Raw genomic sequence first — 57,671 nt, forward strand, 5'->3', positions numbered from 1 at the left:
TGACTGGCAAAACGCCCGTCATAAAAGCGGTATCAGTCTGAACATCATTGATCGTACCGACCCGCTACGGCCCGAAGGGATTAATGAAGGATTGTGTATGGAACTGCTTTGCCCCGCTGGCAACCTGCCAGCACTGAAAGCTGCCATCGATAATGGCGCAGATGCGGTCTATATCGGCCTAAAAGATGACACCAATGCACGTCATTTTGCCGGGCTGAACTTTACCGATAAGAAACTACAGGAAGCGCGCGAGTACGTGCATCGTCATCGGCGTAAGCTGCATATCGCCATCAATACGTTTGCTCACCCAGACGGCTATCAGCGCTGGCAGCGCGCCGTGGACATGGCCGCGCAGATCGGGGCCGACGTGCTGATCCTCGCCGATCTCGCCATGCTGGAATATGCCGCCGAGCGCTATCCCCACATTGAGCGTCACGTGTCGGTTCAGGCTTCCGCGACAAACACCGAAGCGATCCGTTTCTATCATCGCCATTTCGATGTCTCACGCATCGTGCTGCCACGCGTGCTGTCCATCCATCAGGTGAAGCAAATCGCTCGTACCAGCCCGGTGCCGCTCGAAGTGTTCGCCTTCGGTAGCCTGTGCATCATGGCGGAAGGCCGCTGCTATCTCTCTTCTTATCTGACCGGTGAATCACCGAATACCGTAGGTGCCTGTTCCCCCGCGCGGTTTGTACGCTGGCAGCAGACGGAGAACGGCATGGAATCACGCCTGAACAATATTCTGATCGACCGCTATCAGGATGATGAAAACGCCGGTTATCCGACGCTATGTAAAGGCCGCTATTTGGTCGATGGACAGCGCTACCATGCGCTGGAAGAGCCAACCAGCCTGAACACGCTAGAGCTTCTACCTGAATTGATGGCTGCCAATATTGCCTCTGTGAAGATAGAGGGCCGCCAGCGCAGCCCAGCCTACGTCAGCCAGATTACGCAGGTGTGGCGACAGGCTATCGATCGCTGCCGTGCCAATCCTGAGACATTCGTTCCCACTCAGGCCTGGATGGATGCGTTAGGCGCGGTAGCAGAAGGCAAACAGACCACGCTTGGCGCTTATCACCGTAAATGGCAGTAGCAGGAGAACACATGAAATACGCATTAGGGAATATCCTCTACTATTGGCCGAAAGAGGATGTTGAGGCGTTTTATCAGGCTGCGGTGAACAGCAGCGCCGATATCATTTATCTCGGCGAAACGGTGTGCAGCAAACGCCGCTTGATGAAAGTGGCGGACTGGTTCAACGTCGCCCGCGAGGTCGCCAACAGCGGGAAACAGGTGGTGATCTCTACGCTGGCACTGTTACAAGCGCCGTCTGAACTCACCGAGCTAAAACGCTATGTGGAGAACGGCGAGTTCTTGCTGGAAGCAAACGATCTGGGCGCCGTTAACATCGCCGCCGAACGCAATCTGCCGTTTGTCGCCGGGCACGCGCTCAACTGCTACAATGCGTACACCCTGCGAGTGCTGCATAAACAAGGTATGGTGCGCTGGTGCATGCCGGTCGAGCTCTCCCGAGACTGGCTGCAAAATCTGCTGAATCAGTGTGACGAGCTTGGCTTTCGCCATCAGTTTGAAGTGGAAGTGCTCAGCTACGGCCATTTACCGTTAGCCTATTCCGCCCGCTGCTTTACCGCCCGCTCAGAAGATCGGCCGAAGGATGAATGCGAAACCTGCTGCCTCAGCTATCCGCAAGGCAGAAAAATGCTGTCGCAGGAGAACCAGCAAGTCTTTGTCCTGAATGGCATCCAGACGCAAAGCGGCTATTGCTACAACCTCGGCAACGAGCTGACGTCAATGCAGGATCTGGTCGATATCGTCCGATTGTCCCCGAACGATATCAGCACGCTGACGATGCTGGATCAATTCCGCGCCAACGAGCAAGGTAATGCACCATTAACGCTGGAAAATCAGGCAGATTGCAACGGCTACTGGCGTCGCGTTGCTGGCCTGGAGCTCGTTCAGTAATTCACTTCCTATCAGGGCGGCCAGCCGCCCTTTTCCCTCAATCGCACCTTTCAACTACGCGGTGCTGCGACATTCCCGCATACTGATCTGACTTTCATCATTGACTGACGGCGTTAGCATCCACCGAATGGGTGGAGTCAGTGAACAACAAAGTGAGCCATATTATGTCCACACCTTCTCAAGCCGCTGTGTTTTCCGTCCTCGATCTTGCACCGATTCCGCAAGGCGCGACAGCGCGTGACGCTTTTCATCGCTCGCTGGATCTGGCGCAACAGACAGAAAAATGGGGCTATCACCGCTATTGGTTGGCGGAACACCACAGCATGACGGGTATCGCCAGCGCGGCGACGTCAGTGCTGCTCGGCTATCTTGCCTCGGGTACACAACGCATCCGTCTCGGCTCCGGCGGCGTGATGCTACCGAACCACTCACCGCTCGTCATCGCCGAGCAGTTCGGTACGCTGGAATCGCTGTACCCCGGCCGTATCGATTTGGGATTAGGTCGCGCACCCGGCACCGACCAGCGCACCATGATGGCGCTGCGCCGTCACCTCAATGCCGATATCGAAGATTTCCCACGCGATGTGCAGGAATTACAACGCTATTTTGCCGACGCACAGCCGGGTCAGGCAGTGCAGGCCGTCCCTGGACAGGGTCTACACGTTCCGATCTGGCTATTGGGATCGAGCCTGTACAGCGCACAGCTGGCCGCGAGACTGGGTTTACCTTTCGCCTTTGCCGCCCATTTCGCACCCGATATGTTGCTGGAAGCCTTCCGCCTCTACCGTGAGAACTTTGTCCCTTCCGCCCCCCATGCCAAGCCTTATGCGATGGTTTGCGTCAATGTGGTTGCAGCCGATAGCGATCGGGATGCGCGCTTCCTCTTCACCTCAATGCAGCAACAGTTCATCAACCTGCGCCGTGGCACACCGGGCCCGCTACCCGCTCCGGTAGAGAACATCGACACAGTCGGATCGCCTGCCGAGCAGTTCGGTGCGGATCAAGCATTACGGCTGTCGATTGTCGGCGATAGCGCAAAGGTACGTCATGGATTGCAGAGCCTTTTGCGTGAAACGCAGGCGGATGAAGTGATGATCAATGGTCAAATTTTTGACCATCAGGCGCGACTGCGCTCGTTTGAAATCGCGATGGATGTATGCAAGACGCTGTAATATCGAACGAGTGAGTTTGTTCTGACCAAAAAAAACGACCCGTTCAGGGTCGTTTTGTATTGCAGTCGATTTTAAAAAAATCGTAGCTTACGCGTCAGCAGGGCGACGACGTGGAGCGCGTGGCGCGCCGTCACGGCTATCACGGTTGAAAGAACGCTCGCGACGCTCACCGCCGTTACCGTTACCTTCACGGCGTTCACCACCGCCGAAAGAGCGACGTGGAGCTGCGCCATCACGACGTTCGCCACCAGGACGACCACCGCCACGACGCTCTGGCTGTGCGACGGCATCACCCAGCAATTGCATATTCATTGGTTTGTTCAGAATACGCGTGCGGGTGAAGTGCGATAACAGATCGCCCGGCATACCTTTCGGCAGTTCGATCGTTGAGTGGGAACCAAACAGCTTGATGTTACCGATGTAACGGCTGCTGATATCCCCTTCGTTGGCGATAGCACCAACAATATGACGAACTTCAACACCGTCATCACGACCCACTTCGATACGATACAGTTCCATCTCACCCGCATCACGACGTTCACGACGCTGCGGACGGTCACCGTCACGGCTTTCGCGGGAATCACGCGGATCGCGGCGACGATCGCCACGTGAATCACCACGAGACTCATCACGATCGCGGAATTCACGACGCGGACGGAATGCCGGATCTGGCGGCAGAATCAGAGGACGTTCGCCCTGTGCCATTTTCAGCAGCGCGGCAGCCAGCGTTTCGATGTCCAACTCTTCCTGCGGTTGCAGTTTCGTCAACAGCGCGCGGTACATGTCCAGATCGCTGCTTTCCAGTTGCTGCTGTACTTTAGCAGCAAACTTAGCCAGACGGCGTTGACCCAACAACTCTGCGTTTGGCAATTCCACTTCAGGAATCGTCAGCTTCATTGTGCGTTCAACGTTGCGCAGCAGACGACGCTCGCGGTTTTCTACAAACAGCAAAGCACGACCTGCACGACCAGCACGACCGGTACGACCAATACGGTGGACGTAAGACTCGGCATCCATCGGAATATCGTAGTTCACGACCAGACTGATACGCTCAACGTCCAGACCACGCGCCGCAACATCGGTCGCGATCAGGATATCCAAACGACCATCTTTCAGACGCTCCAGCGTTTGCTCACGCAGCGCCTGATTCATGTCACCGTTCAGCGCGGCACTGTTGTAACCGCTACGTTCCAGCGCTTCAGCCACTTCCAGCGTAGCGTTCTTGGTACGAACGAAAATAATTGCCGCATCAAAATCTTCTGCTTCCAGGAAACGCACCAGCGCTTCATTTTTACGCATACCCTGCACCGTCCAGTAGCTCTGGCTGATGTCTGGGCGCGTAGTCACGCTTGATTGGATGCGAACTTCTTGCGGATCTTTCATGAAACGACGCGTAATGCGGCGAATCGCTTCCGGCATGGTGGCAGAGAACAGCGCAGTCTGATGCGCAGCAGGGATCTGAGCCATGATGTTTTCAACATCTTCGATGAAGCCCATACGCAGCATTTCATCAGCTTCATCCAGAACCAGACCACTCAGATTAGACAGATCCAGCGTACCGCGTTTCAAGTGATCCAGCAGACGACCAGGAGTACCCACAACGATCTGGGCTCCACCACGCAAAGCGCGCAGTTGAACGTCATAACGCTGGCCGCCGTACAGGGCAACAACATTAACGCCGTGCATATGCTTGGCAAAATCATTACAGGCTTCAGCAACCTGAACAGCCAGCTCACGGGTTGGTGCCAGCACCAGCATCTGCGGTGCTTTTAACTCAGGCTTTAAATTATTAAGTAATGGCAGAGCAAAAGCCGCAGTTTTACCGCTACCGGTCTGTGCCATACCCAGCACATCACGACCGTTCAGCAGGTGAGGAATACATTCAGCCTGAATCGGCGATGGTTTTTCATAGCCCAGATCGGTCAGGGCATTAATAATAGGAGCAGACAGCCCCAAATCGGAAAAAGAAGTAAATAAATCAGTCATGTACACGTGCCTCATTAAACATGGCGGCCAGTCTACATAACTCGTCGTGAAAATTTTCAGTCATTTTCATTGAAAAGTGTGAACCGGCTCAAATTGGATTAAAAAGCGAACAAAAAAGCCCTCACCCGTGAAGGTGATAACCGAAGTTTTTCAGGCTGATTAAGTGTTCGTCAGCTATTGCTGGTCCGATCCTGATAGGTCGTCTTGCTCTTGGCCTAATAGCGCCAATTCCAACAATGCATAGCGGTGCTCAACAAAGTTATGGACGTTGTTGGCAACCGTCAGCTTGAACAGCGCCAAAGCGGTGTTCTTGTCCCCCAGACTTAGGTAGTGCTTACCTAAATAGAAGTCAGTTTCACTGAGATGCTCAGCGAGCGAAGTGTTATCCGTAGCTTCTTCCTGTAAACGCTGCATCAGTGTTTTTTCACTGATACTGCCCAGGTAGAATTCGACAATATTCCATCCCCAAGGCCCTTTCTTCGCGTCGTCATAGCGTTTCTTCAACGCAATTTTGGCCGTCTCTGGATTGATTTCTCGCTCCACAAGATACAGCCATAACGAACGGAAAGGATCATTCGGATCGTCTCGATAAAACGCCAGCAGATCATCCTGCGCTAACAGATAGCGACCGCCATAATACAAAGCGATGCCACGGTTTAAACGCGCGTAATTGTAAGTTGGATCAAGCTCTAGTACAGAATCAAACGCTTCATAGGCAGCATCAAAATTGCCTGCCTGCGTTAAATAGATACCCAAATAGTTAAAAACTTCTGGAATATCAGGGCGGATCGTCAGCGCTTGTGAAAAATCATTTCGCGCCAATGCCCGTAGCCCGAGGCTATCATACAGCACTCCGCGCTCATATAATAGCTGTGCTCGCTCATCATCGGTTAATGCTCGGCTTGCAAGGATTTGTTCCATGCGTGCCAGAATCACTTCCTGCTGTAAAGTAGGCTGTAACGGAATCGCCAATACTGCGTCTTTACGCCAATCCGTGTTGCTGCATCCTGCCAGCATGAGTGCTGTTGCAACATAACACCAGCGCAAGAAAGGCTTCATTTCCCACTCCCGAAGACAAACATTGGATGAACATCCTGTCCCGGACTGCTCAACGCAAGGACATCCATACCCTTACGATATACGCAGCACCTTGCCATAATCAGGCAAGGTGCCATAGGACCGTTTTCTAACAGTCGTTATTCCTCAGAAGACGGGGCTGCCGCTTCCTGAGTTTGCGCATTAGCTTCTTTGATGCTTAAGCGCACACGGCCCTGACGGTCAACTTCCAGAACCTTGACTGGCACTTCCTGACCCATTTGCAGGTAGTCAGTCACTTTCTCTACACGCTTGTCGGCGATCTGAGAAATATGTACCAGACCTTCTTTACCGCCGCCAATAGCGACGAAAGCACCAAAATCAACGATGCGGGTAACTTTACCCTGATACACGCGGCCGACTTCGATTTCGGCAGTGATCTCTTCAATACGACGAATCGCGTGTTTCGCTTTTTCGCCGTCGGTTGAAGCGATCTTCACTGTACCATCGTCTTCGATTTCAATGGTCGTACCCGTCTCTTCGGTCAGAGCACGGATCACTGAACCACCTTTACCGATCACATCTTTGATCTTATCGGTACTGATTTTGATGGTGTGAATACGCGGTGCAAATTCGGAGATATCGCCACGCGGCGTGCTGATTGCCTGCTCCATCACACCCAGAATGTGCAAACGCGCACCTTTGGCTTGATTCAAAGCAACCTGCATGATCTCACGGGTAATCCCTTCGATCTTGATATCCATTTGCAGCGCGGTGATACCTTCGCGGCTACCAGCAACTTTGAAGTCCATATCGCCCAGGTGGTCTTCATCACCCAGAATGTCGGACAGAACAACGAAGTTGTCGCCTTCTTTCACCAGACCCATCGCGATACCCGCAACGGCTGATTTGATCGGCACACCTGCATCCATCAGTGCCAGAGAAGCACCGCAGACAGACGCCATCGAAGAAGAACCGTTAGATTCTGTGATTTCAGATACCACACGCACAGTGTACGGGAATTCGCTCGCCTTCGGCATAACAGCCAACACGCCGCGCTTAGCCAGACGACCGTGACCAATTTCACGACGCTTAGGCGAACCAACCATACCGGTTTCACCAACAGAGTACGGAGGGAAGTTGTAGTGCAGCAGGAAGCGATCGGTACGTTCACCGGTCAGTTCATCAATGGTCTGGGCATCACGCTCAGTACCCAGCGTTGCAGTGACCAACGCCTGCGTTTCACCACGGGTGAACAGCGCAGAACCGTGGGTACGCGGCAGTACACCCGTACGCACGTCCAGACCACGAATCATGTCTTTTTCACGGCCATCGATGCGCGGTTCGCCAGCCAGTACGCGGCTACGCACAACGTTTTTCTCGACGTTGCCCAGAATTTCCTGGATCTCGCCAGCATTCAGCGTCTCATCTTCGGCTTGCAGAGCAGCAACAACATCAGCTTTGATGACGTCAACCTGTGCATAGCGCTCTTGTTTTTCGGTGATGCGATAAGCGTCACCCAAACGAGCTTCAGACAAAGCCTGTACACGCTGCTCTAAAGAAACATTAACTTCTGGCGCATGCCATTCCCACTTCGGTTTGCCTGCTTCGGCAACCAGAGCGTTGATGTTTTCGATAACCACCTGTTGTTGATCGTGACCAAACACGACGGCACCCAGCATTTGGTCTTCACTCAGCAGGTCAGCTTCGGATTCCACCATCAGAACCGCGCCTTCTGTACCTGCAACAACCAGATCCAGACGGCTTTCTTTCAGCTCGTCCGTTGTTGGGTTCAGGACATACTGATCGTTCAGGTAACCGACGCGCGCCGCACCGATAGGACCGCTGAACGGGATACCGGACAGACTCAGTGCCGCAGAGGCGCCAATCATGGCAACGATGTCAGGGTTAACCTGTGGATTAACAGAAACGACAGTTGCAATCACCTGAACTTCATTCAGGAAACCTTCTGGGAACAGAGGGCGAATCGGACGGTCAATCAGACGAGAAATTAGCGTTTCGCCTTCACTTGGACGACCTTCACGGCGGAAGAAACCACCGGGGAAACGTCCAGCAGCGTAGGTACGCTCTTGATAATTAACCGTCAACGGGAAGAAACTTTGGCCGGGTTTAGCGTTTTTAGCGCCGACAACGGTAACAAATACCGCTGTGTCATCCATGCTTACCATTACAGCAGCGGTAGCCTGGCGTGCCATCATACCTGTCTCTAACGTGACGGTATGCTGACCATATTGAAACTTACGAACGATCGGATTCAGCAAAATAATATCCTTAACTGGGGCGCGTTACACGTATTCTAGATAAACGCACCAATGAACTCCCGACCTTTACACTACATCCTCACGACTAATGACAACCCTTATCTTGCTTATGCAGATAAAGCCTCTCATTAGCCGCGCGAACCTCTGTAATGAAAGATCATATTTAACAACAATACACTACTCTGTTTTGCTAACGCTTCCTAGAAGAAAGGGGCCAAAAGAGGCCCCTTCCCACTGAAACTCAGAAGACTTAGCGACGCAGACCCAGACGCTCGATCAGACTGGTGTAACGTGCTACATCTTTACGCTTCAGGTAGTCCAGCAGCTTACGACGCTGAGAAACCATACGCAGCAGACCACGACGGCTGTGGTGATCTTTTTTGTGCTCAGAAAAGTGGCCTTGCAGATGGTTGATCTGCGCAGTCAGCAAAGCAACCTGAACTTCAGTAGAACCACTATCGTTAGTGCCACGACCGAAGTCTGCTACGATTTTAGCTTTAGCTTCAACACTTAGAGACATTGTAATACTCCAAACATTATAGATAAAAAAACAGGCGCCGATCTCTAATTCAGCTACCCAATAGTCAAGCCGCGCTATTCTACCCTCAGCGTTCTGCGATAGCAAGGTAGCTACAGGCGGGTTTACACCGGAAACTCAACAACCAAACGTCGTGGTGCAACGCGACCATCGTCGTCAATTTCACCCATTCCGATAAATTTGTGCGCGTCACCCTCGGTGATTCTCACCATGCCGTTCAACGGTGCATTCGCTGCCTGAACCGCTTGCCCGAGCTTCAAATAACCTGCAACAACTGGCGGCAAATTCACTTCAGGGAAATCAATGACCGGGCTTTCCATCGGCATAAGTAGCGGATCAAGAGTCAGAGAAAGTGCGTGTTCTTGCGCCTGAGCCTGCTCGACCAATGCCGACAACTGCTCCAGCGTCACCATTCTTTCGGTAGGGTACGTGGCAACCTGCAAGCGACGCAGGTAAATCACATGCGCGCCACATCCCAGCTTTTCACCCAGATCGTCAATAATGGTACGGATGTACGTCCCTTTCGAGCAGTGGATCTCTAGCTCCAGTTCATCGCCTTCCCAACGAATAAACTGAAGTTCGTAAACGGTGATTTCACGCGCTTCACGCGGAACCGTTAGCCCCTGACGAGCGTACTCATACAGCTTACGCCCCTGGTATTTCAGCGCCGAGTACATGGATGGCACTTGTTGCGTAGTGCCGCGAAAGCTCTCCAGCGACTGCTCCAGATCCGTAGCAGAAAAGCCAATCGCACGTTCTTCAATGACGTTGCCATCGGCATCAGAGGTATCAGTGCGTTGCCCAAGGCGAGCAATGACACGGTAACGCTTATCAGAATCCAGCAAATATTGGGAAAACTTTGTCGCTTCCCCAAGACAAATCGGCAGCATACCGGTTGCTAATGGGTCTAACGCCCCAGTATGGCCCGCTCTGTTAGCGTTGAAAATCCGTTTTACTTTCTGCAAAACATCATTAGACGACACGCCCTGCGGTTTATCTAATAACAATACGCCGTGTACATCACGGCCACGGCGACGAGGACGACTCATTAATCCTCCTGATCTTCGCCCGTAACAGAACGACGTTCCGTATCGTTTCTAACCACATTGGTCACCAGATTGGACATTCTCATCCCTTCAACCAGTGAGTTGTCATAGGAGAAGGTCAATTCAGGAACAACACGCAGGCGCATTGCTTTACCAATCATCATACGGATAAAGCCAGACGCATCTTGCAGTGCTTTCACCGCTATTTTAACTTGCTCTGGCTCGTTATCATTCAGGAAGGTCACAAAAACCTTGGCATACGCCAGATCGCGAGAAACTTCCACACCAGATACGGTCGCCATACCGATGCGCGGATCTTTCACTTCACGTTGAATGATAATGGCGATTTCTTTTTGCATTTCCTGCGCAACGCGCTGGGTGCGGCTGAATTCTTTTGCCATGATAAATCCTCCAGTAAAAATCGGGGGGCACTAGGCCCCCCTTACAAATCACTTACGTCGTCGCTGAAATGGATTAGGCGATCGTACGTTTGATCTCAATCGTTTCAAAGACTTCGATCATATCGCCTGGGCGAACGTCGTTGTAGTTCTTCACGCCGATACCACATTCCATGCCGTTACGGACTTCGTTAACGTCATCTTTGAAGCGGCGCAGAGATTCCAGCTCGCCTTCATAGATAACCACGTTGTCACGCAGTACACGGATTTTGTTGTGACGCTTAACGATACCCTCCGTCACCATACAACCGGCGATAGCGCCAAATTTCGGTGATTTAAAGACGTCACGCACTTCGGCCAGACCGATGATCTCTTGCTTGTATTCAGGCGCCAGCATACCGCTCATCGCCTGTTTCACTTCGTCAATCAAATCATAGATGACGGAGTAATAACGCAGATCCAAACTTTCCGCTTCGACTACACGGCGAGCTGATGCATCTGCACGAACATTAAAGCCAAGGATAATCGCATTCGATGCCGCTGCCAGCGTGGCGTCCGTTTCTGTGATACCGCCCACACCAGAACCGACAATCTTCACTTTCACTTCGTCAGTAGACAGTTTCTGCAGTGAGTCGGAAATGGCTTCACAAGAACCCTGTACGTCAGATTTCAGAACGATGTTCAGTTCAGAAACTTCACCTTCAGTCATGTTGGCAAACATGTTTTCCAGTTTAGATTTCTGCTGACGAGCCAGTTTGACTTCACGGAATTTACCCTGGCGATACAAGGCAACTTCACGCGCTTTCTTCTCATCACGAACAACCGTAGCTTCATCACCTGCGGCAGGCACACCGGACATACCGAGAATTTCAACAGGAATAGAAGGACCCGCTGACGCAATTTCACGGCCTAATTCATCACGCATCGCACGGACACGGCCATATTCAAAGCCGCACAGAACGATGTCGCCTTTATTCAGCGTACCTTCACGAACCAGTACGGTTGCAACCGGGCCACGACCTTTATCCAAGAAGGATTCGATCACTACACCGTTTGCCATGCCGCTACGGACCGCTTTCAGCTCCAGAACTTCGGCCTGCAACAGAATCGCATCTAGCAGCTCATCAATACCCGTACCCGCTTTAGCTGATACGTGGACAAACTGAGATTCACCGCCCCACTCTTCTGGCATGATACCGTACTGAGACAGCTCAGTTTTCACACGATCTGGATCGGCATCAGGTTTATCGATTTTGTTTACAGCGACAACAACCGGAACCTGAGCCGCTTTCGCGTGCTGGATAGCTTCGATTGTCTGAGGCATCACGCCATCATCTGCCGCCACAACCAGTACCACGATATCCGTAGCTTGAGCACCACGAGCACGCATTGCGGTAAACGCGGCGTGTCCCGGTGTATCCAGGAACGTAATCATGCCGTTGTCAGTTTCAACGTGGTAGGCACCGATGTGCTGGGTAATACCACCCGCTTCGCCTGCCGCTACCTTGGTTGAACGGATATAGTCAAGCAGAGAGGTTTTACCGTGGTCAACGTGACCCATGATGGTCACAACCGGCGCGCGGGATTCTGCCGCAACACCCATATCACGGTCGCTCATTACCGCTTCTTCCAGCTCGTTCTCACGACGCAGGATGACTTTATGGCCCATCTCTTCCGCGACCAGTTGCGCGGTTTCCTGGTCGATGACCTGGTTGATGGTTGCCATTGCGCCCAGTTTCATCATCGTTTTGATGACCTGAGAGCCTTTAACGGCCATTTTGTTAGCCAGTTCAGCAACGGTAACCGTTTCACCAATCACAACATCGCGGTTAACCGCCTGAGCAGGCTTATTGAAGCTCTGCTGTAGTGAGCTTGGCTTACGCTTACCTTTACCACCACGGGTAACGGCACGCGCTTCTTCACGGTCAGCTTTGGACTCAGACTGACGGTTACCTTTCTTCTGCTTGGTAACTTTAGCAGCACGGGTGCGGCTACGGCGTTCACCTTCAACCTGACGGTCATTCTCATCTTCCGCTTCGCGCGCATGATGAGATGTCGTCACATGGTAATCAGCAGATTCTTCAGGTTTAGCGCTTTCCGCTTCCCAACGTCCGGCGTTTTCTTCAGCCATGCGGCGAGCTTCTTCAGCAATACGACGCGCTTCTTCTTCAACTTTAAGACGCGCAGTTTCTTCTGCTTTACGCTTAAGCTCGGCAGCTTCCGCTTCACGTTTCGCTTTCTCTGACTGAGGAGCCGGCTTGGTCATATTTTCGTTTTGTTGGTTCGTCACTTTTTCTTTTTCCGCTACATCACGCTTAGCTTTTTCAGCGGCTTCACGTTTGGCTTGCTCGTCGGCAGCACGCTTCGCTTTCTCAGCAGCTTCGCGCAGATCGGCCTCGCGTTTAGCCTGCTCTTCAGCGGCACGTTGTGCCTGTTCTTCCGCTTCACGCCGTGCCTGCTCTTCCTCTTCAGCCCGTTGGGCATCAATCGGATCGCGTTTTACATAAGTGCGTGTCTTGCGGACTTCGATCTGCACCGACTTACTTTTACCGCCGGTGCTAGGGACATTTAACGTGCTACGCGTTTTGCGTTGCAGCGTTAATTTACTCGGCGCATTACCGCGATCGCGGTTCAGATGCGCTAATAACGTTTCTTTTTCATGCTGGGTCACAGAGTCCGATGCAGACTTGGTCATTCCCGCATCAGCAAACTGCTGTACCAGACGGTCCACCGGAGTTTGAATCTCTGCGGCCAGCGATTTTACGGTTACATCTGTCATGCTGTTCCTTTCCTGCTACAGTTCGTTATTCGTTGTCGTCGCCAAACCAACAGATATTACGCGCGGCCATAATTAATTCGCCCGCTTGCTCATCATTGAGCTCTTCAATATCTGTCAGGTCGTCGACGCCCTGTTCAGCAAGATCTTCCAGCGTACAAACACCGATCGCAGCAAGTTTGAACGCCAACTCACGCGACAGCCCAGGCAAGCTAAGCAAGTCTTCAGCAGGTTGACCGTCACCAAGGCTTTCTTCATGCGCCAGTGCCAGCGTTGTTAATGCAGCTTTAGCACGCTCACGCAATGCTTCAACGGTTTCTTCATCAAGGCCTTCGATAGCCAACAGTTCCTTGATTGGCACGTAGGCCAGTTCTTCAAGTGAAGAGAAACCTTCTTCAACCAGCACAGTGGCAAACTCTTCATCAATATCAAGATGCTTGGTAAAGACGTCGATTGCAGCATGTGCTTCAGCCTGATGCTTGGCTTGAAGATCTTCCACTGTCATCACGTTCAGTTCCCAACGATCGTCTGAACGATGCTGTTTCAATAGTTGGGAAGCCAGACGGACGTTCTGCCCGTTGCGACCAATCGCCTGAGCCAGATTGCTCGACTCAACGGCAATATCCATCGTGCAGGTATCTTCATCAACGACGATCGATACGACATCAGCAGGTGCCATAGCATTGATCACAAACTGTGCAGGATTGTCATCCCACAGAATGATATCAATACGCTCGCCGCCCAGTTCACTGGAAACAGCCTGCACACGTGCACCACGCATACCGACACAAGCCCCAACGGGATCGATGCGTTTGTCATTCGTCTTCACTGCAATTTTCGCACGTGAACCCGGATCGCGAGCCGCAGCCTTAATCTCGATAACTTCTTCACCGATTTCTGGCACTTCAATGCGGAAGAGTTCAACCAGCATTTCCGGACGGGAACGGCTGACAAACAGTTGAGCACCGCGAGCTTCTGGACGAACAGAGTACAGCACGCCACGAATACGGTCGCCAGGGCGAAAATTTTCGCGAGGCAGCATGTCTTCACGGCCAATGACGGCTTCCGCACTCGTGTTAGAACCATCCATTGGTCTGACTTCAAGCGAAATATTATCACGGTTCACCTTCTTCACGACACCGGTGATAATCTCGCCTTCTTGTTCACGGAACTGATCAACAACCATCGCACGTTCAGCTTCACGAACTTTCTGTACGATAACTTGTTTTGCCGTTTGCGTCGTAATGCGGTCAAAGGTTACGGATTCGATTTGATCTTCAACGTAGCCACCCACATCGAGAGAAGGATCTTCAAACTGCGCAGCATCAAGCGTAATTTCGCGAGTTGGCTGAGTGACTTCATTCACCACTAACCAACGACGGAAGGTATCAAAATCGCCCGTTTTGCGATCGATACTGACGCGAACATCAATTTCCTGTTCGTATTTTTTCTTGGTCGCTGTCGCCAGTGCGGTTTCCAACGCTTCAAAAATCTTCTCGCGCGGAAGGGCTTTCTCATTGGAAACTGCTTCAACAACAGCCAGAATCTCTTTGTTCATCCTAGTTGCCTCATCCAAACTTTAAAAGTGGGGTACAAGATTCGCTTTCTGAATGTTGCTCAGCGCGAATACTTCATCTTTGCCTTCCACTGTTATGGTGATCATTTCGCCGTCAACAGCGCTGATCACACCCAACCATTTACGGCGATTCTGGACTGCCATACGCAGCACCACTGTCACCTCTTCACCGATGAAATGCAGATAGTGTTCTGCGGTGAATAAGGGACGTTCGAGCCCTGGAGACGAAACTTCCAGGTTATAAGCAACAGTGATTGGGTCTTCTACATCCAATACCGCACTGACCTGGTGGCTGACATCAGCACAATCATCAACAGTGATCCCATCTTCACTATCAATATAGATACGCAGCGTCGATTGGCGACTACGGATGAACTCAATTCCAACTAATTCATAGCCTAATGCGGCCACGGGCGCTGAAATCATCTCTGTTAATTTTTGCTCTAATGTGGACAAGTCCACCCCCAAGACATAAAAAAAGGGCCTAATAGCCCAGTTGTTTGTTGCCAAATAACAAAAAACCCCGAAAAATCGGGGCTTTATGCAACTGGACCCTAATACCGCGAACCAGCACGGCATAACTTTCGGTGAAGGATTTTTTCAAAAATCACTGCAAAAAGAGATAGAAATTGAGTGAAGAACGTATTTGAAAAAACACTTTACTGGAAGTAAGTGGTTGCGGGGGCCGGATTTGAACCGACGACCTTCGGGTTATGAGCCCGACGAGCTACCAAGCTGCTCCACCCCGCGTCCGAAATCGTGGCAAATACTACGCTGACAACCGCATAAATGCAAGTCATCCATAGGATTGGTTCGAAGGCGATTTTTATACGCAGAATAGGTCCATTTGTCAATAACAACCGCTTGACTGGAGGCATCAATCGCAAAACCAGGGATTCTAAAGAACCCTGTTCTATCACGTTAGCCGTACGTCGAGGAAAACTTAGATGTCAAGGAGGGGGAAGAGAGGGTACTTTGCACCCATATGTTTAAATAAAATAATAACTAACCGAAATTTACCTTCATTCTTCCTCTAACAATAAAATCCGCTACAACAATCCCCCTAACATGAATATCACTCATACTAATTTTCAAGCAAAACTGTGCTTCACGTTTTTTTAGAAAAAATACTAAATTACTATTTCAAGACAAAATGCTATGTAATCCCCTTTTCATAAAAAATATTGACACCTAATATAATCATTAATTTCAACAAATGAGCCAAGAATAAAAATAGATTTATCCGCAACAACACATCCATAGCCCTCTTTTTTCCCTCCAGAAAATCATTAAAAATTAACCATTAATTTCAATTATTTATAACAAAGCCACAGCAGGAAATTTTTATTTCATAGACATAAAATAAGATAAATCATACATGCAGGAATAATTATTTGAGATAAAGAATGGATGATATAAATTAAAAAAATCAGTTAAATTTTAACAAATTAAATTCTTAAAACCATGAAATCCAGTATATAAAATTATATAAAAAAGCTCATAAACTCATTCGCACCCAACTAGTAGATACTAAAAAAGGTATTCCCTTCATGTTTTTATATTTATTACATGATGAATAGAGTGGTAATCTAACGAACCTACTTATCTTGTAGCCCTTCACGGTAAAAATTATTCTCCGAGGAAGAAATATACCTAAAGTAACAGAGAATAGAGCCTCAATAGCATCACAGAGTAACAAGACGTCTCATTTCACTAAAGGATCACGCCAAGAACGCCCGCCGAATGGACAATAGACCAAGCCCAACCGACACAGAAACGATGGACGTAGCCACACTGGTTCCCTAAAAAACTGCAAGCATAGATAAATCCAACCCATTGAACCTTTCACCAACTACCAGAAACCTGATAACGCGGAGAAAGTAAGATATAAAACAGTGGAGTTATATTATTGGAAGGGATAGAAAACCCGCCTCAAGCTATTATCGACTTATTAGACGGTAACACTTTGGCAGGTAACTAGTGCATCTGTAAGGTTAATTCGAGAAATTAAGGACAAAAAAATAGACGCTGCTAGCGTCTATTTTTTATGTTGGTACCGAGGACGGGACTTGAACCCGTAAGCCCAATCGGGCACTACCACCTCAAGGTAGCGTGTCTACCAATTCCACCACCACGGCATCACAATTACTGCTTCAAAACACTTACTTCGGAATGTCACTCGCCGGCGTTGAAGGCGCAACAGGCGTTGTCGTCTGTTCCACTTTTTCTGGCTGGCTTAGGTTATCCCATGCACCACCTCTTTTCTGCAGCGAACTTAAGTTGCCCAGAATGAGACTGATAATAAAGAACAGGGTCGCCAGTATCGCAGTCATGCGGGTCATGAAATTACCGGAGCCGCTCGAACCGAACAAAGTGGCAGAAGCACCTGCTCCGAACGAGGCCCCCATATCAGCACCTTTACCCTGTTGAAGCATGATCAAGACAACAAGCCCGATCGATACTAACAGGAAAATCACTAATAGAGCTTCGTACATAGTCGTACCCGTTAACCTTTTCTCCATGATTCATGGAGATGCTATATTCTGGCGGCAAACCGCGTGTCATTCCGCTAAACAGGATGTAGAACATCCCTTATGAAGCGGGTTTGAATACTAACCAAAGGATGTAACCTACGCAAGGGTAATTTAGCTACTACGGCTTGATTGCAGAAAAAAACAGCGGCTTTCGACACAAAGCACATATAGAAAGCCTTATCTACCTGATTGGTGAATCAAAAAACCTCAGCTGACGGCCTTCACCGCATCAGCAATACGATTAGCCAGCGCAATTACCGTCTCTTCGTGTTCACCCTCAACCATGACGCGAATCAGTGGCTCAGTACCCGATTTACGCAACAGTACCCGTCCGCGTCCGGCCAATTCTTTTTCTACATCCTGCGTAATCTGCTGCACATTGTTATCTTCCAGCGGATCATTTTCGCCAGTAAACCGTACATTAACCAAGATCTGTGGAAACAGCTTCATGCCACTGCATAGGTCATGAAGGCTCATATGATTTTTCACTATCGCGGTAAGTACTTGCAAACCAGCGATCACACCGTCTCCCGTCGTAGTTTTATCCAACAGGATGACATGACCGGAATTTTCCGCACCGATGCGCCACCCTTTTGCCTGCATCATTTCTAACACATAACGGTCACCCACCTTGGCACGAGCAAACGGAATACCCAGTTGCTTTAACGCAACCTCAAGCCCCATGTTGCTCATCAGGGTGCCTACCGCGCCGCCACGTAGTTGCCCTTGGCGCAGACCTTCACGAGCGATGATATACAGAATTTGATCGCCATCGACCTTGTTGCCCAAATGGTCGACCATGATGAGCCGATCGCCATCGCCGTCAAAGGCCAGCCCAACATCCGCTTTTTCAGCCAGCACGCGTGCCTGTAGCTGCCTCACGTCCGTCGCACCACACTCTTCATTGATATTCATCCCATCCGGCTCACAGCCAATCGCGATGACTTTAGCACCAAGTTCACGCAATACGCTGGGGGCGATATGATAGGTAGCACCATTAGCGCAATCGACGACAATCTTTAAACCATTGAGGCTCAGTTCGCTCGGGAACGTCCCCTTACAAAACTCGATGTAACGCCCAGCAGCATCAACAATCCTGCTGGCTTTGCCTAATTCTGCGGACTCAACGCACGTCAGTGGCTTTTCCAGTTCAGCTTCTATCGCTTCTTCTACGTCATCTGGCAGCTTGGTGCCGTCAATTGAGAAGAATTTAATACCATTGTCATAATACGGGTTGTGAGAAGCAGAAATAACGATACCGGCTTCTGCACGGAACGTGCGGGTGAGATAAGCAACCGCAGGCGTCGGCATCGGGCCAGTAAAAGAAGCCGATAACCCCGCGGCTGCGAGCCCAGCTTCTAGTGCGGATTCCAGCATATAGCCAGAGATACGAGTATCTTTGCCGATAATAATTTTACGCGAACCATGCCGCGCGAGTACTTTCCCAGCGGCCCAACCCAATTTAAGTACAAAATCAGGTGTAATAGGCGTATCGCCGACCTTGCCACGTATCCCATCGGTACCAAAATATTTGCGGTTACTCATCTTGTTTTTATTCCTTCGCAGAAAGGGTGGCTTCAACAATGCGCATAGCATCAGCCGTTTCTTTAACATCGTGGACGCGAATAATCTGTGCTCCTTGCATCGCCGCAATGACTGCGCATGCGACGCTACCATAAACACGCTGTGCTGGCGGCACATTAAGGAGTTGTCCAATCATGGATTTCCTCGATATGCCAACTAGCAGAGGCAGTTCAAAGCGATGCAACTCGCTCAAACGAGCCAGAAGCGCGTAATTATGAGCAAGATTCTTACCGAATCCAAACCCAGGGTCCAGTAATAGCTTACTTTTCGGAATGTTGGCATTCACGCAGCGTTCAATCTGCTGTTGAAAGAAATTTCCGATATCCTGTAGTAGGTCATCATAATGCGGTTTGTGCTGCATGGTTCTCGGCATACCCTGCATGTGCATCAGGCACACTGGCAAACCTGTTGCTGCTGCCGCTTCCAGAGCACCAGGCTCTTGCAAAGCACGAATATCATTAATCAGATGCGCGCCTGCCAGTGCCGACGCCGTCATCACCTCTGGTTTTGAAGTATCGACCGAGATCCATACGTCAAAACGTTTAGCAATGGCTTCAACCACGGGCACCACACGTTCCAGTTCTTCTTCTGTACTGACCTCATCCGCCCCAGGGCGCGTTGACTCACCGCCAACATCGATCAGGGTCGCGCCAGCGGTAACCATCTCCTGAACGTGCAGTAACGCCGCATCAAGCTTATTGTGTTTGCCACCATCGGAAAAAGAATCTGGCGTGACATTAAGAATGCCCATGACGTGTGGGCAGGAAAGATCCAGCGTTGAGTCTCTGGCAACCAGTTGCATGATTTACCTCCGCATTCTGGTGTAGTTAGCGTGTAATGTGATTCAAGAGCATTCCCAGTAAAAAACCCCAGCCTAGGCTGGGGTTTCGGAACGTTACAAATGTCTATCACGGGCGAATTATTTGTCGTCCGCTTGCTCAGACATCGTATTACCAGGATTGCTGCCTGCATTAGGGGTCTGCGGCTCATCCACTGGCGTAGGGGCTTTCGGTGTGCCGCCGCCATTGCCTGAATCGTTATCGGAGCGAGAAGCCTCCCAACCTGCTGGCGGGCGTACGTCTTTTTTGCGTCCCATCAGATCGTCGATCTGCGGCGCATCAATGGTTTCATACTTCATCAACGCATCTTTCATTGAGTGAAGGATATCCATATTTGCCATCAACAGTTCACGAGCACGTACATAGTTACGCTCAACCAGAGATTTTACTTCCTGATCGATGATACGCGCCGTTTCATCTGACATATGCTTGGCTTTTGCGACGGAACGACCGAGGAATACTTCACCCTCTTCTTCCGCATAAAGCAATGGACCGAGTTTTTCAGAGAAGCCCCACTGAGTCACCATGTTACGAGCAATTGACGTCGCAACTTTAATGTCATTGGACGCACCGGTCGAAACATGTTCCACGCCGTAAATAATTTCTTCAGCCAATCGACCACCGTACAGCGTAGAGATCTGGCTTTCCAGCTTCTGACGGCTGGCGCTAATCGCATCACCTTCAGGCAAGAAGAACGTCACCCCCAGTGCACGACCACGTGGAATGATCGTCACCTTGTGTACCGGATCGTGCTCTGGTACCAGACGACCGATAATCGCATGCCCAGCTTCATGGTATGCCGTCGACTCTTTCTGCTTTTCAGTCATCACCATGGAACGGCGCTCTGCGCCCATCATGATTTTGTCTTTAGCTTTCTCGAACTCGACCATCGAAACAACGCGCTTGTTGCCACGAGCAGAGAACAATGCGGCTTCGTTAACCAAGTTAGCCAAATCCGCACCAGAGAAACCAGGCGTTCCACGCGCGATAACTGACGCATCAATATCTGGAGACAGCGGTACGCGACGCATATGAACTTTCAGAATCTGTTCACGACCACGAACGTCTGGCAACCCAACCACAACCTGGCGGTCAAAACGACCTGGACGCAGCAAGGCAGGGTCCAGAACATCGGGACGGTTCGTCGCGGCGATGACAATAATGCCTTCGTTGCCTTCAAAGCCATCCATCTCAACCAGCATTTGGTTCAGCGTCTGCTCACGCTCATCGTGACCACCGCCCAAACCGGCACCACGCTGGCGACCAACGGCATCAATTTCATCGATAAAAATGATACAAGGTGCAGCTTTCTTCGCTTGTTCGAACATGTCACGAACACGAGATGCGCCGACACCCACAAACATTTCAACGAAGTCAGAACCAGAAATCGTAAAGAAAGGCACTTTTGCTTCGCCAGCAATCGCTTTCGCTAGCAGCGTTTTACCCGTTCCGGGCGGGCCGACCATCAGAATGCCCTTCGGAATTTTACCGCCCAACTTCTGGAAACGGCTAGGTTCGCGCAGGTAGTCGACCAGCTCACTAACCTCTTCCTTCGCTTCGTCGCAACCGGCTACATCAGCAAACGTCGTCTTGATCTGATCTTCAGTCAACATACGCGCTTTGCTCTTGCCGAAGGACATGGCACCTTTACCGCCGCCGCCTTGCATTTGACGCATGAAGAAGATCCAAACGCCAATCAGTAACAGCATCGGGAACCAGGAAATAAAAATAGAAGCCAACAGGCTCTGTTCTTCCGGTGGCTCGCCAACGACTTTCACGTTCTTCGTTAGCAGGTTATCCAGTAGCTTGGGGTCATTGACAGGAATGTAGGTCGTGTATCTGTTGCTGTCTTTTTTGATAACACTGATCTCACGCCCATTAATACGTGCTTCACGGACCTGATCCTGATTCACTTCAGTCAAGAAGGTTGAATAATCCACCCTACGGCCATTCGACTCGCTGGGCCCAAAGCTCTGGAAAACAGACATCAGCACAACTGCGATGACTAACCAGAGAATTAGGTTTTTCGCCATGTCACTCAAGGGATTAACCTCATATTACAACTGTGTTAAAAAACAGCGTTAGGGTACTACAGTTTGCGCCCTGTCGCTACAATATACACCTCACGAGACCGGGCACGTGAGGCGTCTGGTTTACGAATTTTCACCTTCGTAAACAGGGAGCGAATTTCCCGCAGGTATTCATCAAAGCCTTCTCCCTGAAACACTTTCACCAGGAAACTTCCGCCTGGTGCTAATACATCTCGACACATACCAAGAGCTAATTCAACCAGATACATCGACTTCGGAATATCAACGGCTGGTGTACCACTCATGTTAGGGGCCATGTCAGACATCACCACCTGAACTTTGCTATCGCCAACCCTTTCGAGCAAGGCTTTGAGGACCTGTTCATCACGAAAGTCCCCTTGCAGGAAATCGACGCCAACAATCGGGTCCATCGGTAAAATATCACACGCGATGATTCGACCATTCCCACCAATTTGCGTGACCACATATTGCGACCAGCCTCCCGGTGCAGCGCCTAAATCTACAACCGTCATGCCAGGTTTAAACAGTTTGTCGCCCTGCTGTATTTCGTCAAGTTTAAACCAAGCACGTGAGCGCAGCCCTTTTTTCTGGGCCTGCTGCACATATTTATCGCTAAAGTGTTCCTGCAACCAGCGACTGGAACTTGCAGAACGCTTTTTATTCGCCATCGATTTTCCAACTATTCTCAGTAACACGCTCGTGGTGGGGAGAAACTTCTCACATATTACCAATCAGAACAGTCAAATTGGTTATAATCATGAGATGGCGGTAGAATGACCCGTTTTCAATCCCAACCTAAGTAAAAAAGACAATGAACCTAAGTAATAAACAAAAACAACACCTGAAAGGCTTGGCCCATCCGTTAAAACCGGTTGTCATGCTAGGCAATAACGGTCTCACCGAAGGTGTTCTGGCTGAGATCGAACAAGCATTATCACATCACGAACTGATCAAGATAAAAGTAGCGACAGAAGATCGCGAAACCAAAGCCTTGATTGTTGAAGCGATTGTTCGCGAAACAGGCGCCGCTAACGTTCAAGTTATTGGCCATACGCTGGTGCTCTACCGCCCAGCGAAAGAACGTAAAATTGTGTTACCACGATAACACTTTTTATTTCAGGATACTCGGTTTTAACGGAAAGGTGCCATGCCTCTCGGTTAGAGAAAAGGCCGCAAGCGGCCTTTTTCTTTTCTTTACAATTTTTGCTGTTTTAATCAACAATATGGCAAAATTTATAAATATTCGACCTTCAGAACTTCGTATTCCACATCGCCGCCCGGCGTACGAATGACCACGACATCATCTTGTTCTTTGCCAATCAGACCACGCGCGATTGGGGAGTTAACAGAAATCAGATTTTGCTTAAAATCCGCTTCGTCATCGCCAACAATCCGGTAGGTTTGCTCTTCATCGTTATCCAGATTCATCACCGTCACGGTTGCGCCAAAAATAACACGCCCGTTGTTTGCAGCCATTTTCGTGACATCGATAACCTGTGCGTTAGACAGTTTGGCTTCAATATCTTGAATACGCCCTTCACAAAAGCCCTGCTGCTCACGCGCAGCATGATATTCTGCATTTTCTTTCAGATCGCCATGCTCACGCGCTTCAGCAATCGCCGCAATAATTTCAGGCCGGCGTACAGATTTCAGGTGATCAAGCTCTTCGCGCAATTTTTCAGCACCGCGCAACGTCATCGGAAATTGTTTCATATTGTCTATACCTCTAAAAAAGTCTGTAAGACTCAAATAATCGTCATCCTGACGCGCTAAAAATCAAAGGCGACGGAGTCTCTGCAACGTGCCAGTCCTCACTGGACATAAAACAAAAGCAACCAGCCCCGGAACAAAATTTCCAGGCTAGCAGCGGTTTTGCATTTTGATACGTATTTTACCCCAGAGTTCAATGAGGGTCATCGTTTACTTTAGACCTTATTGCGCCGTAGTATGACCACACGTTACCCCGTTCTTAGCTGAGATTATGCGTTTTTCATCGATTGTTACCGGACTTGCCTGCGCTTTTGTTCTGCATGCCAATGCAGCTTCTGTTGAGGATCATCGTCAATATTTGCCAGACGGCGCCAATTTGGCGTTATTGGTACAGAAAGTTGGCGCAACAACACCCAGCATGGCCTTCAATAGCCAGCAAATGGCGCTTCCCGCCAGTACGCAAAAGGTGATAACTGCATTAGCTGCATTACTACAATTGGGTCCAGATTATCGATTCATCACCTCGATGGAAAGCCATGGCCCTGTCACCAGCGGAATTCTGAACGGTAACCTCATCGTACGGTTTGGCGGCGACCCAACCCTGAAACGCCAGCAAATACGGAATATGGTGCAGGAATTAAGGAAACGAGGAATACAGGAAATCGCAGGCGATGTGCTGATCGATACCTCCGTTTTTGCCAGTCACGATAAAGCACCTGGCTGGCCTTGGAACGACATGACACAGTGTTTCAGCGCCCCGCCGGCGGCGGCTATTGTCGATCGTAACTGTTTTTCCGTTTCGCTCTACAGCGCGCCTAAAGCGGGTGATAACGCATTCATCCGCGTTGCATCCTATTATCCAGTGCAAATGTTCAGCGAGGTGCGCACGCTGGCAAAAGGCTCTCCCGATGCGCAATACTGCGAACTGGATGTGATTCCCGGAGAATTAAATCGCTTTACGCTCACAGGCTGTCTGACTCAGCGTACAGAACCCCTTCCGCTGGCATTCGCTATTCAGGATGGAGCCAGCTATGCCGGCGCAATCGTTAAAGATGAATTACAGCAGGCAGATATCCGCATTAAAGGCAGCCTACGCCGACAGACGCAGCCTAGTGCCGCGGGAAGCGTGCTTGCCCAGACACAATCAGCGCCACTGCATGACCTTCTCACTATCATGCTAAAAAAATCCGACAACATGATTGCCGATACGGTCTTTCGCACCATTGGGCATGAACGCTTTAGTGTACCGGGAACGTGGCGTGCAGGTGCCGATGCTGTGCGCCAGATTCTGCGTCAGAAAGCAGGTGTAGATTTAGGAAACAGCATTGTTGTTGACGGTTCGGGTTTATCACGACACAACCTGATTTCACCGGAAACGATGATGCAGGTATTACAGTACATCGCGCAGCACGATAATGAGCTGAATTACATCACAATGCTTCCGCTTTCTGGCTATGACGGTACGTTACGTTACCGTGGCGGCCTGCACGAAGCGGGAGTTGATGGCAAGGTTTCGGCTAAAACAGGGGCCTTGCAGGGCGTATACAATCTGGCAGGTTTCATTACCACCGCGAGCGGCCAGCGTATGGCATTCGTTCAGTTCTTATCAGGCTACGCTGTTCCACCAGAAGACCAGCGCGCACGTCGCGTCCCTCTGGTGAGATTTGAAAGCCGCCTCTACAAAGACATTTATCAGAGCAACTAACATAAGAATACGGCCTTATCCTGTCAGGATAAGGCCGCGATAGACGAGAATTAACTAACAGAAGGAAGGATTACTTTTGATAGATAATCTCAACACCTTCATCATCTTCATCGTCCCAGTCATCATCCCACTCTTCTTCGGCTTCTTTTTCTACTTCAGCCAGTTGTTCACGGTGATAGTCATCCCACATGAACTCAACTTTTTCCGGCGCACTTTCGGCAATCGCCGTTATTTTCGGGTTGGCTTTCAGGAAGCTCATCACATCCCAGCAAAGTGGAGTAACGCCTTCACGGTTTGCCGCAGAAATTAGATAGTATTTGTCATCCCAACCAAGCGCGGCCGCAATCTCTTTGGCACGTTGTTCTGCTTCAGCCTTGTCGATCAAATCAACCTTATTGAAAACCAGCCAACGCGGTTTTTCTGCCAAACCCGCGCCATACTGCTCTAACTCGTTGATAATGATTTTGGCATTTTCAACCGGATCTGATTCATCGATCGGCGCCAGATCAACCAAATGCAGCAGTACGCGGCAACGTTCAAGGTGCTTCAGGAAACGAATCCCCAGCCCGGCGCCGTCGGATGCCCCTTCGATCAACCCAGGAATATCTGCCACAACAAAGCTCTGTTCGCTATCCATACGAACCACACCCAAGCTAGGTACCAGCGTGGTAAACGGATAGTCGGCCACTTTAGGCTTCGCCGCTGATACAGCACGGATAAAGGTCGATTTACCTGCATTAGGTAAACCAAGCATACCCACGTCAGCTAACAACAGCAGCTCCAGCGTCAGTTCACGTTCTTCGCCTTTCGTGCCGCTGGTTTTCTGACGAGGAGCACGGTTGACGGACGATTTAAAACGCGTGTTACCTAAACCGTGCCAGCCGCCTTTCGCCACCATCAGATTCTGCTGATGGCGTGTCATATCACCTAGCACCTCGCCGGTACCTTGATCCAGAACACGGGTACCAACAGGGACTTTAATTGTAATATCTTTACCGCGTTTACCGGTACAGTCGCGGCTTTGTCCATTTTGCCCCCGCTCAGCGCGGAAGGATTTTTCAAAACGATAGTCGATCAGCGTGTTCAGGTTTTCGTCTGCTAGCAGATAAACGTCACCGCCATCACCGCCGTCGCCACCATCTGGGCCACCGTTAGGAATATATTTTTCACGGCGAAAGCTAACACAACCGTTACCGCCATCGCCCGCCACAACGAGAATTGTGGCTTCATCTACAAACTTCATTGATTCTCTCCGCAAAAAACCAATAGAGAATATCTACGTGTTTTAGGCTTGTTATTGGTTCTCTTTGGCGTAACTTTTTGATTTTACGGCAGGTAGTATATTTCTACTTACCATTAAAAAACTGACGCACCAGAACGCATTCCAGCAAAGGAGCAGGATTGTACCTGCCTGCTCCAATAATTTCATCTGTATTAAAAATAAACAGTGCATGCTGTATGTCAAAAAATGCCTGTGATCCCACCGCAATACACTTTCTTTAATCTACTTTTGCGCCATCAATGGTGGCATGGGTTCTTTTTTCCCAGGAAGGAAACGATGCCCGATAGCGGAAAACATAGCGCCAGCAACCACGACAAAAGCGCCTACATAGCCAACCCAATTCAGCACTGGCGCAGCAAAAAAAGTCGGCCACCCTAACGCCAGTAAATCGGAAAACAGCAACGTAAACAGCGGTGTTAACGTAATGACCGCGCTAACCTGCGAAGCCTGCCAGCGTGCCATTGCCTCCGCCAGCGCGCCATAGCCAATTAATGTATTCGCACCGCAGAATAGCAGGCAGATAAGCTGCCACCCACTAAGTTGAAAAATAACGTCAGGCTTGGCAAAAGGCGTAATAAAGACAACACATAGAACATATAGCAGAAACAGAATCTGCTGCGATGTCAGACGCCGTAGCAGGACTTTCTGCGCCACACCATAGGATACCCATACTGCCGAGGCGCAAACACCCAACAATACGCCCAGCGTGTAGTCCGTTAACCGGGTAAAAATCTCAATCAGGCTGGTATTAAAGAACAGGATTAGGCCACAGATCAGCATGCTCGCCCCAATGATCTGCGTGCCGCGCATCTTTTCCTTCAGGATGAGTACGCTGGCGAACATCATTCCAACCGGGGAAAGCTGTCCAATAACCTGAGACGCCGTCGGACTCAGATATTGTAGGGATGAACTAAAGAAAACAAAATTGCCTAACAGCCCCGCCGTCGCAATCAGCAGCAGAACCCACCAACGCCGATGACGGAAAACCCGTATTGGGGGTAACTTCTTACGGGATGACAGAATAATGCCAAGCCCAATCGATGCGATAAGAAAGCGATACCAAACAATCGTATAAGGTTCCATCACCACCAGAACCTGTTTCATAGCTATCGGCAACGCCCCCCAACAAACAGCCGTGGTAAGCGCCAGACAAAGACCGATCCCCATCTGCTGTTTAGTATTCATACTTATCCAGGTGGTTTACTCAGAATCAGAATGTAAAAAGCCCCGCAAAGAATTGCGGGGCTTAAATCCGTAAGACCTAACGCGAAAAATTATTCAGCAACGATGCTGATAAATTTACGGTTTTTCGGGCCTTTAACTTCAAACTGAACTTTACCATCAGTCAAAGCAAACAGAGTATGATCTTTCCCGCAACCAACGTTAGTTCCTGCGTGGAATTTGGTGCCGCGTTGACGAACGATGATGTTGCCAGCCAGTACACTTTCGCCGCCAAAACGTTTTACGCCCAGACGTTGTGCGTTAGAATCACGACCGTTACGGGTTGAACCGCCAGCTTTCTTGTGTGCCATTTAATCCGCTCTCCTAATCTTAAGCGCTGATGCCGGTAATTTTCACGTCAGTGAACCACTGACGGTGGCCTGCTTGCTTACGGTAGTGTTTACGGCGACGGAACTTAACGATCTTCACTTTTTCGCCACGACCATGAGCAACAACTTCAGCTTTGATTTTACCGCCATCGACAAAAGGAACGCCGATTTTGATTTCTTCACCATTAGCAACCATCAGAACTTGGTCAAACTCAACGGCTTCACCAGTTGCGATGTCCAGCTTTTCCAAGCGAACGGTTTGCCCTTCGCTTACTCGGTGTTGTTTACCACCACTTTGGAAAACTGCGTACATATAAAACTCCGCTTTCCGCGCACCCGTTAATAGGTTTCAGAGCGCGCTATAAATATTCATAATAGGGCGCGAATTCTACGCAAAAATACTGAGGATGACAAGTGCATAATCAACGGATGTGAAGAAAAAGAATACAACGTATGAACTGCCGTTTATCTCTCTCATTTTTCAAGTACAATCGGCCTAATCAGTTCCATCTTGCCGATATGCAACAGCAATCTTACGGCAGTGTTGAAGACATACGTTGGCATAAACCATGAATCTAGAACAAGTTACAACATTAACCGCGCAGGATATGGCGGCTGTTAACAAAGTCATTCTTGAACAACTGAATTCCGACGTCGTTTTGATCAACCAGCTTGGGCATTACATCATCAGCGGTGGTGGAAAACGGATACGTCCGATGATCGCCGTGCTTGCAGCCAGAGCCCTCGCCTATGACGGTGATAAACATGTCACTGTCGCCGCACTGATCGAATTTATCCATACTGCAACCCTGCTGCATGATGATGTAGTAGACGAATCCGACATGCGCCGGGGTAAAGCGACGGCCAATGCAGCTTTTGGCAACGCGGCGAGCGTGCTGGTTGGAGATTTCATCTATACCCGCGCCTTCCAGATGATGACCAGCCTTGAATCGTTACGCGTGCTGGCGCTGATGTCAGAAGCGGTAAACGTGATTGCTGAAGGGGAAGTCTTGCAGTTAATGAATTGCAACGACCCGGATATCACGGAAGAGAGTTATATGCGCGTCATTTACAGCAAAACGGCACGTTTATTTGAAGCCGCAGCGCAGTCATCCTCTATCCTTGCAGGCGCGACGCCAGAGCAAGAAAAAGCACTTCAGGACTACGGTCGCTACCTAGGCACTGCGTTCCAATTAATTGACGATTTGCTGGATTACAGTGCAGACGGTAAAACGCTGGGCAAAAACACAGGCGATGACCTTAATGAAGGCAAACCAACGCTGCCACTGCTGCACGCCATGCGTAATGGTAATGCAGAACAGAGTTCGCTGATTCGCACTGCGATTGAAGAAGGAAACGGGCGCCATCTGCTGGAACCGGTTCTGGCCGCAATGCAGCAGTGCGGTTCACTCGATTATACGCGCCAGCGCGCAGAAGAAGAGGCGGATAAGGCGATCAGTGCGCTACAGTTACTACCGGAAACGCAGTATCGTATGGCACTTGAAGGGCTTGCCCACTTAGCCGTACAGCGCGATTTCTAACGTGGTGTTCGATTTTTCCTGACAACAATGTCGGTTCAGTCTACGTAGCGCTGCCTTGCAGCGCTACTTGCTCAACAAATTAGGCAGTTTGATCGATGGTGACATCATCCAATCGAGACAACATTGCTATTGTTCCTTCACGCAAGATGAAATTAATCAGTTGGGCACGTTCATCAACGGATAGCTGATGGAAAATATGCACCCATGATGACAGCAGGGTCGGCTCATTATCGATGCGATAATACTCTGTTGGCGGATTCTCCTTCACCAACAAAGAATTTCTGACTTCATTCGGCAAACTGCGAATAGAGTATTCGACGCCACGCCCTTGAACCCCTTTCCGCCGGCGCTTTTCCCAACCGTCGTCTCGTGCTCGTTTGTTCAGCCCCTGCGGTGACTTAGGCAATCCACCTACGCCAACCAGCTCACTTGTTGCAAACCATTCTTTGTCCATACTCGTCACTCCCTTGTTTGTTTTGAACAGGCATTACGTCAACTCGCCCAAAAGTTTCCATATAATAGACTATAATTACCTAAACCGCTAACTTTTACGCGTTATCGACACACCTAAGTAATAGAAGAAATGATTAAATCCAGCGCAATGCCAAAACATAGCGGCCAGAACAATGCTACAAAACAAAAGACAATTCAGACTCTTCTCTATCGCTAAGATGAGCGATCAGAGCACGTATTAATGTGTAAATCAGCCAATATCCATAGATGAGACAACGTCTCCATCTGATGGCGTAATACCCAACTGGCTCAGCGTAGTAGACACACCGACCCGCAGGATATAAGCAATTAACTCATCTCTTTCTTTTTCAGATAGTTGCTGATAGATCTGCATCCATACGGCCAGTGCCGCAGGCTGTCTCGCCGAGTAGGCGGAAGGCTCGATTTCGAGTAATAGGGACTTTCTTACCGTCTCCGGCAAGCTGTTAATTGAGTACTCCACTCCCCTTCCCTGGACGCCTTTACGGCGACGTTTCTCCCATCCATCCTCGCGGGCGCGCTTATTCAATCCTTGTCTTGATTTCGGAAGGCCGCCGACTCCAACCAATTCGCTGGTAGCAAACCACTCTTTTTTCATTGCCTTTCATCCTGATAGTGCCATCCCTAACAAAAACGCATTTATTTTGGAAATTAATTGAGAATTTTAAGGAAAATTAATGCTATATTATTTCCAAATAATAATGTCATGTTAGCTCGGCATATAACTAACATCCGTTATTTATACCACTAATCTACAGTCGTCTTATAGCAAATAAGGGAAGGATTATGATTTTAAGGAAACAAGACTGGCATCCCGCTGATATCATTGCTGCACTGCGCAAGAAAAATACGACGCTGGCGGCAGTATCGCGAGCGGCCGGATTAAGCTCATCTACACTAGCTAACGCGTTATCACGCCCTTGGCCCAAAGGGGAATGGCTTATCGCCGATGCGCTAAGTATTCACCCATCAGAGATTTGGCCCAGCCGATATTACAATCCAGAAACCAATGAGCTTATCGATAGAAAAAAACTCATCCGCCCCGATTAAAAAAGAAAAGCCGGAGATATCAATCTCCGGCTTTTTATTTAACGTCACGTACTACAAGAATCTCAATGATTAATTCTTGATGAACGTCTCGCCCAGCTCAATATCCTGCTTCAGCGTATCCAACATGCTGTTAAGCGCGTTTTGCTCAAAAGCGCTTAATGTGCCGATGTCTTTACGCTCAGCAACGCCATCTTTACCTAACAGAATCGGCTGCGCGAAGAAACGGGCATGTTTGCCATCACTCTCAACGTACGCACATTCCACCACACCGCTTTCGCCTTGCAGCGCACGAACCAGAGACAGACCAAAACGCGCAGCAGCCTGACCCATAGACAGCGTTGCCGATCCGCCACCGGCTTTGGCTTCAACCACCTCGGTGCCCGCATTCTGGATACGTTTGGTCAGATCGGCCACTTCCTGCTCGCTGAAGCTGATACCAGGAACCTGAGACAGCAGAGGCAGAATCGTCACACCAGAGTGTCCGCCGATAACCGGCACATTAATATCCTGCGGCTGTTTGCCTTTCAGCTCAGCAACGAACGTGTTGGAACGGATGATATCCAGCGTGGTGACGCCGAACAGTTTGTTTTTGTCATATACGCCAGCTTTTTTCAGCACTTCTGCCGCAATCGCAACGGTCGTGTTCACTGGGTTGGTGATGATACCGATACAGGCTTTCGGGCAAGTTACTGCAATTTGCTCAACCAGATTACGCACAATGCCAGCATTGACGTTGAACAGATCGGAACGATCCATACCAGGTTTACGTGCCACACCCGCGGAGATCAGCACGATATCTGCACCAACAAGCGCCGGTTTAGCATCTTCACCGCTATAGCCTTTGATCTTCACTGCTGTAGGAATATGGCTCAGATCGACGGCAACACCCGGGGTTACTGGGGCAATATCGTAAAGGGATAGTTCTGAACCTGAAGGAAGCTGGGTTTTGAGGAGGAGTGCGAGTGCCTGACCGATACCACCTGCTGCTCCGAGAACTGCAACTTTCATCCTAAACTCCTTATTATCATAAAATAAAAAAGTGCCGTGAATTCATTTGGTTATAAACAGAATATAAAAATGGGGATACAAGCAACCTACTTATCTTTCTACAAATGACATGAGAGACAAAAAATACGCTATGTCTCTAATAATAAATCAAAAACAGCCGTTCGTTTGAAAGGTAAGTAAAGTTAATAAGCTATTGAGCTATAACGCGGTGTTCATTCACGTGCGATTAACCTGTGCGCTACATTACACCGATCGATGGCGTCCAAACAACATCATTCTGATAACATTTGATTTACTTTTATGTGACGCAGGACGCATTTTTTGGACTACCCGAAAGTCGATTTTTTTTGAAAACAGCGACTAACGCATATCGAGTGAAAGGGACTGGAATTATACGCGATTTAATTGCATAAAAATTCACACAACTGCATAATAGGAAGATTAACCATAACAATTAATCCGGTGCAGAATGCGAAATTCGACAAAACAAGAAGACCTCGTTAAAGCGTTCAAAGCGCTGTTAAAGGAAGAGAAGTTCAGTTCTCAAAGTGAAATTGTTCAGGCATTGCAAGACGAAGGATTTGAAAACATCAACCAATCCAAGGTGTCACGCATGCTAACGAAATTTGGTGCCGTGCGCACACGCAATGCCAAAATGGAGATGGTGTATTGTCTTCCTGCCGAGCTCGGTGTCCCTACTACGTCCAGCCCGTTAAAGAACCTGGTGTTGGACGTAGACTACAACGACGCTGTCATCGTGATCCATACCAGCCCAGGAGCCGCGCAGCTCATCGCCCGCCTGCTAGATTCACTTGGGAAATCTGAAGGTATCCTTGGCACCATCGCGGGTGATGACACCATCTTCACCACGCCAGCCAGAGGCTTCAGCGTCAAACAACTTTACGAAGCAATTCTGGTGTTATTCGAACAAGAGCTGTAATTCACTCGTCTGGTGCCGCTTTTTACTACGTGTAGATCTGCTACACGTAGTGATTATCGCCCGAACACTCACACCGCGGGCAATTCAGCCAATGGCCAGCGTGGTCGAACAGATACGCCAAGCGTCTGGCTCGCGCCGTGAACCAAGCGAACGCTGCCCGCATAGGCAATCATCGCACCGTTATCTGTGCAAAACTCAGGACGCGCATAAAACACTTCACCACCGCGTTTCGCCATCACCTCACCTAGACGCTGACGCAGCGTCCGGTTTGCACTGACGCCTCCGGCCATAACCAGTCGTTTAAAACCTGTCTCATCCAGCGCACGACGACACTTGATGGCCAGCGTATCCACGACGGCATCTTCAAACGCACGTGCAATGTCGGCACGCGTTTGATCGTCATCACCGTTGCTACGAATCGTATTAGCAGCAAACGTTTTTAGCCCAGAGAAGCTGAAATCTAATCCCGGCCTATCGGTCATCGGGCGTGGAAACGTAAAGCGATGGGGATCGCCCGCCTGCGCCATTTTCGACAACATTGGCCCCCCCGGATAATCCAATCCCAGTAACTTGGCGGTTTTATCAAATGCTTCACCCGCCGCATCGTCAACCGACTCACCCAGCAAACGGTATTCGCCAATACCCGTCACGCTGATGAGCTGCGTATGACCGCCAGAAACCAGCAACGCAACGAAAGGAAATGCTGGTGGGTTATCTTCCAACATGGGTGCCAGCAAATGCCCTTCCATGTGGTGCACAGGAATCGCCGGCACGTCCCAAGAGAAAGCCAGAGCACGACCAACCGTCGCGCCCACCAATAATGCGCCGACTAAGCCAGGCCCGGCAGTATAAGCCACGCCATCAATATCACTGGCCTGTAACCCAGCTTCACGCAGCGCCGCCTGAATTAACGGCACCGTTTTACGCACGTGGTCACGTGAGGCAAGCTCGGGCACTACGCCACCGTAGTCAGCATGCAATTTGACCTGGCTGTATAATTGATTAGCGAGCAAACCGGTTACTGTGTCATAAATGGCTACACCAGTTTCATCACAGGATGTTTCGATACCCAATACGCGCATTACTGTTCCTACCTTGATGACGATACAAGCACGCGTTAAATGCCACTTGCTTCAAACTGTGGATAGTCTACCATAAGCGGCCTGATTTCTGCGCTGGCCTTGGTTGCGCGTTTTATGATCACCGCAATGCTTTACAAAGGCGTCACGTTTGCAGTAGAATTCCGCACCATTTTGAAAAGGCTGGCACAAGGCCAGCGGCAAACCGAATTTATTGAGGTGAGAGGCACATGCCGGTAATTAAAGTACGTGAAAACGAGCCGTTCGACGTAGCTCTGCGTCGCTTCAAACGTTCCTGTGAAAAAGCAGGCGTTCTGGCTGAAGTTCGTCGTCGTGAGTTTTATGAAAAACCAACGACCGAACGTAAGCGCGCTAAAGCTTCTGCAGTGAAACGTCACGCGAAGAAATTGGCTCGAGAAAACGCACGCCGCACTCGTCTGTATTAATTTTCAGGAGGGTTTCTCTCCTACGCGTGATTAATCCGCAGACTTAGCAGTTGCATACGAAGGCCGTGCTTTCCGAAAGGAAGCGCGGCTTGTTGTCGTTTATAAGCTATATCCGATGTAACCACGTTACAGAAGGTATACACCAGGGGCTTATGGCTGGACGAATCCCACGCGTATTTATTAATGACCTGCTGGCTCGCACCGACATCGTCGATCTCATTGACGCGCGCGTCAAACTGAAAAAGCAGGGCAAGAACTACCATGCGTGTTGTCCGTTCCATCACGAAAAAACCCCCTCATTCACCGTAAACGGTGACAAACAGTTCTATCACTGTTTTGGCTGTGGCGCACACGGCAACGCCATAGACTTTTTGATGAATTACGATCGCCTCGAATTCGTTGAAACCATTGAAGAACTGGCAACCCAATATGGCCTTGAAGTGCCTTATGAAACTGGCACTGGCCCAACTCAGTTAGAGCGACACCAACGGCAAAGTCTGTACGAATTGATGGGGCAGCTTAGCGGGTTTTATCAGCAAGCACTCACACAGTCGGTTGGTACGCCAGCGTTACAGTATCTGCAACAGCGCGGTTTAAGCGCAGACGTCATCAGCCATTTTGCGATTGGCTTCGCACCGCCCGGCTGGGATAACGTTTTAAAACGCTTTGGTCGAAATAATGACGACCGCAGCACATTGAACGATGCCGGCATGCTGGTGACTAACGATCAGGGCAGAACGTATGACCGCTTCCGCGAGCGCGTAATGTTCCCTATCCGCGACAAACGGGGTCGAGTTATTGCCTTTGGCGGACGTGTATTAGGCGACGGTACACCAAAGTATCTCAACTCGCCGGAAACAGAGATTTTTCATAAAGGTCGCCAATTATACGGCCTGTATGAAGCGCAGCAGAGCCACACCGATCTCAAGCGACTATTGGTTGTTGAGGGCTATATGGATGTGGTGGCACTGGCGCAGTTTGGTATTGATTATGCGGTGGCTTCGTTGGGGACTTCCACGACCGCCGATCATATTCAGTTACTATTTCGCGCCACCGATCTGGTGGTGTGTTGTTACGACGGAGACCGTGCCGGACGCGAAGCGGCATGGCGCGCGCTGGAAACTGCGCTACCCTATTTGAACGATGGTCGTCAGCTACGCTTTATGTTCCTGCCGGACGGTGAAGACCCCGACACGCTGGTACGTAAAGAGGGCAAAGTCGCCTTTGAGCAGCGCATGGAACAGGCTCTGCCGCTGTCGCAGTTCCTGTTCGAGACACTGCAACAGCAGGTGGATATGAGTTCACCCGACGGCCGAACCAAGCTCAGCACGCTGGTGCTGCCGCTAATAGGTCAGGTGCCGGGAGAAACGCTGCGGCTGTATTTACGCCAGCAGCTCGGTAACAAACTAGGGATTTTGGACGACAGCCAGTTGGACAGACTGCTACCTAAAGTGGCTGAGCAGACTCAATCCTACCAGCCACCGCAACTAAAAGTCACAACTATGCGTATACTTGTAGGACTTTTAGTACAAAACCCAAGACTGGCGACAGAAGTTCCTGACCTCGCGCTGGAAGGCATCGAAGAAGACAAAGTGGCTGGTTTATCGCTGTTTCAGGATTTGGTGAAAACCTGCAACGCCAGCCCAGGAATGAATATGGGTCTGCTGTTGGAAAAATATCGCGACAGCAAATACCGTAAACAGCTTGAAACCATGGCTTCATGGAACCATATGATCGTAGAGGAAGAGCTCGACGAGAAGTTCAGAATCAGTCTGGCAGAGCTCTACGATCAGCTGTTGAAACAGCGACAAGAAACATTGATAGCCCGTGACAGAACGCATGGGCTCAACGCCAAAGAAAAAAAAGAGCTTTGGTCGTTGCAACTGGCGTTGACCAGAAAACACTGATACAGAGGCTTAATTGCCGATAAATAGCAGGGTCGAGCCCTGCAAAGAGCCGCTACAGGGGCTGCGGCGATAATAAAAATACCCCTAATGCTATTGTTAGCGAACTACGCTGACCGACACCAACCCAAATACTCTGAAGTGTGGATACCGTCTTATGGAGCAAAACCCGCAGTCACAGCTAAAGCTGCTTGTCACCCGTGGTAAGGAGCAAGGCTACCTGACCTATGCTGAGGTCAATGACCATCTGCCGGAAGATATCATCGACTCGGATCAGATCGAAGATATCATCCAGATGATTAACGACATGGGCATCCAGGTGATGGAAGAAGCACCGGATGCTGACGATCTGTTGCTGGCCGAAAACACCAATGATGCCGATGAAGATGCGGCAGAGGCTGCTGCGCAGGTTCTATCCAGTGTTGAATCGGAAATTGGTCGTACTACCGATCCGGTTCGCATGTACATGCGTGAAATGGGTACCGTTGAGCTGTTAACACGTGAAGGCGAGATCGATATCGCCAAGCGTATTGAAGACGGTATCAACCAGGTTCAGTGCTCTGTTGCCGAGTATCCTGAAGCTATTACCTACTTGTTGGAACAATACGATCGCGTCGAAGCGGGCGAAAGCCGTCTGTCCGATCTGATCACTGGTTTCGTTGATCCTAATGCGGAAGAGGACATCGCCCCTACCGCGACTCACGTTGGCTCTGAGCTTTCAAGCGAAGAAATGGACGATGACGACGAGGAAGAAGACGACGAGGAAGAAGAAGACGACAACAGTATCGATCCTGAACTGGCGCGTGAAAAGTTCACCGAACTGCGTGAGCAATACGAGACGACCCGTCAGGTAATCAAAGAACACGGCCGCAGTCATGCGCTGGCAGCACAGGAAATTCTGAACCTGTCTGAAGTGTTCAAGCAGTTCCGTCTGGTGCCGAAACAGTTCGATTTCCTGGTTAACAGCATGCGTTCCATGATGGATCGCGTCCGTACTCAGGAACGTTTGATCATCAAACTGTGCGTTGAACAGTGCAAAATGCCGAAGAAAAACTTCGTCACGATGTTCACTGGCAATGAAACCAACAACACTTGGTTTGCCGCAGCAGTGGCAATGGGCAAACCTTGGTCTGAAAAGCTGAATGATGTTGAAGAAGACGTCACCCGTAGCCTGCAAAAATTGCAGCAGATCGAAGAAGAAACCGGTCTGACGATCGAGCAGGTTAAAGACATCAACCGCCGTATGTCGATTGGTGAAGCAAAAGCACGTCGCGCCAAGAAAGAAATGGTGGAAGCCAACCTGCGTCTGGTTATTTCTATCGCGAAGAAATACACCAACCGTGGTTTGCAGTTCCTCGACCTGATTCAGGAAGGCAACATCGGTCTGATGAAAGCGGTAGATAAGTTCGAATATCGCCGTGGTTACAAATTCTCGACCTATGCGACCTGGTGGATTCGTCAGGCGATCACCCGTTCTATCGCCGATCAGGCGCGTACCATCCGTATTCCGGTACACATGATTGAGACGATCAACAAACTGAATCGTATCTCTCGTCAAATGTTGCAGGAAATGGGTCGCGAGCCGACGCCGGAAGAGCTGGCTGAGCGTATGCTGATGCCGGAAGACAAGATCCGTAAAGTGCTGAAAATCGCGAAAGAGCCGATTTCAATGGAAACCCCAATTGGTGATGATGAAGACTCACATCTGGGCGATTTCATCGAGGATACGACGCTGGAGCTACCGCTGGATTCCGCCACGTCGGAAAGCCTGCGTTCAGCGACACACGACGTACTGGCTGGTTTGACTGCACGTGAAGCGAAAGTCCTGCGTATGCGTTTCGGTATCGATATGAACACCGACCATACGCTGGAAGAAGTCGGCAAACAGTTTGACGTTACGCGTGAGCGTATCCGTCAGATCGAAGCAAAAGCGCTGCGTAAACTGCGTCACCCAAGCCGTTCTGAAGTGCTGCGTAGCTTCCTGGATGATTAATTCATCCCTTAGCTAATCCACACGCTAGATGACCCCGGTTCGCCGGGGTTATTTTTTATCTATCAGAATCCTCAGCCTGGATTTATGTATTACTCTGCAACGTCTGATGTAGCTCCTGATACGACGCCACCAGCGACTCTAACGTCGCACGGTTCAGCCCGCTAGGATTCGGCAACACCCAAACCTGCGTCTCACCAATACGCCGCTCCTGACGCCCCCATGAGACCTTTTTGATACCAAACGCCTGACTGAACGCTTGCTTCCCTAGCACGGCCAGCGTACGCGGTTGATAGCGTTCTATCTTCTCAACAATCGCATTCCCGCCTTGCAGCAATTCATCTCGCCCCAGCTCGGTTGCCTCGACCGTTGGTCGCTCCACCAACATGGTGATGCCGCATCTGGTATCCAGCAGATGCTGTTCTTCCGCAGGTGTCAACAAGCGTTCGGTAAAACCCGCCTGATGAATCACTTTCCAGAAGCGATTACTGGGGTTCGCGAAGTGATAACCGTGATGTGCCGTCGACAGCCCGGGGTTAATACCGCAGAAAACAACCTGAAGATTCATGGCCAGAATATCGGTAATCATATCTTTCCCTACCGCAATTGACTGAGCCTATCGTAAATTCTGATAGGAATAACAACAAGCTATCTTGAGTATAAAATCACCACCCGGTAGATAGGCTATAGACCTTCCCCCATACATTACCGTATAATCACCGCCCATCCGGCCCCTTAGCTCAGTGGTTAGAGCAGGCGACTCATAATCGCTTGGTCGCTGGTTCAAGTCCAGCAGGGGCCACCAAATTCAAGGAGTTGCGTTAACAGCGCAGCTCCTTTATTTTTGGGCGTCGGTTTATGTTTATCAGGAAGAAGCGGAATGGAATGGAAAAGCAAAACAGCCTATTCACGTCTTAATAACCTGTGAACACACCTCGATAAACGCACGCAATTTAGGTTGATTCCTCGCAGCTCTTGAGAAATAAAGAAAGAGGCCGTCATTTCCCGGCGAGAGATCGAGTAACGCCGCTTCCAGCGTGCCATTTGCCAGTTCACGTGAGGTATGGAAAGTGGATGAGTAAATAAGCCCAACACCCCTGACCGCGAGGCTACGCATTAACTCACCATCGTTCACGGTAATTGTACCGGTCGGCTCAACTCTTACACTTTCTTTATTTTCGACAAACTCCCACCGATAAATATCTCCCTTTTCTGGGCGACGAAAGCGAATACATTCGTGATGCACCAGATCGCACGTCGCTTTAGGCTTACCGTTCGCTTTGAAATAGTCTGGCGAACCAAATACCGCCCACTTAAATGGCGGGGAGAGCCGTACTGCAATCATATCCTGTTCGATGTATGAACCGATCATAATGCCAGCATCGTAGCCTTCGGAGACGAAATTATCGTGACGATTACTCACCGTGATATCGATATTCAAATTCGGCCACGCCTGACGAAATGCAGGTATGAGGGGCTCGATAACATGAGGCAATGCCAAACGTTCTACGATCAGCTTCAACGTCCCCGAGGGCTTTTTTGCCGATTGAGCCACATCTTCAAAACCCGTTGCGATAACGTGTGCCGCGGGCCCAATTCTCAGCAGCAGGTCTTCTCCTGCTTCCGTCAATGCCATTTTGCGTGTCGTGCGATGGAAAAGTAGCACGCCGAGGCGATGCTCCAGTTTCTGGAGCGACAGACTCACCGAACCCGGCGTCTTGCCCAGATCGAGCGCGGCTTTGCGAATGCTCAATCGTTTCGCTATCGCCAGAAATTCTGCCAGTCCATCAAAGCTATCAGATTGCCCCATCAGGGTTCCTCATCGTCATGCGATACCAGGATCATTCAACGCACTTTACGACATTTTATCACGCCAATACAAAGTTATTACATCGATTTATTAAACAATGCATCCCGTTATTACCCCCTGTTTTCAACCAGTTATCACAGATATAGTCGGCAGACATCACCTGCTGAAAGGAGTTTTTTATGTCAATAATAAAACGTTGTGCTGGTCTTATCGCCGCGATGGCTGTGTTTGCCGCAGCCTCCCCTGTTTTTGCTCAGGCCAATCTGAAAGAAGAGAAGATACTGATCGTCGTCTCCAGTCTGGATAAAAAGACGCCTGACCTCGTCGGTGGCTTCTGGTTTCCAGAACTGACTCACCCGGTTGAAGTCTTCGACAAAACCGGACTGGATTACGACATTGCCAGCCCGAAAGGAGGATTGCCTCCGTTCGACGGGTTCGATCTCAAAGATCGCGCGAGTCTGGATTTTTGGACTAACCCAGAGCACCGCAACAAATTGGCCAATTCCATCCCGCTGGCAAACGTTGATCCTGCTAAATACACCGCGATCCTGCTCGTCGGCGGACACGGGCCAATGTGGGATTTCGTCAACAATCCTGAGCTGATCAACATCGTGCGTACGATGTACGAGAAAAATGACATCATCAGTGCCGTTTGCCACGGCCCAGCTGGCTTGCTGAATGTGAAGCTCAGCAATGGCGAACTGTTGATTAAAGGCCGTCACCTTACCGGCTTTACTGCGGAAGAAGAAGCGTCCCGTAATTACGACAAGATTGTTCCGTTTGAACTTGAAGCGGCGCTGAAAAAGGACGGCGCAACATTCGAAGAAGCCCCAATCTTCGAAAATAAAGTCGTCGTTGACGGGCGATTGATCACCGGCCAGAACCCAGCATCCGCTCAAGCGCTTGGCGAAGCCGTCGTCAATGCGCTGAAAACGAAGGCGTAATCACCGCATCATCAGTTGCGTTAGGTGGTAAAACACCTAACGCATCAACCTTAGAAAGGACGTCGCACATCAGGCGGTGCGCCTGATACCAGCAAAAGCCACTGGCAAACTCAGTACACATCGCGGACATAGCGTTTGTCCTGTGCCATTTTGGCAATATAGGACGCCGCATCTTCACGGCTCATGTTCCCGTGAACCTGCACAACCTGCCGAAGCGCCGAGTCCACATCTTTCGCCATGCGGCTGGCATCACCACACACGTAGAAATGCGCGCCCTTCTCTAACCAGCGCCATAGCTCAGCCCCCTGCTCACACATACGGTGCTGAACATAAATTTTCTCACGTTGGTCACGCGAAAAAGCCGTATCAAACCGATGCAGGTAACCCTCGCGTTGCAGTTTCTCCAACTCTTCACGATAGTAAAAATCTGTCGCGGCACGCTGCTCGCCAAAGAACAGCCAATTTTTACCTTGCACCCCTGTCGCCCGTCGCTCTTGCAGAAAAGCCCGGAAAGGTGCGATCCCCGTGCCCGCCCCAACCATGATGATTGGCGTATCTGGGTGTTTTGGCGTACGAAAATGCGCTGATTTTTGGATGAAGATAGGCACGGCAACCGACCCTGCTGCGCGGTCAGCCAGAAACGTTGAACACACGCCGCCACGCGGTTTACCCTCAGCACCATAGCGCACCGTCGACACGGTCAGATGGATCTGGTGCGGCGTGACTTTCGGGCTGGACGAAATCGAGTACAAACGCGGCTGCATACGTTTAAGCACGCGCAACCATTCGTCAGCCTGAACCTGTATCGGAAAATCCTGTAGCAAATCGACAATCTGCCGTCCCCACAGCCACTGTTTGAGCTCTTCTTTACGTTCCTCTTTCAGCAGGTCGGCCAGCGCAGCATGACCCGAGCGTGCGCTGACAAACTGCAAGATCTCCGGCGTGATGCGGGCAATCTCGAAATGCTGGGATAACGCCTCAGCAAGCGCCATATCACCCTTATCTTTGACGGTCACGACGGTAGAAGGCGAGAGTTTGAGGGCAGAAAGCATATCGCTCACCAGTTCAGGGCTGTTAGTCGGCCAGATGCCAAGCGCGTCCCCCGCTTCGTAGCTCACATCGCTGCCTGAAATATCAAAGGCGAATTGCCGGGTTTCTTTTTCCGCTCCCGGCGCATTAAGCAACTGGTTGATGACAAGGCGTGCAGGCAGAGGCGCATTTCGACTAAAGGTAGGCACCGAAGCTGCTGGTGTCATCGTGCATGCTTCATTTCCGTCAGCCAGTACCGCCGTTGCGGGCGTAGCAACCTTGCTTGCCATTGGCGTATGCGCTCCCGCGAGGGCGTTGACCATGCTGTCTAACCAGGCTTTCGCCGCATCCTGATAGTCAGGCTCACAGTCGATTCGTGCTGACAGACGCTGCGCACCCAGCGCCTCCAGCCGTGCATCGAGCCGACGGCCAAAACCGCAAAACTGATCGTAGTTTGAATCACCGAATGCCAGTACAGAGAACGACACGTCCGCCAGTCTGGGTGCAGTCTCCGCCTCTAATGCCGTCCAGAAAGTGGTGCCATTGTCAGGAGGGTCGCCGTCGCCAAACGTGCTGGCGATGAAGAGCACACGCGGCATCGCAGGCAGATTAGCACTGTTGAAACTGTCCATATCGGACAGGGTAACGGTATGCCCTTCAGCCTTCAGACGTTCGGCGCACTGTGCCGCGAAACCTTCCGCATTGCCAGTCGACGACGCCCATAAAATCAAAATAGGGGGTTGTGATGGCACAGTTGCAGCCACCACATTGGGAGAAGAAGCGGGTAGCAACGTTATACCGTCACTGGGTAGCCAGGTGCGGGCAAAAAGCCCTGCCAGCATTCCGTCGAGCATCAAGCGTCTGGAGGGTTCCAGTGGTGCCGTGGCGGGCAGTACAGGCACACCACCAGCCAGCCTCGATGCGTCAGTACGCAGGGCCGCAATATAACCTTGCAGATAGTGTTGTTCGGGCGCACTGAGTGTCATCGCTGGCGCGGCATCAAGGCCAAGTAGCGTGGCCAGCGCATCAATGTGTTTCATGTCGAGTTCCTTGATGTCGTTTTTCGGCGTACTCGCCTCGGCCTGTTCCGATACGGGAACAGCCGCTGGGCGGCTCTCTCGCTCAGGAGAAATCCGCGCTGAGGGTTCAGCGATCCGCGTCAGCGCCACCGCAGAGATCTTGAATTCAGGCTGCTGGGAAATCGGATCAATGGCATCGCTGGTGACGGCGTTAATCGCCAGATCGTCACCAAAGACGTCATTCCAGTGAAAGGGAGCAAAGCAGTTACCGGGGCGAACCCGATTGGTCACCACGGCGGGGAGTACCGCACGCCCACGACGCGACCGGACTTCCACACGATCCTTATCCTGAATACCGAGCGCAATGGCATCTTCGGGATGCACTTCGATAAACGGCCCAGGATTGAGCTTGTTGAGCGTCGGAATTTTTCCGGTTTTCGTCATCGTGTGCCACTGGTGCTGTAAGCGGCCGGTATTCAGCACAAACTGAAAGTCATCATCCGGCATTTCGGCGGGCGACATATGCGGTCGAGGGAGGAATATTCCTTTACCGCTTTCGGTCGCAAAAACGAGGCGTGGCTGGGTGCCGTCCGGCAGGTCTTTACGCGTCTGGCTCACGCCGTCATTGAGGTAGCGAATGGGATGACGGTCTTGGTTATCCTCAGGAGGACAGGGCCACTGTAAGGGAGCCTGCCGTAAGCGTTCATAGCTGGCACCACGAATGTCGTATCCCGTCTTCGGGTTCCAGAACTGTTTGATTTCTTCAAACACCTCGGATGCCGAGCCGTAGCTAAATCCTTGCTCATAGCCCATCTCGCAGGCGACGCTGGCGATGATTTGCCAATCGGCCATCGCCTCACCGGGCGGTTCAACGGCCTTTTGCATCAGCGTCAAATTTCGCTCGGAGTTAATCATCACGCCTTCAGCCTCAGCCCACAGTGCGCCGGGCAGCAGGATATCGGCATAGCGGTTGGTCTCGGTATCGAGAAACGCATCTTGTGTGATAACCAGTTCGGCGGCTTGTAGCCCCACGATCACATTCTTGCGGTTGGGAACCGTAGCCACCGGATTCGTACAGATGATCCAGCACGCTTTGATCTTGCCCGCCATCATGTCTTCAAACATGGCGACGGTGCCGCCACCGAGATCCGTGCGCAGCGTTCCAGCAGGAACACCCCAGAGTGCCTCAATGGCTGCCCGATCCTTCTCCACCAGCACAGAACGTTGCCCTGGTAATCCCATCCCCATATAGCCCATTTCACGCCCGCCCATCGCATTGGGCTGCCCCGTCAGGGAAAACGGGCCGCTTCCCGTGCGACAAATCGCGCCAGTGGCTAAATGCAGGTTGCAGATCGCATTAGTATTCCAGGTGCCATGCGTGCTTTGGTTAAGCCCCATCGTCCAGCAACTCATCCACTCCGCCGCCGTACCAATCCACTCCGCCGCCTTGCGGATGTCCGCCTCTGGCAGCCCGGTGATCTCCGCGACTTTCTCTGGGGGATAGTCTTCAAGGAATTCAGGCATCGCCTCCCACCCTTCGGTGAACTCGGCGATAAAAGCGGGATCGGTGTGTCCATTCTGGACAAGCAGATACAGCAGGCCGTTGAGCAGAGCCAAATCCGTGCCGGGCTTGATTGGCAGGAACAGGTTCGCTTTGTCCGCCGTAGTATTACGCCGTGGGTCAACCACGATGAGCTTAGCCCCTGCCTTGACGCGGTCCATCATGCGCAGGAAAAGAATGGGATGGCAGTCGGCCATGTTCGCGCCAATGACGAAAAAGACATCGGCGTGGTCAAAGTCTTGATAGGAGCCCGGTGGCCCGTCCGATCCCAAAGAGAGCTTGTAGCCGCTACCCGCACTGGCCATACACAGACGGGAGTTTGACTCTATGTTATTCGTACCGATAAAACCCTTAACGAGCTTATTCGCCAGATATTGGGATTCCAGCGACATCTGACCGGAGACGTAAAGCGACACCGCATCGGGGCCGTGGGTATCAATAATAGCCCGTAACCGTCGCGCGGTTTCCTTGATGGCTTTCCCCATATCAACTCTGACCGATTCGTGCTGACGATCTGCACGCAGGTAGGCATTCTCCAGCCGTCCTGATTCAGCAAGAGCCTGACCACTGGTGTTGCCCTTGGTACACAGTCGACCAAAGTTGGTGGGATGCGTCTTGTCACCTGATACCTTGATCACACGATTATCTTTTACTTCCATCACCACACCGCAACCGACCCCACAGTAAGGGCAAACACTCTTTACACACGCTGAGGATTTGGCATCCATGACTGACTCCCGTAAGGACTGAGTTGCAACAGCCGCGCAAAACAAGGGCTGCACCGGGCGAATTCAGGCATAAAAAATTTCCGGGAGAAATTTTTAACGTTGCGTTAGCAACGGCCCATAAGGGTGGCAGCCAAGGATGGCACGCCATAAAAAAACGTCCACAGAACCCTGCTCTCGCCTTGATGCGAAAAGCATGATTGTGTGGACGCCATTGTCCTAACCGAGGCTTTGCTCACCGTTGAGGCAAAGCGACGGAATCGCTATAAGGTTGAGAAGCAAGTTGCGTGCCACCGTTATGCACAGCCAGATATAACGTGGGAGAGGGGAAGCTAGGGCATTTTTTTCCGCGTAGCTGCATCACGGTGGTGCAGAATCGGAGGGCAGCCGTTCACTTCTGGTTCATCTGCTGCTTCACGTGATTTATTGTGGCCGGTAGATCATTACTGAGCGCTCTACCGACTTAATAGAGATGTCGTGACCGAAGTCACATAACCAAACGGGGGCATTGCCGCAGAGATTCAGGATTGTATAGTGTACTAACAAGACGTTACCGCCAATGGCGGGCGAGACTTGGGCAGAGGTGAGTAGCACTACTCTCTTCTGCCCAAGTTTTTTTTTGCCTGTCATCCGGTAGTTCCCTGTGCGGAACCTGCGTCCGGCGCAGCGTAATGATGTAGAAAACGATGAGGAGAAATACCATGAAAGCATTCCCCGACGGATTTTTATGGGGCGGTTCAGTTGCAGCAAACCAGGTAGAAGGCGCATGGAATGAAGACGGTAAAGGCGTATCCACCTCCGATCTTCAGCTAAAGGGCGTGCATGGTCCGGTGACAGAGCGCGATGAGAACACTAGCTGCATCAAAGATCGGGCCATCGATTTTTATCATCAATACCCGCAGGATATTCAGCTGTTCGCCGAAATGGGGTTCAAGGTGTTGCGCACCTCCATCGCCTGGACGCGGATTTATCCCGAAGGCGACGAAGCAGAGCCGTGTGAAGCCGGTTTGGCCTTCTATGATCGCCTGTTCGATGAAATGGCAAAGCATCAGATCCAGCCGCTGATTACGCTGTCGCACTATGAAATGCCGTACGGCCTGGTGAAAAAGCTGGGAGGCTGGGGCAACCGCGCCGTCATCGACCATTTTGAGAAGTATGCACGTACCGTTTTCAGCCGCTACAAAGACAAAGTGAAGCACTGGCTGACCTTCAATGAAATCAACATGGCGCTGCACTCACCTTTTACGGGCATCGGGCTGAGCGGCGAGCCTACGAAGCAAGAGATTTATCAGGCTATCCACCACCAGTTGGTTGCCAGCGCACGCGCGGTAAAAGCCTGCCACGAGATCATCCCGGATGCCAAAATTGGCAACATGCTGCTGGGCGCGGTGCGCTATCCCATGACCTGCCACCCGAAAGATGTGCTGGAAGCGCAGAGCAAGAACCGTGAATGGCTGTTCTTCGGTGATGTCCAGGTGCGCGGCACCTATCCGGCCTGGATTCAGCGCTATTTCCGGGAAAATGGCGTCGAACTCACCGTAACCGCACAGGACAAAGACGACCTGAGCCACACCGTCGACTTTGTCTCGTTCAGCTATTACATGAGCGGCTGTGCGACCTTCGAGCCGGAAAAATATCAATCTTCACGCGGCAATATCATCCGCCTGATTCCTAACCCGCACCTTGAAGCGTCCGAATGGGGCTGGCAGATCGACCCCGAAGGCCTGCGCTTCCTGCTAAATGAGCTGTATGACCGCTATCAGAAGCCGCTATTCATCGTGGAAAACGGGCTGGGTGCACGCGACGTGGTGGAAGAGGACGGCAGCATTCACGACAGCTACCGCATTGATTACCTGCGTCGCCATCTGATTCAGGTTCGTGAAGCCATTGACGATGGCGTCGAATTGCTGGGCTACACCAGTTGGGGGCCAATCGATCTGGTCAGCGCAGGCACGGCGCAGATGTCAAAACGCTACGGCTTTATTCATGTCGATCGCGATGATGAAGGCAAAGGCACGCTGGAACGTCGGCGCAAAGACAGCTTCTACTGGTATCAGGATGTGATTAACAGCAACGGGAAGTCGTTGTAACGAGATAGAGAATCAAACGATAGAAAAAATCAGACGGCGTGTTCATACATCGCCGTCTGATTTATTGCAGTGGATTATTTATCCATTAATTCTTTCAGCAGCGGCTCACTCTTTTTCACCGCGTCGTTGGAGGCTTTCACCTTCGCTTCTTTACCGACCTGATCGGGGATAAACCCAGCGAGAATCTCCTCGTGGTTGTACCCTTTCAGCCATTCGCGCGGGAACGGCGCTAACGGCTCGCCAGCCCGGAGGCAATCAATGGCACGCGAATCGACTCTTCATAGGCATTGCGCTTATCGATCACAGCCCATGTTCACCGAACATTAAGCCGTTATCCCCCATCACCATTCACTTCAACATCAGATTCTCGCCACAGGTTTCATTGATGACACAGGCACTGAGCTACCCGACCACGTTGGTGAATCAGTGTGTTCAACGTTAATCACAAACACACTTTCCATATTCACCACTGCCAAGGTTGTAAACTCGGCCTTATGACGCTTAAGTGCTTCCAGCCCTTGCATCACGTCATCAATGAAATAGCCCTAATGGGATAGGCTCCTAAAAAACGCTATCACTTTTCTGAAGGGACAACCGTCACAATTGCACGTCGGTAAGATGTTAATGCTGGCGATCCGCTATCTGTTCCTTCCAGAATAATGTGGAACGGTGTCGGAACCTTAACGGCTGGCGCGACAAAGCTGGTTTTTCCACCCTCAGGCTGAGATAGCGTAATACCTGGGCCAAAGTGCACGCCCATCGCCGTAGCTGTCGGCTCTTTATATTGCCACCAGCGATAGGTCACCGCGTGACCATCAACATCACCTGAACCTTGCGCCGATAGCGTGACCAACTCACCCGCTTTCACCTGCCAGGAAACGATCTCCGTTCCCGGCTTACCATTCAGCACCAGATGCGGGTTATGATTCGTTTTCTTCACATCCCCCGTCAACGTCCAGTCCATACGCGCAGCGAAGTCGTTCTGATACGCATCACGCCACCGCCAGATAGTCGCAGGGGCGGTGCGGTATTTCTTACCATCGATACCAACAACTTCATCTGATGTACTGACACGCAAACCAAGTTCACTCCCTGGCGAAATTTCGCCATAACGTCCACCCCAACTGCCATATTCTGGATGCTCAGGATCGCCAAGACCCGTACGAAGCAAATATAAGAATGACGGAGAATCACCTTCCATGGAGTATTCCAAAGGAGGATAGACTGCGCCCAACGGGCCTTTGCGCCGTATGTTTTCCGCCAGCCACTCGTTATTCACCTTACTCATGTCACCACCGGCCGCGCGTGATGAAGACATGCCAACCCACGTAGAGAGAAAATACTCATTCCAGGCATGAATACTGGTGATATAACGCAATTGTGGGAAATTTCCTCGAATCCAGGCACCCGTATTATCTTGATCGGAAATAGCATAAACACGGATTTTACTAATGAACGCATCCACCTCTTTCGGTGTTCTCTCTGCTTTCACATCATGCAGAGCCTGAGCTAAATCCACCCCACCACCCCATAGGGTGATCCACAATGGGCGATCGTCACGTTTATCAACCGCCTGAATAATCAATTTCGATGCGTCGGTAGATTTTCCTGCGCCAACATACGCCATCCCGAAGCCTGCCCGCCCACTGCGAACAACATCACGTAACGCTTTAGCGGAAGGATAACCTTGTGCATGCTTTTGCAGATTAGGCAGAACACGTTCATAAGCATCAATACGTTCATGAATCATGGGAGTATTGACCTTGTCGCGCAGCCAGGTTGAGGTTGTCGCCACAATCCCTTCAACATCAAACTCATTGCTATACAGCAAGAACCGGACCAGCGATTGTGAGTCATCCGGCTCATTGCCTATGTCACTCAGAATCAAGATGCGTGTTTTCTCTGCACTGACGACGTTTTTCTGCTCAACGCGCTCTTCCGCCGTGGAAGACGCCGCGGCAATCGCGAATACTGGAACATAAGTCGTTGCCAAACAAACGCTTAGAGAAATAGATTTCATACTTTTAGTCGATAAAAACATAGTTATTCCTCATCAGAAAACGACTTCAGCCTGGACACCAAAACTGATTTGATAATCTTTCTTATCATTAAAGCTGTGTTTATCAATTTCATTGTCCAGCGCTTTAAGATAACTGGTGTAGAAACGAATTTCTGGTCGAGATTTTAGAAGGCTGGTATCCACTTTGAGGATATGAGCCAGAGTCACTTTATAACCGGATTCATCATAACTACTATTTTTAGCGGTATTTTCCTGCACAAAATAACCAAGTTCTATCGCGGTCTGGTTCGTTCTGTCCCAAATATAGGATGGACGGATCACCGCACGCATTGTCTCAAAATCCGTGTGCGCGCCATTATTGATCGAGTAAAGATCATTACCGCGGCCATATACCAGAGAGTGCGCCATGATGACATTATCACGCAGGTATATCTCGCCTTGGTTGATTAACCTCCAGCCAATGCCTTCGCTGTGAATACCGTAATAAGCGCTCTTATAGTCAAAATCTGGATTTGGGCCAGAAATATTCATAAACTGGCTAGCAAAAGAATTATTAGCAACTTGCGCGGTTAATTCATTAAAACCGCCTAACACTGGGTGACGTAAAATGGCCTGACCTAACCAGGCTGATTTGACTTTATAGTCATTACCGGCAGATTGCGCCGCTTTTTGCTCATCAGTCTGATTAGCAAAAGCGTGTTTCGCCCCCAATTCAAGAGACAAATCTTTGCTCAATGGAATATCTTTATATCTAACTTCAGCAATATTCACATTGACTTGGGTGGTTTTACTACATGTTGCCGTTGTACAGGTCGTACTGTAATTATCGATATCATTGCGCGTCAATGCCATGCTTAATGATCCAACAGGCATTTCCCAATTTTCAATCCCCAGACCTGCACCAGAAAGTGTCCGACTACCTTTCCAATCCAGCATTTGGATTTCATATTGTGGCAGTGTGTGTTTACCGATCCAGAATGTCGCTTCTGGTGCAAATGGCAGGAAACCCTTCGTTTCAACAAATAACTTGCTGAGTTTTCCCATTCCACCGCCAGCCATGCCTTTCTCAAAGGATTCATCACTCTGAGATAATCCTAAATCACCTTCAAACTGTACGTTAGCCCAAATTGATTTATTGCCTTCCTGCCAGGCACGTTTTTTAAATGACAGATTATACCAGCCGTCATATTCATTGCCTAAACGCCCCAGTGAGCCTGCGGCCCAGGATTGAGGCCCACCATTCGTCGTTGATGCATAGCCAGTACGGAAATAACCCGAATATTTAAAACCCGTGTCTTCCTGAACATATTTGCTAATTTTTTTCAATGCCGATTCTGATAATACCGGATCGCTCTCCACAGCCGTGGATTTGGCTTGTAATGCTGCCGCGGGTTGCGCCACACTTTCATACCCAACAACCGTATTTACAGGAGAGGAACTAACTAATGAATTTTGTTTTTTTTCTTTATCTTCATAAGCCTGTAGCTTTTCCTGCGTCTGTTTTAATTGTGTTTCCAGCAATTCCATCCGTTGCTCAAGCGTTAATTTTTGTGCCATCGCATCCGGTGCCAGACCGTAACAAGATAACAACATTAACACAGCGGCTTTTTTTCTGAACGTCAGCCTTTTATTTCTCATTTTTTTATTATTCATCATATTACCCCTCATTTCTCTTGACTGTTATCACAGAGTAAACGTCACAGTGATATATCCCTGGTGTGGCGAAGTAGTCACTTTTTAACTTGTTATCCTTCAAGTAGTCTGTAGGTTTTCCATTCCCCCATTTTTATTATGTAAAAAAAAACCTATCCAGCCAGATGAAAAAATCATCGGACAAGATAGGTTTCGCCTGAATTTAATCAGTTACGTCCTAATTATAAATAAGTATAATTAGCTAAGATCATCATTTCAATTTTTACCATTTAGAAACGTGAACAACATCACCTGAAAAATTCAGTTAAATTTATTTAGGATGATGGCTAAGACGATTAATGTGAATCGTTAAAAACATGATTTCATCTGTCGTTAATTTATATTCGTAATGCTTCTCGACATAATAAAAAATGCGCATCGCACAAGCATAAGCCACTTGCATTAACTCTTTGATACCGTCATAAATGCTATCATCAGCATGGCTCACGGGTGTTCGATTGAATAAGCGCAATGAAAAAAACTTTAAATGTGTGATAAAACGCTGATAATCAATCGCATCTTCATCATAATTAATATTAAGGTCATATTTTACAATCGTCAAAATATCCTTAATAAGCGTAGCACTTTGCATCGTGCTTTCCATATTGCTATTGTTTGCTGCATTCGCTAAATGGAAAGCAATAAAACCTGCTTCATCCTCAGGCAAACGCACTTGCAATTTTTCTTCAATAATATCAAGCGCTCTTAATCCGACTGAAAACTCTCTCGGATAGAAGAGCTTAACTTCCCAGAGTAGCTGGTTATTTATTTTGATCCCTTCATTATGACGTTTTACCGAAAAATTAATATGATCATTCAATGCCAAAAACAACGTATCCTGTAATTTGATATCTAGCACTTCCCGCGCAAGCATAATAATTTTCTCAGTAATACTCAGATAAACAGGCGGAATATCAGCCAGTATTTCAGCGAAGAACGCATTCAGTCCATTACTGGTTTTGAGAAATCGACTGTCTATCCGATCTTCATTTACGTTGTCACCATCCTTTTTGCCAAATCCAATGCCTCGCCCCAGTGCGACGCACTCTTCCCCCTTATCAGTCACTGCCAATACCGCATTATTGCTTAATATTCTTATTATTTTCATCACTACGCCCGTATGGTTGTGCCGCCAAGGGAATGGCCAATCCGCCATTCCCTTGTTCGTTGACTACCGCCCTCCCTGCGTATTGATACCCGATGACAGCGTCCACACTTTGCCGCCTGTCATTCGTCATGCCATTCGCGTGCTACGCCAGCGCGATGATCGTGTCGCCAGCCTGCGGGTGACGAACAGAACTCAGGCCAAATACGCGATAGTCTTCAGGATTTGTCACAACCATCGGCGTCACGATGTCGTAACCCGCTTTCTTGATCGCTTCCAGATCGAATTCCAGCAGCAGTTGGCCTTTCTTCACTTCATCACCTTCTTCAACACGCATTTGATAGTGCTGCCCTTCCAGCTGAACCGTATTGATACCCACATGGATCAGAATTTCCGCACCGTTTTGCGAGCGAATTCCGACGGCATGACCACTGGCAAACGTGCTGGCAATCACGCCATCCACCGGTGAATAAATGCAGCCTTCATTCGGCACAATGGCAACGCCTTGTCCAACCACACCAGAAGAGAACACCTTGTCGTTTACCTCTTCCAATGGAATGAGTTCACCTTTTGCGGGCGAACCCAGTTGCTCTGCCGTGGCGGGAGCCTCTGCCAACGGTATTGTCGATGGCATCACGTTCGCGCCAGCAGCCGAGGTTGTCGATGCACTGGATGTAGTGGATGCGGTCGTTGAAGTGGAGGTCGCTGCCGGCGCAGTGGCAGGTGCCGGCACTTTCCCGGCTGGCGGGGTTGGATCATCAAACCCAACCACAATAGTCAGCACAAAACTTGCGACAAATGCGATAGCACAGCCGATGAGGAACCCAACGAAGCCTTCACCATAGAAAATCGGCAGTGTCAGCAACCCAGGCATCCCCATGGAAACCGCCGAGCTTTTCGCATAGCCCGCGATAGCGCCCCCGATTGCCGCGGCGATCACTGCACAGATAAACGGTTTTTTCAGCTTCAGCGTTACGCCGTAGACACCGGGCTCCGTGATGCCAAACAGCGATGCGATAAAGGTACTACCTGCCAGCGCTTTAAGTTTTTTATCTTTGGTTCGCACCATCACGCCCAATAACGCACCGGATTGAGCAAAGACAGACGGGCTAGATGCCGCTTTAAGGTAGCTGTGCCCCATGACGGAGAGATCGTTGATGAATACGGTGACGAATCCCCAGTGAACGCCAAAGATCACTAAGATCTGCCACGACGCCGCCATCAACGCCCCGGCAAGAATTGGATTAAATTCATAGATACTGACAAACACCGACGCAATGAGCTTACTGGCCGAAATACCAATCGGCCCGATGGTCATCAGCGTAAGCGGCACCATCAACACCAGCAGGAAGAACGGCGTCAGAATATTGCGCACGCTTTCGTGAATATGGCGATTCAGGAAACGCTCGATATATGACATCAGCCATACGCTGAAGATAATCGGAATCACCGAGGAGGTGTATTTCATCATCACGACCGGCAGACCGAAGAACGTTACAGGCTGACCAGCATCAAACAACCCCTGAATCGTCGGGTAAACCAGCGCGCCAGCAACCGACACCGCCACAAAAATGTTGGTTTCAAATTTACGCGCGGCGGTAATCGCCAACAGCATCGGCAGGAAGTAGAACAGGCTGTCGGACGCCGCATGTAGGATGACATAGGTGCTTTCCTTGGCATTGAGCCACCCGAGCGCCAGCACGATGGATAGCGCGCCTTTCAGCACCCCCGCCGCCGCCATCGCACCCAATAATGGGGTAAAGATCCCGGCAACCAGATCGATCAACCGTCCCATAGCCGAGGTCGATTGCTCGCTTTCCGCCGTCTGGCGTTTCCCGTCGCCGTCCTCCAGCAGTTTAGAGATCGAACCAAAAGCGCGGTACACTTCCGGCACTCGGTTTCCGATAACCACCTGCAACTGCCCTGAAGCATTGATGACCGTAATGACACCTTCCAGTGCTTCCAGCGCAGCCATATCGACTTTGCCATGGTCAACAATCTTAAAGCGCAAGCGTGTTGCACAATGAACCAGGGTGGAGACATTCGCCTCTCCCCCGACCAACCTCAAAATATTTTCAGCTAGCACTTTGCTATTCATAATGACTTCCCGTTTCGTCAATGGCTGCAACTGCCCAATACACGTCATCCCGCCTGTTATCCGCTGGCCAGCTGGAAAATAAGCAAAAAAAAACCTGGATAAAAACGCGTGCTATACGCGGCTTTATCCAGGTCTCGCCCAGAATATTCTGGTGACGTCCTTTGCCTGCTTTCTAACAAGTTAATGCTAAGAAAGCTATCTCTCCGTTTTATTCTGTGAAAACTGTCACTAAATTTCGTTTAATTAGCTAAAAACTTCTCAGGCTCTGCTCAAAAATTAGCAGGTGGATAGCGCTACCGATCTAACAACCCTGCACATCGGTAGCGTGGTTCGGACACGAATGGATAGTGCCGATTAAGGCTTGCCCTGCTTCTTCAGCCAGGCTTCCATTTGGTCGATCTCCGGCTGCTGGGCTTTGATAATCTCTTCCGCCAGCTTACGCAATTCCGGGTCTTTACCGTATTGCAGTTCCGTTTTTGCCATATCAATCGCACCGCGGTGGTGCGCAATCATCCCTTTAGCAAAGGCAATATCAGGATCGCTGGACTGCATACCTTCCATCATCTCAGTATGCATCGCATCCATCCCTTGCGCATACGCCTGCTGGGAGGGCGACACATCGTTCGTTGTACCATGGCCGCTATGGGCGCTGTCGGCCGCCAGCGAGAAAAACGGCACCAGCAAGGTCGCCGTTAATAAAAAATGGACACTCTTCATCATCACCTCTCAATCAGTCACAGTGCTTTTTGAGGGTAGACGTTCCTGTAAGGGGAAGGTCAAGAAAAGATTCAGGCTCCCTCGACCAGGCGTATGCAAACGCGGTTACGTCCCTGCGCCTTCGCCTTATACAACTGCTCGTCCGCCAGACCGATCAGATCGTAAATATTGCCGCCTTCATACTGGGAAAAAATGGCAACACCAATGCTGGTCGTAAAATGGATTGCCCGGCCATCGGACAGCGTAAGCGCCGTGGATTCCGTAAGATGCCGCAGCGCTTCGGCCATCTCTTCAGACTGCTCAGCCGTCAGGTCATAAGCCGCAATCACGAACTCCTCACCACCCCAGCGGCAAAGAATGTCGTTCGGCCGAATAGTGGTGCTCAGCATACGGGCAAAGCTGGCGATCAGTTCATCACCGCAGGCGTGCCCATAGGTATCATTAACCTGCTTAAAATAATCGATATCCAGAAATAGCAGCGTTAATTGGCGCTTTTTCTTATTCATCAGCATGCCCTGCCTTCCGTTCAGCATACTGAGGAAAGCGCGGCGATTGAAGGTATTGGTCAGCGCATCCTTCAGGCTATTGCTTTCGATGATTTTAATCAGTCGCCGGTTCATCGAGACAAAATGAGAGACGCTTAACATCGCCATAATTAACATCGCGATATTCAGCCGCGCCGTGGTGAGAAACGAATTAATGTACGCTTCAGAATTTGAATTGATGAGGATACCGACTTGATTAATATAGAGATAATTCAGTATTACACCCGTTATCGCACAGAGTAACGACATCACAGGGAAAGAGTAGTTGAATGCACACAACGTGAGCGGAATAACGGACAGCGTAATCAGGCTGGCATCCAGAAAAAATAGGCTAACCAAGAGGAAAATAATAAAGACCAGGAAAGGAAAAAAATTTTCTCTGACGTGCTTAGGGCATAGCGGAATATTTCGCAGCACCCGCAGGATGTCTTTACCCCGCAGGAAAAAGAACGCGAGGATAATGCCGGTGCCCAGTTGCTCACTGAACCAGTCCATAAACTCGTCATAGCGGTTACCCGTATCGTAAACATAGGCATAAAAACCATATGCCACACCGGATGAGAAAGCGCCTAAAAACGTCGAAGCGAAAATAATATAGACGTAATATTTGCTAAATTTTTCAAATGTGGACCACTTTCCGGTAAACCGACACATCAGGCAAAAGGCACACCAGGCGGTCACTACAAAGACCATATTACACAAGCACAATAGCACCTTGGTTTTTAACGGTGAGTTATTGTCCATCAGTAACGCCGCCAACAGCATCGCGGCATAACTCACCAAAAACCCCATACAGATAGAGAGCGTTTTAGCGTTTATCGTCCCTTTTCTGACCCTGAAGCTAACCATGAGACAAAAAACTAAAATATTCGCGGGCCAAAACAGCGATAACTCATCCAGCACGCGAAATCGAAATCCCATACAGCTCACGATTAGGGTGGTCAGAAATAAAAACGGCATGAACTTTTTAGTTTTCAACATCAAATCGTTATTCATCTGCCCTTTGCCGCCCGCTACCCGATAGGTCCACCCGCTTCATCTACGGGAGAATAGCATTAATCATTTCCCTACTCAGCACGATGCTTAAGGGAAAAAATAAAAAAACCACCGGGCTGATGCACTGCTTGCTAGCAGCCCATCAGTCCGGTGGTCTTGGGGCATTTATTTCAGGTCTAGCGCGAATTCATAAATAATGCGTTATTCCGCAGGAGTTGGCTTGCCATCAGGTTTTGGCGGTTGAGTCAGCCGCTTTTCAAAGCTGTCGTTGTACTGTTTCTTCTGCTCTGGCGTCAGAACGTTGTAAATTTTGTTTTTGGTTTCCAGTCCATTAAGCATTCTGGCCTTGTGTGCAGCGTCAGCTTTATCCAATTGCGCCTGCGCTTTTGCGGCATCAAACGTCTCTGATGCGACCAGGCTATGCATCTCACGACGATCGTCCTGCATCGCTTTATGCATTTTCTCGCGTGAATCTTTCATGATGTCTTTAATTTGCTGCTTCTGCGCTTCCGTCAAATTCAGCTCCTTAAACATCGCATCCGGCCCCATCATGCCACGGTGCTCACGACCCTCTTTCATCATCATCTTGTGTTCTGATGCCGGGCCTTTCGGTGCGTCATTAGCATGCGCGAGGCCTGCCGCGCCCAATGCCAAAGAAGAAGCAACCAGCATTGCAGTGAGTTTACGCATATTCTATTCCTCTCTCTGAATTAACTTATCGACGGCGAGTGCCGTGCTACGAGAGAAAGTATAGGCTCGACACCTTCAGTTAATTAGAGCAAGGGTAAATCTCTGCAAGTGTCAGCTCCACATTTGCGGCAAT

The 57,671-nt window shown here is 50.0% G+C and carries 47 protein-coding genes and 3 tRNA genes; 14 read left to right on the plus strand and 36 right to left on the minus strand.

The genetic code is table 11. From position 1 onward, the window contains the following. The first annotated feature begins 97 nt into the window (after positions 1 to 97). The 3 genes from ubiU to EDI29_RS11245 all read left to right on the plus strand — a co-directional run bounded on the left by ubiU (position 98) and on the right by EDI29_RS11245 (position 3,155). A complete protein-coding gene (ubiU, locus tag EDI29_RS11235; RefSeq protein WP_137740992.1) occupies positions 98 to 1,093 on the plus strand; it encodes a ubiquinone anaerobic biosynthesis protein UbiU in 996 nt (331 codons plus the stop codon). 11 nt (positions 1,094 to 1,104) lie between these two features. Further along, a complete protein-coding gene (locus tag EDI29_RS11240; RefSeq protein WP_137740993.1) occupies positions 1,105 to 1,983 on the plus strand; it encodes a U32 family peptidase in 879 nt (292 codons plus the stop codon). Between the two features lie 164 nt (positions 1,984 to 2,147). Further along, positions 2,148 to 3,155: a luciferase-like monooxygenase gene (locus EDI29_RS11245; RefSeq protein ID WP_137740994.1), complete on the plus strand. Its 1,008-nt coding sequence runs from the start codon at positions 2,148 to 2,150 to the stop codon at positions 3,153 to 3,155. A gap of 87 nt (positions 3,156 to 3,242) precedes the next feature. Here EDI29_RS11245 and EDI29_RS11250 read toward each other — a convergent pair whose 3' ends face one another. From EDI29_RS11250 to rlmE, 17 genes are all read right to left on the minus strand, one after another. Further along, positions 3,243 to 5,141, minus strand: a complete 1,899-nt coding sequence (locus EDI29_RS11250; RefSeq protein ID WP_137740995.1) for a DEAD/DEAH family ATP-dependent RNA helicase — start codon at positions 5,139 to 5,141, stop codon at positions 3,243 to 3,245. Continuing rightward, a complete protein-coding gene (yrbN, locus tag EDI29_RS23210; RefSeq protein WP_099606227.1) occupies positions 5,134 to 5,211 on the minus strand; it encodes a protein YrbN in 78 nt (25 codons plus the stop codon). The genes EDI29_RS11250 and yrbN overlap by 8 nt, the downstream gene beginning before the upstream one ends. Before the next feature lie 104 nt (positions 5,212 to 5,315). Continuing rightward, positions 5,316 to 6,200, minus strand: coding sequence for a lipoprotein NlpI (gene nlpI, locus EDI29_RS11260; RefSeq protein ID WP_107170100.1), 885 nt, complete (start codon positions 6,198 to 6,200; stop codon positions 5,316 to 5,318). 137 nt (positions 6,201 to 6,337) lie between these two features. Beyond that, positions 6,338 to 8,458, minus strand: a complete 2,121-nt coding sequence (pnp, locus tag EDI29_RS11265; protein WP_137740996.1) for a polyribonucleotide nucleotidyltransferase — start codon at positions 8,456 to 8,458, stop codon at positions 6,338 to 6,340. A 250-nt stretch (positions 8,459 to 8,708) separates the two neighbouring features. After that, entirely contained in the window at positions 8,709 to 8,978 is a 270-nt protein-coding gene (rpsO, locus tag EDI29_RS11270) for a 30S ribosomal protein S15 (RefSeq protein ID WP_010279698.1), read from the minus strand. Between the two features lie 122 nt (positions 8,979 to 9,100). After that, positions 9,101 to 10,045, minus strand: coding sequence for a tRNA pseudouridine(55) synthase TruB (truB, locus tag EDI29_RS11275; RefSeq protein WP_137740997.1), 945 nt, complete (start codon positions 10,043 to 10,045; stop codon positions 9,101 to 9,103). Next, complete coding sequence (gene rbfA, locus EDI29_RS11280; RefSeq protein WP_005971529.1) at positions 10,045 to 10,443, minus strand: 30S ribosome-binding factor RbfA; 399 nt, start codon at positions 10,441 to 10,443, stop codon at positions 10,045 to 10,047. The genes truB and rbfA overlap by 1 nt, the downstream gene beginning before the upstream one ends. Positions 10,444 to 10,516: 73 nt before the next feature. Beyond that, entirely contained in the window at positions 10,517 to 13,219 is a 2,703-nt protein-coding gene (gene infB / locus EDI29_RS11285; protein ID WP_137740998.1) for a translation initiation factor IF-2, read from the minus strand. Positions 13,220 to 13,244: 25 nt separating this feature from the next. Then, on the minus strand, positions 13,245 to 14,774 hold the full coding sequence (nusA, locus tag EDI29_RS11290; protein ID WP_107170104.1) for a transcription termination factor NusA: 1,530 nt from the start codon (positions 14,772 to 14,774) through the stop codon (positions 13,245 to 13,247). 21 nt (positions 14,775 to 14,795) lie between these two features. After that, positions 14,796 to 15,248 (minus strand): ribosome maturation factor RimP, encoded by a 453-nt coding sequence (rimP, locus tag EDI29_RS11295; RefSeq protein ID WP_137740999.1) that lies wholly within the window; start codon positions 15,246 to 15,248, stop codon positions 14,796 to 14,798. Positions 15,249 to 15,465: 217 nt separating this feature from the next. Continuing rightward, positions 15,466 to 15,542: transfer RNA gene (locus EDI29_RS11300), tRNA-Met, on the minus strand. 1,301 nt (positions 15,543 to 16,843) lie between these two features. Next, positions 16,844 to 16,930, minus strand: a tRNA-Leu gene (locus tag EDI29_RS11305). Positions 16,931 to 16,954: 24 nt separating this feature from the next. Further along, a complete protein-coding gene (secG, locus tag EDI29_RS11310) occupies positions 16,955 to 17,287 on the minus strand; it encodes a preprotein translocase subunit SecG (RefSeq protein ID WP_107170106.1) in 333 nt (110 codons plus the stop codon). A 246-nt stretch (positions 17,288 to 17,533) separates the two neighbouring features. After that, positions 17,534 to 18,871 (minus strand): phosphoglucosamine mutase, encoded by a 1,338-nt coding sequence (gene glmM, locus EDI29_RS11320; RefSeq protein ID WP_137741000.1) that lies wholly within the window; start codon positions 18,869 to 18,871, stop codon positions 17,534 to 17,536. A gap of 7 nt (positions 18,872 to 18,878) precedes the next feature. Continuing rightward, entirely contained in the window at positions 18,879 to 19,712 is an 834-nt protein-coding gene (gene folP, locus EDI29_RS11325; RefSeq protein ID WP_137741001.1) for a dihydropteroate synthase, read from the minus strand. Positions 19,713 to 19,829: 117 nt separating this feature from the next. Further along, positions 19,830 to 21,782, minus strand: a complete 1,953-nt coding sequence (ftsH, locus tag EDI29_RS11330; RefSeq protein ID WP_137741002.1) for an ATP-dependent zinc metalloprotease FtsH — start codon at positions 21,780 to 21,782, stop codon at positions 19,830 to 19,832. Between the two features lie 56 nt (positions 21,783 to 21,838). Next, positions 21,839 to 22,468 carry a 23S rRNA (uridine(2552)-2'-O)-methyltransferase RlmE gene (rlmE, locus tag EDI29_RS11335; protein ID WP_107170110.1) on the minus strand — a complete coding sequence of 210 codons (630 nt, stop codon included), beginning with the start codon at positions 22,466 to 22,468 and terminating at the stop codon, positions 21,839 to 21,841. 143 nt (positions 22,469 to 22,611) lie between these two features. Here rlmE and yhbY point away from each other — a divergent pair, with 143 nt between their 5' ends. Next, positions 22,612 to 22,905, plus strand: a complete 294-nt coding sequence (gene yhbY / locus EDI29_RS11340) for a ribosome assembly RNA-binding protein YhbY (RefSeq protein WP_107170111.1) — start codon at positions 22,612 to 22,614, stop codon at positions 22,903 to 22,905. 128 nt (positions 22,906 to 23,033) lie between these two features. Here yhbY and greA read toward each other — a convergent pair whose 3' ends face one another. Then, positions 23,034 to 23,513 (minus strand): transcription elongation factor GreA, encoded by a 480-nt coding sequence (gene greA, locus EDI29_RS11345; RefSeq protein WP_005971506.1) that lies wholly within the window; start codon positions 23,511 to 23,513, stop codon positions 23,034 to 23,036. A gap of 268 nt (positions 23,514 to 23,781) precedes the next feature. Here greA and dacB point away from each other — a divergent pair, with 268 nt between their 5' ends. Further along, entirely contained in the window at positions 23,782 to 25,215 is a 1,434-nt protein-coding gene (gene dacB / locus EDI29_RS11350) for a serine-type D-Ala-D-Ala carboxypeptidase (protein ID WP_137741003.1), read from the plus strand. A gap of 70 nt (positions 25,216 to 25,285) precedes the next feature. Here the strand turns inward: dacB and cgtA are convergent, their stop codons facing one another. The 4 genes from cgtA to rplU form a co-directional block, all read right to left on the minus strand. Then, a complete protein-coding gene (gene cgtA, locus EDI29_RS11355) occupies positions 25,286 to 26,458 on the minus strand; it encodes an Obg family GTPase CgtA (RefSeq protein ID WP_107170113.1) in 1,173 nt (390 codons plus the stop codon). A gap of 261 nt (positions 26,459 to 26,719) precedes the next feature. Next, positions 26,720 to 27,682, minus strand: coding sequence for a DMT family transporter (locus EDI29_RS11360; protein ID WP_137741004.1), 963 nt, complete (start codon positions 27,680 to 27,682; stop codon positions 26,720 to 26,722). An 89-nt stretch (positions 27,683 to 27,771) separates the two neighbouring features. Continuing rightward, positions 27,772 to 28,029 carry a 50S ribosomal protein L27 gene (rpmA, locus tag EDI29_RS11365; protein ID WP_005971498.1) on the minus strand — a complete coding sequence of 86 codons (258 nt, stop codon included), beginning with the start codon at positions 28,027 to 28,029 and terminating at the stop codon, positions 27,772 to 27,774. A 19-nt stretch (positions 28,030 to 28,048) separates the two neighbouring features. Further along, positions 28,049 to 28,360 carry a 50S ribosomal protein L21 gene (gene rplU / locus EDI29_RS11370; protein ID WP_010283026.1) on the minus strand — a complete coding sequence of 104 codons (312 nt, stop codon included), beginning with the start codon at positions 28,358 to 28,360 and terminating at the stop codon, positions 28,049 to 28,051. A 256-nt stretch (positions 28,361 to 28,616) separates the two neighbouring features. Between rplU and ispB the strand changes: the two genes are divergently transcribed. Next, complete coding sequence (gene ispB, locus EDI29_RS11375) at positions 28,617 to 29,588, plus strand: octaprenyl diphosphate synthase (RefSeq protein WP_137741005.1); 972 nt, start codon at positions 28,617 to 28,619, stop codon at positions 29,586 to 29,588. A gap of 79 nt (positions 29,589 to 29,667) precedes the next feature. Here ispB and EDI29_RS11380 read toward each other — a convergent pair whose 3' ends face one another. Then, the gene (locus tag EDI29_RS11380) at positions 29,668 to 30,042 is read right to left on the minus strand and encodes a DNA-binding protein (protein ID WP_137741006.1); all 375 of its coding nucleotides are present in this window, start codon (positions 30,040 to 30,042) and stop codon (positions 29,668 to 29,670) included. A gap of 249 nt (positions 30,043 to 30,291) precedes the next feature. After that, positions 30,292 to 30,678: a DNA-binding protein gene (locus tag EDI29_RS11385; RefSeq protein WP_137741007.1), complete on the minus strand. Its 387-nt coding sequence runs from the start codon at positions 30,676 to 30,678 to the stop codon at positions 30,292 to 30,294. 188 nt (positions 30,679 to 30,866) lie between these two features. Between EDI29_RS11385 and EDI29_RS11390 the strand changes: the two genes are divergently transcribed. After that, on the plus strand, positions 30,867 to 31,130 hold the full coding sequence (locus tag EDI29_RS11390; protein WP_005971488.1) for a helix-turn-helix domain-containing protein: 264 nt from the start codon (positions 30,867 to 30,869) through the stop codon (positions 31,128 to 31,130). A gap of 69 nt (positions 31,131 to 31,199) precedes the next feature. On the opposite strand, the gene mdh is transcribed toward EDI29_RS11390, so the two are convergent. Continuing rightward, a complete protein-coding gene (gene mdh / locus EDI29_RS11395) occupies positions 31,200 to 32,138 on the minus strand; it encodes a malate dehydrogenase (protein ID WP_137741008.1) in 939 nt (312 codons plus the stop codon). A gap of 469 nt (positions 32,139 to 32,607) precedes the next feature. Between mdh and argR the strand changes: the two genes are divergently transcribed. Beyond that, positions 32,608 to 33,078, plus strand: a complete 471-nt coding sequence (gene argR / locus EDI29_RS11400; protein WP_012773258.1) for a transcriptional regulator ArgR — start codon at positions 32,608 to 32,610, stop codon at positions 33,076 to 33,078. Between the two features lie 68 nt (positions 33,079 to 33,146). Here the strand turns inward: argR and tsaD are convergent, their stop codons facing one another. Continuing rightward, on the minus strand, positions 33,147 to 34,160 hold the full coding sequence (gene tsaD / locus EDI29_RS11405; RefSeq protein ID WP_137741009.1) for a tRNA (adenosine(37)-N6)-threonylcarbamoyltransferase complex transferase subunit TsaD: 1,014 nt from the start codon (positions 34,158 to 34,160) through the stop codon (positions 33,147 to 33,149). Between the two features lie 227 nt (positions 34,161 to 34,387). On the opposite strand from tsaD, the gene rpsU reads away from it, so the two are divergent. The 3 genes from rpsU to rpoD all read left to right on the plus strand — a co-directional run bounded on the left by rpsU (position 34,388) and on the right by rpoD (position 38,500). Next, entirely contained in the window at positions 34,388 to 34,603 is a 216-nt protein-coding gene (gene rpsU / locus EDI29_RS11410) for a 30S ribosomal protein S21 (RefSeq protein ID WP_001144069.1), read from the plus strand. A 152-nt stretch (positions 34,604 to 34,755) separates the two neighbouring features. Further along, the gene (dnaG, locus tag EDI29_RS11415; protein WP_137741010.1) at positions 34,756 to 36,510 is read left to right on the plus strand and encodes a DNA primase; all 1,755 of its coding nucleotides are present in this window, start codon (positions 34,756 to 34,758) and stop codon (positions 36,508 to 36,510) included. A 154-nt stretch (positions 36,511 to 36,664) separates the two neighbouring features. Continuing rightward, positions 36,665 to 38,500 (plus strand): RNA polymerase sigma factor RpoD, encoded by a 1,836-nt coding sequence (rpoD, locus tag EDI29_RS11420; protein WP_107170120.1) that lies wholly within the window; start codon positions 36,665 to 36,667, stop codon positions 38,498 to 38,500. An 82-nt stretch (positions 38,501 to 38,582) separates the two neighbouring features. On the opposite strand, the gene mug is transcribed toward rpoD, so the two are convergent. Next, a complete protein-coding gene (mug, locus tag EDI29_RS11425) occupies positions 38,583 to 39,086 on the minus strand; it encodes a G/U mismatch-specific DNA glycosylase (RefSeq protein WP_137741011.1) in 504 nt (167 codons plus the stop codon). Between the two features lie 140 nt (positions 39,087 to 39,226). Between mug and EDI29_RS11430 the strand changes: the two genes are divergently transcribed. Continuing rightward, positions 39,227 to 39,302, plus strand: a tRNA-Ile gene (locus tag EDI29_RS11430). A 102-nt stretch (positions 39,303 to 39,404) separates the two neighbouring features. On the opposite strand, the gene EDI29_RS11435 is transcribed toward EDI29_RS11430, so the two are convergent. Beyond that, on the minus strand, positions 39,405 to 40,307 hold the full coding sequence (locus EDI29_RS11435; RefSeq protein ID WP_137741012.1) for a LysR family transcriptional regulator: 903 nt from the start codon (positions 40,305 to 40,307) through the stop codon (positions 39,405 to 39,407). A gap of 179 nt (positions 40,308 to 40,486) precedes the next feature. On the opposite strand from EDI29_RS11435, the gene EDI29_RS11440 reads away from it, so the two are divergent. After that, positions 40,487 to 41,251, plus strand: a complete 765-nt coding sequence (locus tag EDI29_RS11440) for a type 1 glutamine amidotransferase domain-containing protein (protein WP_137741013.1) — start codon at positions 40,487 to 40,489, stop codon at positions 41,249 to 41,251. 110 nt (positions 41,252 to 41,361) lie between these two features. On the opposite strand, the gene EDI29_RS11445 is transcribed toward EDI29_RS11440, so the two are convergent. After that, the gene (locus tag EDI29_RS11445) at positions 41,362 to 45,588 is read right to left on the minus strand and encodes a sulfite reductase subunit alpha (RefSeq protein ID WP_137741014.1); all 4,227 of its coding nucleotides are present in this window, start codon (positions 45,586 to 45,588) and stop codon (positions 41,362 to 41,364) included. Positions 45,589 to 46,286: 698 nt separating this feature from the next. Here EDI29_RS11445 and EDI29_RS11455 point away from each other — a divergent pair. Next, complete coding sequence (locus EDI29_RS11455; RefSeq protein WP_137741015.1) at positions 46,287 to 47,675, plus strand: glycoside hydrolase family 1 protein; 1,389 nt, start codon at positions 46,287 to 46,289, stop codon at positions 47,673 to 47,675. 574 nt (positions 47,676 to 48,249) lie between these two features. Here the strand turns inward: EDI29_RS11455 and EDI29_RS11465 are convergent. The 7 genes from EDI29_RS11465 to spy form a co-directional block, all read right to left on the minus strand. Beyond that, the gene (locus tag EDI29_RS11465; RefSeq protein WP_137741016.1) at positions 48,250 to 49,716 is read right to left on the minus strand and encodes a DUF1593 domain-containing protein; all 1,467 of its coding nucleotides are present in this window, start codon (positions 49,714 to 49,716) and stop codon (positions 48,250 to 48,252) included. Between the two features lie 12 nt (positions 49,717 to 49,728). After that, a complete protein-coding gene (locus EDI29_RS11470; protein ID WP_137741017.1) occupies positions 49,729 to 51,351 on the minus strand; it encodes a carbohydrate porin in 1,623 nt (540 codons plus the stop codon). Between the two features lie 307 nt (positions 51,352 to 51,658). Next, a complete protein-coding gene (gene licT, locus EDI29_RS11475) occupies positions 51,659 to 52,495 on the minus strand; it encodes a BglG family transcription antiterminator LicT (protein ID WP_137741052.1) in 837 nt (278 codons plus the stop codon). Positions 52,496 to 52,637: 142 nt separating this feature from the next. After that, entirely contained in the window at positions 52,638 to 54,590 is a 1,953-nt protein-coding gene (locus tag EDI29_RS11480; protein ID WP_137741018.1) for a beta-glucoside-specific PTS transporter subunit IIABC, read from the minus strand. Between the two features lie 354 nt (positions 54,591 to 54,944). Continuing rightward, positions 54,945 to 55,307, minus strand: coding sequence for a CopM family metallochaperone (gene copM / locus EDI29_RS11485; protein ID WP_137741053.1), 363 nt, complete (start codon positions 55,305 to 55,307; stop codon positions 54,945 to 54,947). Between the two features lie 71 nt (positions 55,308 to 55,378). Further along, entirely contained in the window at positions 55,379 to 56,848 is a 1,470-nt protein-coding gene (locus tag EDI29_RS11490; RefSeq protein ID WP_137741019.1) for a GGDEF domain-containing protein, read from the minus strand. Between the two features lie 201 nt (positions 56,849 to 57,049). Next, entirely contained in the window at positions 57,050 to 57,538 is a 489-nt protein-coding gene (spy, locus tag EDI29_RS11495; RefSeq protein WP_137741020.1) for an ATP-independent periplasmic protein-refolding chaperone Spy, read from the minus strand. Positions 57,539 to 57,671: the final 133 nt, after the last annotated feature.

The sequence above is a fragment of the Pectobacterium polonicum genome, from assembly GCF_005497185.1.
Lineage (GTDB): Bacteria > Pseudomonadota > Gammaproteobacteria > Enterobacterales > Enterobacteriaceae > Pectobacterium > Pectobacterium polonicum.

Bases quoted from the DNA above. Each gene is read 5' to 3' on its own strand.
- copM (WP_137741053.1), bottom strand. From the start codon at position 55,307: ATGAAGAGTGTCCATTTTTTATTAACGGCGACCTTGCTGGTGCCGTTT.
- EDI29_RS11465 (WP_137741016.1), bottom strand. From the start codon at position 49,716: ATGTTTTTATCGACTAAAAGTATGAAATCTATTTCTCTAAGCGTTTGT.
- EDI29_RS11360 (WP_137741004.1), bottom strand. From the start codon at position 27,682: ATGAATACTAAACAGCAGATGGGGATCGGTCTTTGTCTGGCGCTTACC.
- mdh (WP_137741008.1), bottom strand. From the start codon at position 32,138: ATGAAAGTTGCAGTTCTCGGAGCAGCAGGTGGTATCGGTCAGGCACTC.
- truB (WP_137740997.1), bottom strand. From the start codon at position 10,045: ATGAGTCGTCCTCGTCGCCGTGGCCGTGATGTACACGGCGTATTGTTA.
- EDI29_RS11245 (WP_137740994.1), top strand. From the start codon at position 2,148: ATGTCCACACCTTCTCAAGCCGCTGTGTTTTCCGTCCTCGATCTTGCA.
- rbfA (WP_005971529.1), bottom strand. From the start codon at position 10,443: ATGGCAAAAGAATTCAGCCGCACCCAGCGCGTTGCGCAGGAAATGCAA.
- ispB (WP_137741005.1), top strand. From the start codon at position 28,617: ATGAATCTAGAACAAGTTACAACATTAACCGCGCAGGATATGGCGGCT.
- secG (WP_107170106.1), bottom strand. From the start codon at position 17,287: ATGTACGAAGCTCTATTAGTGATTTTCCTGTTAGTATCGATCGGGCTT.
- infB (WP_137740998.1), bottom strand. From the start codon at position 13,219: ATGACAGATGTAACCGTAAAATCGCTGGCCGCAGAGATTCAAACTCCG.
- rpoD (WP_107170120.1), top strand. From the start codon at position 36,665: ATGGAGCAAAACCCGCAGTCACAGCTAAAGCTGCTTGTCACCCGTGGT.
- yrbN (WP_099606227.1), bottom strand. From the start codon at position 5,211: ATGAAAATGACTGAAAATTTTCACGACGAGTTATGTAGACTGGCCGCC.
- rpsO (WP_010279698.1), bottom strand. From the start codon at position 8,978: ATGTCTCTAAGTGTTGAAGCTAAAGCTAAAATCGTAGCAGACTTCGGT.
- rpmA (WP_005971498.1), bottom strand. From the start codon at position 28,029: ATGGCACACAAGAAAGCTGGCGGTTCAACCCGTAACGGTCGTGATTCT.
- ubiU (WP_137740992.1), top strand. From the start codon at position 98: ATGGAACTGCTTTGCCCCGCTGGCAACCTGCCAGCACTGAAAGCTGCC.
- rpsU (WP_001144069.1), top strand. From the start codon at position 34,388: ATGCCGGTAATTAAAGTACGTGAAAACGAGCCGTTCGACGTAGCTCTG.
- EDI29_RS11385 (WP_137741007.1), bottom strand. From the start codon at position 30,678: ATGAAAAAAGAGTGGTTTGCTACCAGCGAATTGGTTGGAGTCGGCGGC.
- EDI29_RS11490 (WP_137741019.1), bottom strand. From the start codon at position 56,848: ATGAATAACGATTTGATGTTGAAAACTAAAAAGTTCATGCCGTTTTTA.
- EDI29_RS11380 (WP_137741006.1), bottom strand. From the start codon at position 30,042: ATGGACAAAGAATGGTTTGCAACAAGTGAGCTGGTTGGCGTAGGTGGA.
- EDI29_RS11435 (WP_137741012.1), bottom strand. From the start codon at position 40,307: ATGGGGCAATCTGATAGCTTTGATGGACTGGCAGAATTTCTGGCGATA.
- EDI29_RS11480 (WP_137741018.1), bottom strand. From the start codon at position 54,590: ATGAATAGCAAAGTGCTAGCTGAAAATATTTTGAGGTTGGTCGGGGGA.
- EDI29_RS11455 (WP_137741015.1), top strand. From the start codon at position 46,287: ATGAAAGCATTCCCCGACGGATTTTTATGGGGCGGTTCAGTTGCAGCA.
- spy (WP_137741020.1), bottom strand. From the start codon at position 57,538: ATGCGTAAACTCACTGCAATGCTGGTTGCTTCTTCTTTGGCATTGGGC.
- cgtA (WP_107170113.1), bottom strand. From the start codon at position 26,458: ATGAAGTTTGTAGATGAAGCCACAATTCTCGTTGTGGCGGGCGATGGC.
- EDI29_RS11445 (WP_137741014.1), bottom strand. From the start codon at position 45,588: ATGGATGCCAAATCCTCAGCGTGTGTAAAGAGTGTTTGCCCTTACTGT.
- argR (WP_012773258.1), top strand. From the start codon at position 32,608: ATGCGAAATTCGACAAAACAAGAAGACCTCGTTAAAGCGTTCAAAGCG.
- rlmE (WP_107170110.1), bottom strand. From the start codon at position 22,468: ATGGCGAATAAAAAGCGTTCTGCAAGTTCCAGTCGCTGGTTGCAGGAA.
- tsaD (WP_137741009.1), bottom strand. From the start codon at position 34,160: ATGCGCGTATTGGGTATCGAAACATCCTGTGATGAAACTGGTGTAGCC.
- yhbY (WP_107170111.1), top strand. From the start codon at position 22,612: ATGAACCTAAGTAATAAACAAAAACAACACCTGAAAGGCTTGGCCCAT.
- EDI29_RS11440 (WP_137741013.1), top strand. From the start codon at position 40,487: ATGTCAATAATAAAACGTTGTGCTGGTCTTATCGCCGCGATGGCTGTG.
- nusA (WP_107170104.1), bottom strand. From the start codon at position 14,774: ATGAACAAAGAGATTCTGGCTGTTGTTGAAGCAGTTTCCAATGAGAAA.
- dacB (WP_137741003.1), top strand. From the start codon at position 23,782: ATGCGTTTTTCATCGATTGTTACCGGACTTGCCTGCGCTTTTGTTCTG.
- ftsH (WP_137741002.1), bottom strand. From the start codon at position 21,782: ATGGCGAAAAACCTAATTCTCTGGTTAGTCATCGCAGTTGTGCTGATG.
- nlpI (WP_107170100.1), bottom strand. From the start codon at position 6,200: ATGAAGCCTTTCTTGCGCTGGTGTTATGTTGCAACAGCACTCATGCTG.
- folP (WP_137741001.1), bottom strand. From the start codon at position 19,712: ATGCAACTGGTTGCCAGAGACTCAACGCTGGATCTTTCCTGCCCACAC.
- mug (WP_137741011.1), bottom strand. From the start codon at position 39,086: ATGATTACCGATATTCTGGCCATGAATCTTCAGGTTGTTTTCTGCGGT.
- licT (WP_137741052.1), bottom strand. From the start codon at position 52,495: ATGAAAATAATAAGAATATTAAGCAATAATGCGGTATTGGCAGTGACT.
- EDI29_RS11390 (WP_005971488.1), top strand. From the start codon at position 30,867: ATGATTTTAAGGAAACAAGACTGGCATCCCGCTGATATCATTGCTGCA.
- EDI29_RS11470 (WP_137741017.1), bottom strand. From the start codon at position 51,351: ATGATGAATAATAAAAAAATGAGAAATAAAAGGCTGACGTTCAGAAAA.
- EDI29_RS11250 (WP_137740995.1), bottom strand. From the start codon at position 5,141: ATGACTGATTTATTTACTTCTTTTTCCGATTTGGGGCTGTCTGCTCCT.
- EDI29_RS11240 (WP_137740993.1), top strand. From the start codon at position 1,105: ATGAAATACGCATTAGGGAATATCCTCTACTATTGGCCGAAAGAGGAT.
- rplU (WP_010283026.1), bottom strand. From the start codon at position 28,360: ATGTACGCAGTTTTCCAAAGTGGTGGTAAACAACACCGAGTAAGCGAA.
- greA (WP_005971506.1), bottom strand. From the start codon at position 23,513: ATGAAACAATTTCCGATGACGTTGCGCGGTGCTGAAAAATTGCGCGAA.
- glmM (WP_137741000.1), bottom strand. From the start codon at position 18,871: ATGAGTAACCGCAAATATTTTGGTACCGATGGGATACGTGGCAAGGTC.
- dnaG (WP_137741010.1), top strand. From the start codon at position 34,756: ATGGCTGGACGAATCCCACGCGTATTTATTAATGACCTGCTGGCTCGC.